Source organism: Streptococcus sanguinis SK355 (genome assembly GCF_000212855.1).
Taxonomy (GTDB): Bacteria; Bacillota; Bacilli; order Lactobacillales; family Streptococcaceae; genus Streptococcus; species Streptococcus sanguinis_A.
Map to the genome: position 1 here is coordinate 1,920,527 of NZ_GL890993.1, position 57,671 is coordinate 1,978,197.

At 43.5% G+C, this 57,671-nt stretch carries 52 protein-coding genes and 2 pseudogenes (2 of these 54 running past the window's edge); 12 read left to right on the forward strand and 42 right to left on the reverse strand.

Features of this window, described 5'->3' with window-relative positions; genetic code table 11:
• A protein-coding gene (locus tag HMPREF9389_RS02170) for a PLP-dependent aminotransferase family protein (protein ID WP_002930724.1) crosses the window boundary here: on the forward strand, positions 1-299 show its 3' end. 1,081 nt of this gene lie to the left of the window's left edge; the window shows 299 of its 1,380 coding nt (coding positions 1,082-1,380); its start codon lies off the left edge, out of view; its stop codon occupies positions 297-299.
• A gap of 127 nt (positions 300-426) precedes the next feature.
• On the opposite strand, the gene HMPREF9389_RS02165 is transcribed toward HMPREF9389_RS02170, so the two are convergent.
• The 12 genes from HMPREF9389_RS02165 to HMPREF9389_RS02110 form a co-directional block, all read right to left on the reverse strand.
• Positions 427-1,020, reverse strand: a complete 594-nt coding sequence (locus HMPREF9389_RS02165) for a hypothetical protein (protein ID WP_002930725.1) — start codon at positions 1,018-1,020, stop codon at positions 427-429.
• Positions 1,021-1,145: 125 nt separating this feature from the next.
• Positions 1,146-1,676 carry a hypothetical protein gene (locus tag HMPREF9389_RS02160; protein ID WP_002930726.1) on the reverse strand — a complete coding sequence of 177 codons (531 nt, stop codon included), beginning with the start codon at positions 1,674-1,676 and terminating at the stop codon, positions 1,146-1,148.
• 154 nt (positions 1,677-1,830) lie between these two features.
• Positions 1,831-5,361, reverse strand: a complete 3,531-nt coding sequence (locus HMPREF9389_RS02155) for a pneumococcal-type histidine triad protein (protein WP_002930727.1) — start codon at positions 5,359-5,361, stop codon at positions 1,831-1,833.
• 9 nt (positions 5,362-5,370) lie between these two features.
• Positions 5,371-6,309: a metal ABC transporter solute-binding protein, Zn/Mn family gene (locus HMPREF9389_RS02150; RefSeq protein ID WP_002930728.1), complete on the reverse strand. Its 939-nt coding sequence runs from the start codon at positions 6,307-6,309 to the stop codon at positions 5,371-5,373.
• 282 nt (positions 6,310-6,591) lie between these two features.
• Positions 6,592-9,771: a carbamoyl-phosphate synthase large subunit gene (carB, locus tag HMPREF9389_RS02145; RefSeq protein WP_002930729.1), complete on the reverse strand. Its 3,180-nt coding sequence runs from the start codon at positions 9,769-9,771 to the stop codon at positions 6,592-6,594.
• 23 nt (positions 9,772-9,794) lie between these two features.
• Complete coding sequence (locus HMPREF9389_RS02140) at positions 9,795-10,871, reverse strand: carbamoyl phosphate synthase small subunit (RefSeq protein ID WP_002930730.1); 1,077 nt, start codon at positions 10,869-10,871, stop codon at positions 9,795-9,797.
• Positions 10,872-10,985: 114 nt separating this feature from the next.
• Positions 10,986-11,903 (reverse strand): aspartate carbamoyltransferase catalytic subunit, encoded by a 918-nt coding sequence (locus tag HMPREF9389_RS02135; protein WP_002917113.1) that lies wholly within the window; start codon positions 11,901-11,903, stop codon positions 10,986-10,988.
• Between the two features lie 107 nt (positions 11,904-12,010).
• Entirely contained in the window at positions 12,011-13,294 is a 1,284-nt protein-coding gene (locus HMPREF9389_RS02130) for a uracil-xanthine permease family protein (RefSeq protein WP_002930732.1), read from the reverse strand.
• Positions 13,295-13,302: 8 nt separating this feature from the next.
• Positions 13,303-13,821, reverse strand: coding sequence for a bifunctional pyr operon transcriptional regulator/uracil phosphoribosyltransferase PyrR (gene pyrR / locus HMPREF9389_RS02125; protein WP_002930733.1), 519 nt, complete (start codon positions 13,819-13,821; stop codon positions 13,303-13,305).
• Positions 13,822-14,052: 231 nt separating this feature from the next.
• Positions 14,053-16,599 carry a pneumococcal-type histidine triad protein gene (locus HMPREF9389_RS02120; protein WP_032906590.1) on the reverse strand — a complete coding sequence of 849 codons (2,547 nt, stop codon included), beginning with the start codon at positions 16,597-16,599 and terminating at the stop codon, positions 14,053-14,055.
• A 135-nt stretch (positions 16,600-16,734) separates the two neighbouring features.
• Positions 16,735-17,367: a Pr6Pr family membrane protein gene (locus tag HMPREF9389_RS02115; protein ID WP_002930735.1), complete on the reverse strand. Its 633-nt coding sequence runs from the start codon at positions 17,365-17,367 to the stop codon at positions 16,735-16,737.
• Positions 17,368-17,374: 7 nt separating this feature from the next.
• Positions 17,375-17,713 (reverse strand): zinc ribbon domain-containing protein YjdM, encoded by a 339-nt coding sequence (locus tag HMPREF9389_RS02110; RefSeq protein WP_002897401.1) that lies wholly within the window; start codon positions 17,711-17,713, stop codon positions 17,375-17,377.
• 274 nt (positions 17,714-17,987) lie between these two features.
• Between HMPREF9389_RS02110 and HMPREF9389_RS02105 the strand changes: the two genes are divergently transcribed.
• Together HMPREF9389_RS02105 and HMPREF9389_RS02100 are read left to right on the forward strand one after the other, a co-directional pair.
• Complete coding sequence (locus tag HMPREF9389_RS02105; RefSeq protein WP_002930736.1) at positions 17,988-18,512, forward strand: ECF transporter S component; 525 nt, start codon at positions 17,988-17,990, stop codon at positions 18,510-18,512.
• A 20-nt stretch (positions 18,513-18,532) separates the two neighbouring features.
• Positions 18,533-19,063 carry a transcription repressor NadR gene (locus HMPREF9389_RS02100; protein ID WP_002930744.1) on the forward strand — a complete coding sequence of 177 codons (531 nt, stop codon included), beginning with the start codon at positions 18,533-18,535 and terminating at the stop codon, positions 19,061-19,063.
• Between the two features lie 45 nt (positions 19,064-19,108).
• On the opposite strand, the gene HMPREF9389_RS02095 is transcribed toward HMPREF9389_RS02100, so the two are convergent.
• From HMPREF9389_RS02095 to HMPREF9389_RS02055, 9 genes and pseudogenes are all read right to left on the reverse strand, one after another.
• Entirely contained in the window at positions 19,109-19,576 is a 468-nt protein-coding gene (locus tag HMPREF9389_RS02095) for an 8-oxo-dGTP diphosphatase (RefSeq protein ID WP_002930745.1), read from the reverse strand.
• A 23-nt stretch (positions 19,577-19,599) separates the two neighbouring features.
• The gene (locus HMPREF9389_RS02090) at positions 19,600-20,043 is read right to left on the reverse strand and encodes a hypothetical protein (protein WP_002930746.1); all 444 of its coding nucleotides are present in this window, start codon (positions 20,041-20,043) and stop codon (positions 19,600-19,602) included.
• Positions 20,021-20,482, reverse strand: coding sequence for a hypothetical protein (locus HMPREF9389_RS02085; protein WP_002930747.1), 462 nt, complete (start codon positions 20,480-20,482; stop codon positions 20,021-20,023). The genes HMPREF9389_RS02090 and HMPREF9389_RS02085 overlap by 23 nt, the downstream gene beginning before the upstream one ends.
• Before the next feature lie 47 nt (positions 20,483-20,529).
• Complete coding sequence (locus HMPREF9389_RS02080; RefSeq protein WP_002930748.1) at positions 20,530-21,075, reverse strand: DUF1697 domain-containing protein; 546 nt, start codon at positions 21,073-21,075, stop codon at positions 20,530-20,532.
• A gap of 36 nt (positions 21,076-21,111) precedes the next feature.
• Positions 21,112-21,609, reverse strand: coding sequence for a GNAT family N-acetyltransferase (locus HMPREF9389_RS02075; protein WP_032906593.1), 498 nt, complete (start codon positions 21,607-21,609; stop codon positions 21,112-21,114).
• A pseudogene (locus HMPREF9389_RS02070) lies at positions 21,575-22,139 on the reverse strand (GNAT family N-acetyltransferase). Before HMPREF9389_RS02070 ends, HMPREF9389_RS02075 begins: the two are co-directional and overlap by 35 nt.
• 9 nt (positions 22,140-22,148) lie before the next feature.
• Positions 22,149-24,137, reverse strand: coding sequence for an excinuclease ABC subunit UvrB (gene uvrB / locus HMPREF9389_RS02065; RefSeq protein ID WP_002930752.1), 1,989 nt, complete (start codon positions 24,135-24,137; stop codon positions 22,149-22,151).
• A 160-nt stretch (positions 24,138-24,297) separates the two neighbouring features.
• The gene (locus HMPREF9389_RS02060; RefSeq protein WP_002930754.1) at positions 24,298-25,245 is read right to left on the reverse strand and encodes a CPBP family intramembrane glutamic endopeptidase; all 948 of its coding nucleotides are present in this window, start codon (positions 25,243-25,245) and stop codon (positions 24,298-24,300) included.
• Between the two features lie 76 nt (positions 25,246-25,321).
• A complete protein-coding gene (locus HMPREF9389_RS02055) occupies positions 25,322-26,266 on the reverse strand; it encodes a CPBP family intramembrane glutamic endopeptidase (protein ID WP_002930756.1) in 945 nt (314 codons plus the stop codon).
• A gap of 194 nt (positions 26,267-26,460) precedes the next feature.
• On the opposite strand from HMPREF9389_RS02055, the gene HMPREF9389_RS02050 reads away from it, so the two are divergent.
• Together HMPREF9389_RS02050 and HMPREF9389_RS02045 are read left to right on the forward strand one after the other, a co-directional pair.
• Complete coding sequence (locus tag HMPREF9389_RS02050) at positions 26,461-28,629, forward strand: ABC transporter substrate-binding protein/permease (RefSeq protein WP_032906594.1); 2,169 nt, start codon at positions 26,461-26,463, stop codon at positions 28,627-28,629.
• Positions 28,629-29,369, forward strand: coding sequence for an amino acid ABC transporter ATP-binding protein (locus HMPREF9389_RS02045; protein ID WP_002895249.1), 741 nt, complete (start codon positions 28,629-28,631; stop codon positions 29,367-29,369). The genes HMPREF9389_RS02050 and HMPREF9389_RS02045 overlap by 1 nt, the downstream gene beginning before the upstream one ends.
• A 57-nt stretch (positions 29,370-29,426) precedes the next feature.
• Here the strand turns inward: HMPREF9389_RS02045 and HMPREF9389_RS02040 are convergent, their stop codons facing one another.
• From HMPREF9389_RS02040 to HMPREF9389_RS02025, 5 genes and pseudogenes are all read right to left on the reverse strand, one after another.
• Positions 29,427-31,208, reverse strand: coding sequence for a serine hydrolase domain-containing protein (locus tag HMPREF9389_RS02040; protein ID WP_002930761.1), 1,782 nt, complete (start codon positions 31,206-31,208; stop codon positions 29,427-29,429).
• Positions 31,209-31,271: 63 nt separating this feature from the next.
• Positions 31,272-33,037: pseudogene (locus HMPREF9389_RS0111365) on the reverse strand (serine hydrolase domain-containing protein).
• A gap of 172 nt (positions 33,038-33,209) precedes the next feature.
• Positions 33,210-34,991 carry a serine hydrolase domain-containing protein gene (locus HMPREF9389_RS02035; RefSeq protein WP_002930768.1) on the reverse strand — a complete coding sequence of 594 codons (1,782 nt, stop codon included), beginning with the start codon at positions 34,989-34,991 and terminating at the stop codon, positions 33,210-33,212.
• Positions 34,992-35,024: 33 nt separating this feature from the next.
• On the reverse strand, positions 35,025-36,809 hold the full coding sequence (locus HMPREF9389_RS02030; RefSeq protein WP_002930770.1) for a serine hydrolase domain-containing protein: 1,785 nt from the start codon (positions 36,807-36,809) through the stop codon (positions 35,025-35,027).
• 113 nt (positions 36,810-36,922) lie between these two features.
• Positions 36,923-37,114 carry a hypothetical protein gene (locus HMPREF9389_RS02025; protein WP_002930771.1) on the reverse strand — a complete coding sequence of 64 codons (192 nt, stop codon included), beginning with the start codon at positions 37,112-37,114 and terminating at the stop codon, positions 36,923-36,925.
• Positions 37,115-37,729: 615 nt separating this feature from the next.
• On the opposite strand from HMPREF9389_RS02025, the gene HMPREF9389_RS02020 reads away from it, so the two are divergent.
• Positions 37,730-39,256: an ATP-binding cassette domain-containing protein gene (locus HMPREF9389_RS02020; protein WP_002930775.1), complete on the forward strand. Its 1,527-nt coding sequence runs from the start codon at positions 37,730-37,732 to the stop codon at positions 39,254-39,256.
• Positions 39,257-39,292: 36 nt separating this feature from the next.
• Here the strand turns inward: HMPREF9389_RS02020 and HMPREF9389_RS02015 are convergent, their stop codons facing one another.
• Complete coding sequence (locus HMPREF9389_RS02015) at positions 39,293-39,928, reverse strand: TetR/AcrR family transcriptional regulator (protein ID WP_002930777.1); 636 nt, start codon at positions 39,926-39,928, stop codon at positions 39,293-39,295.
• Between the two features lie 191 nt (positions 39,929-40,119).
• Between HMPREF9389_RS02015 and HMPREF9389_RS02010 the strand changes: the two genes are divergently transcribed.
• Positions 40,120-41,523 carry an MFS transporter gene (locus HMPREF9389_RS02010; protein WP_002930780.1) on the forward strand — a complete coding sequence of 468 codons (1,404 nt, stop codon included), beginning with the start codon at positions 40,120-40,122 and terminating at the stop codon, positions 41,521-41,523.
• Positions 41,510-42,097 carry a DUF4097 family beta strand repeat-containing protein gene (locus tag HMPREF9389_RS02005; RefSeq protein ID WP_002930786.1) on the forward strand — a complete coding sequence of 196 codons (588 nt, stop codon included), beginning with the start codon at positions 41,510-41,512 and terminating at the stop codon, positions 42,095-42,097. The genes HMPREF9389_RS02010 and HMPREF9389_RS02005 overlap by 14 nt, the downstream gene beginning before the upstream one ends.
• 118 nt (positions 42,098-42,215) lie before the next feature.
• Here HMPREF9389_RS02005 and HMPREF9389_RS02000 read toward each other — a convergent pair whose 3' ends face one another.
• From HMPREF9389_RS02000 to HMPREF9389_RS01950, 11 genes are all read right to left on the reverse strand, one after another.
• Positions 42,216-43,952: an ABC transporter ATP-binding protein gene (locus tag HMPREF9389_RS02000; RefSeq protein WP_002930787.1), complete on the reverse strand. Its 1,737-nt coding sequence runs from the start codon at positions 43,950-43,952 to the stop codon at positions 42,216-42,218.
• The gene (locus HMPREF9389_RS01995) at positions 43,942-45,684 is read right to left on the reverse strand and encodes an ABC transporter ATP-binding protein (RefSeq protein ID WP_002930788.1); all 1,743 of its coding nucleotides are present in this window, start codon (positions 45,682-45,684) and stop codon (positions 43,942-43,944) included. Before HMPREF9389_RS01995 ends, HMPREF9389_RS02000 begins: the two co-directional genes overlap by 11 nt.
• A 96-nt stretch (positions 45,685-45,780) precedes the next feature.
• Positions 45,781-46,968 (reverse strand): MFS transporter, encoded by a 1,188-nt coding sequence (locus HMPREF9389_RS01990; protein WP_002930789.1) that lies wholly within the window; start codon positions 46,966-46,968, stop codon positions 45,781-45,783.
• 125 nt (positions 46,969-47,093) lie between these two features.
• Positions 47,094-48,440 (reverse strand): asparagine--tRNA ligase, encoded by a 1,347-nt coding sequence (asnS, locus tag HMPREF9389_RS01985; RefSeq protein ID WP_002930791.1) that lies wholly within the window; start codon positions 48,438-48,440, stop codon positions 47,094-47,096.
• Positions 48,441-48,461: 21 nt separating this feature from the next.
• Entirely contained in the window at positions 48,462-48,827 is a 366-nt protein-coding gene (locus HMPREF9389_RS01980; RefSeq protein ID WP_002930793.1) for a VOC family protein, read from the reverse strand.
• 179 nt (positions 48,828-49,006) lie between these two features.
• Complete coding sequence (locus HMPREF9389_RS01975) at positions 49,007-49,357, reverse strand: hypothetical protein (RefSeq protein WP_002930794.1); 351 nt, start codon at positions 49,355-49,357, stop codon at positions 49,007-49,009.
• 9 nt (positions 49,358-49,366) lie between these two features.
• Positions 49,367-49,960 carry a hypothetical protein gene (locus HMPREF9389_RS01970; protein WP_002930808.1) on the reverse strand — a complete coding sequence of 198 codons (594 nt, stop codon included), beginning with the start codon at positions 49,958-49,960 and terminating at the stop codon, positions 49,367-49,369.
• Between the two features lie 14 nt (positions 49,961-49,974).
• Positions 49,975-50,394, reverse strand: a complete 420-nt coding sequence (locus HMPREF9389_RS01965) for a hypothetical protein (protein WP_002930810.1) — start codon at positions 50,392-50,394, stop codon at positions 49,975-49,977.
• Between the two features lie 232 nt (positions 50,395-50,626).
• Entirely contained in the window at positions 50,627-51,100 is a 474-nt protein-coding gene (locus HMPREF9389_RS01960) for a hypothetical protein (RefSeq protein WP_002930812.1), read from the reverse strand.
• Between the two features lie 266 nt (positions 51,101-51,366).
• Complete coding sequence (locus HMPREF9389_RS01955) at positions 51,367-52,548, reverse strand: pyridoxal phosphate-dependent aminotransferase (protein WP_002930814.1); 1,182 nt, start codon at positions 52,546-52,548, stop codon at positions 51,367-51,369.
• Complete coding sequence (locus HMPREF9389_RS01950; protein ID WP_002930816.1) at positions 52,545-53,033, reverse strand: DUF5590 domain-containing protein; 489 nt, start codon at positions 53,031-53,033, stop codon at positions 52,545-52,547. Before HMPREF9389_RS01950 ends, HMPREF9389_RS01955 begins: the two co-directional genes overlap by 4 nt.
• A 114-nt stretch (positions 53,034-53,147) precedes the next feature.
• Between HMPREF9389_RS01950 and HMPREF9389_RS01945 the strand changes: the two genes are divergently transcribed.
• Together HMPREF9389_RS01945 and HMPREF9389_RS01940 are read left to right on the forward strand one after the other, a co-directional pair.
• Positions 53,148-53,594, forward strand: coding sequence for a MarR family winged helix-turn-helix transcriptional regulator (locus HMPREF9389_RS01945; RefSeq protein WP_002930817.1), 447 nt, complete (start codon positions 53,148-53,150; stop codon positions 53,592-53,594).
• Positions 53,595-53,679: 85 nt separating this feature from the next.
• Positions 53,680-54,228: an NADPH-dependent FMN reductase gene (locus HMPREF9389_RS01940; protein WP_002930820.1), complete on the forward strand. Its 549-nt coding sequence runs from the start codon at positions 53,680-53,682 to the stop codon at positions 54,226-54,228.
• A 207-nt stretch (positions 54,229-54,435) separates the two neighbouring features.
• On the opposite strand, the gene yaaA is transcribed toward HMPREF9389_RS01940, so the two are convergent.
• Both yaaA and HMPREF9389_RS01930 read right to left on the reverse strand, forming a co-directional pair.
• Positions 54,436-55,164 carry a peroxide stress protein YaaA gene (yaaA, locus tag HMPREF9389_RS01935; protein ID WP_002930823.1) on the reverse strand — a complete coding sequence of 243 codons (729 nt, stop codon included), beginning with the start codon at positions 55,162-55,164 and terminating at the stop codon, positions 54,436-54,438.
• Between the two features lie 16 nt (positions 55,165-55,180).
• Positions 55,181-55,765 (reverse strand): VanZ family protein, encoded by a 585-nt coding sequence (locus HMPREF9389_RS01930; protein ID WP_002930825.1) that lies wholly within the window; start codon positions 55,763-55,765, stop codon positions 55,181-55,183.
• Positions 55,766-55,894: 129 nt separating this feature from the next.
• Between HMPREF9389_RS01930 and HMPREF9389_RS01925 the strand changes: the two genes are divergently transcribed.
• Entirely contained in the window at positions 55,895-56,356 is a 462-nt protein-coding gene (locus HMPREF9389_RS01925) for a DUF1836 domain-containing protein (protein ID WP_002930827.1), read from the forward strand.
• Positions 56,340-56,987: a PAQR family membrane homeostasis protein TrhA gene (gene trhA / locus HMPREF9389_RS01920; RefSeq protein WP_032906598.1), complete on the forward strand. Its 648-nt coding sequence runs from the start codon at positions 56,340-56,342 to the stop codon at positions 56,985-56,987. Before HMPREF9389_RS01925 ends, trhA begins: the two co-directional genes overlap by 17 nt.
• A 64-nt stretch (positions 56,988-57,051) precedes the next feature.
• Here the strand turns inward: trhA and HMPREF9389_RS01915 are convergent, their stop codons facing one another.
• Together HMPREF9389_RS01915 and HMPREF9389_RS01910 are read right to left on the reverse strand one after the other, a co-directional pair.
• A complete protein-coding gene (locus HMPREF9389_RS01915; protein WP_002930832.1) occupies positions 57,052-57,618 on the reverse strand; it encodes an ECF transporter S component in 567 nt (188 codons plus the stop codon).
• Positions 57,575-57,671 carry the final stretch of a pyridoxamine kinase gene (locus HMPREF9389_RS01910; RefSeq protein WP_002930835.1) on the reverse strand. Its footprint extends 794 nt past the window's final position, so 97 of the gene's 891 nt are visible here — the last part of the coding sequence; the start codon falls outside the window, past its right edge; its stop codon occupies positions 57,575-57,577. The genes HMPREF9389_RS01915 and HMPREF9389_RS01910 overlap by 44 nt, the downstream gene beginning before the upstream one ends.

Sequence of the window (57,671 nt, forward strand, 5' to 3'; positions counted from 1 at the left end):
TTGAAAGAAAAAAAGCCTTAGCTAAAGAACGCAATGCTTTGTACCGTCAGTATTTTCCAAACTCTGCTGCTGCCAATCCTTATGTTTTATTTCAATGGTTGCCTTTGCCTGAACACATAAATGGGTATGACTTTGAAGAATTGGCCAATAAAAACGGTGTGGAAATTTTATGCGCAGAACGCTTTCTGGTAGGAGGAGCAGAACAATCAGCTCTTCGTGTAGCCACCTGTTCACCAGATACGACAGAAGAGTTAGAACAAGGACTTAAGTTACTAAAAAAGCTGCTGCCTCTTGTCTAGTATCAGAACCCAAAAAATGCTTCCTAAGTTTTCTTTGATGATTTTATTCACTAAAATAAAAATGTGGTGTTAAGCGTGCTATCTTCACTTCATATTCCTCCCCCATCTACAATAATTTCTTTTCAATCTACTTGATAATACTCAACAAAATTTTCTTCTTACTTTTAGAGTTTTGAAGATTTTCAAAGATATTCTCATCTTGGGAAATTATTGTAAATAATTTACTTAATTTTTCATAATTTATATTTTCTGCATTGTTCATAATTTCTATTGTAGAATCAAGGAGCTCTCTCAACAAAGTATAGTCAATTTTCGAGATAAAACTAAAAACTTTGTTATTATCAACTTTGGAAAAATCAAATGTCAGATTAATTAATAAAATTAAGTCAGATAGCAATTGATTTTTTAATGATTCTGCCATACTATTTTCAAATTCAACCTTGGCTACCAATCTATAGTTGGTCAATGAGTACTTAATTTCAGAAAAATATGGAAGTTCCAGATACTTAGCTAACAAGGTTAGTAATTCTTCATAAGATCGTTGACTTGCAATTTTTATAACATGAAAATAGTACTCTTTTAACTCTTCTATTAATAGAGGATTTTCTAATAGAAATTGTTGAAATGTATTTATCAACAGTTTTTTTGCTCGAGGAATATTTATTTGTGGTAAATGAGTAGATACATGCTGTAAATTTTTAAATTTTCCAAATTTCATCATTTAATATTTCCTTTCTGGACTCTTCCTTTGGCTTGGAGGAAGAAAAGAATTGTTTTTTTAGATAAACAAAGCTACAAAAGCTACTAGTAAGACAGCTATCACTAAAATAAATAGTTTTCTTTTATTCATTTATTGACCTCTTCCTCTTGTCCGACCGACGAAGCCTCAGATTGAGTATCTCCTTGACTGTCGCTGGTGCTCGCTGAACTATCCGATTTTGGAAAATCCAAACTATACTCAGTTTCTGTACTAATCGCCGGAAGATCAACATCTATTATCTCCTGATTTTGAACAGGATGATAAGAAGCGAAAAAGGCCCAAGCCATATAAACAAAAATGGCTGGATATACAATCAGATGTTTTCCCCAAAAATTCCCAGAAGCTTCAGTACCTCTTGTAGACATTCCTTTCAATTCTGGATACTGATTCTCGTATTGTTTCTTTTTTGTCCAATACGGCCTTGATATAACAACACCTGCAAACACAACTAAGCCAATTGAAACATTTTCAAAGATTAGATTCCTAGATCCTGAATGAATCAAAATAAAGGATAGAATAGCTCCTGTAACGGCCGTTAGCAAGAATATAAGGCGGCTATAAATAGCTTCTTTTTTTACTCTAAGATATTCTTTGATGGGTAGTTCTTTTTCTGTCATGACGACAATCCTTTCATCTATCAGTCTCTGTTTATTTTAACACAATATCAATCAAATAAGTATAGGCTTGTGTAAATCAAAAACGAATGACGGTCTTAGACTTGGCTTGGTCTTCATCATTCGTTTTATTCTTGTTTTGCATCAAAATGTAAGCTTAGTTAATCTGAACAGTTTTCAGCTGTCCGTCAGTTCCTGTAAAGCTGACGCTTCTGGTTGCTGGATTATAGTTGAAAGTCTCTGGGCTGACACCGTAGAGCTGAGAAAGTTCCTGCAATTTCTGGTTGAATGCTTCCTCTGTCATGCCAAAACTCGCTGCTAAGCTTGATTGACCAGTTGGATTTGCAGCTGTCGAAGCTTCTGCTGGTTTGTCAGATTGGTTTTGAGCTGCTTCTCCAGTGGCAGATTCGGAAGGTAGATTGCCATTTTGCGCCGTTTCTGGAACACTGCTGCTGGCTGGCTGACCAGAAACAGCTTGTTCAGCCGGTGCTTTCAGGAACCCTTTTTGTACCGCATAGGCATCTGCTGCTTGGCGCTCAGTTTCTGACAAGTCCTTCTTGTAAATATAGTGCTCATGATCCAGATGAGCTACCCGATAGCCTTGCTCATCCGCTCCGACCATATCCTGCAGATTAAAGTGATAGTCATCATCTTCCTTATGCTGAGAATGAGACTCGTTTGTTTCCTTAGGATGGACGAGTGACTGCTGAAAGGCCAAAATTTCCTTCAGCAGCTCTTTCTTGTCTGTAGCTCTCTGTCCAAGCTTATCAAAAAGCTGGTCCAGCTGCTGGTATTGCTGCTCACTTCCTTGATTCTTTTCCAAATACTGATGGATAGACATGAGCAGATTATAAAGCTGTTGATAAACTTCCTGATTTTCCGTATTAGCTGGCTCTTCCTTTTGCCCAGCAATGGTCCGGCTCATCTGGTCCAAAAGCTTCTGACTTGCTGCCAGCAGAGCTTGCTTATCTGAGCTACTGCTCTTTAATTCCTTGCCTAATTCCAAGATTTTAGCTGTATAGTCTGCCCGACTGTTTTGGTCCCTTATTTCTCCTAGCAATTCCTGCGCTTTTCCAAGGAAGACAAGGGCTTGAGCGCTCTTCTCGCTATCATCCGAGGTGCCAAAATCATCATAAATACCTTTCAAAAAGTCATAAATCATGGCCTTATAGGTTGGCTGATCTGGCTCTCCCTGATCCAGCTCTGTCTTTTCAGAGGATGGAGAAGGCTGACCGCTAGCTAGGGCAGCTGCAATCTCTTTTTTAGTTTGATAGAGAGCAGGGAAAAGCTGCTGGAGATTGGTCGCTTCTATAAAGGCTTGAGACTTATAGAGAGTCAAGGTCAGCCCAGCTGCTTTTCTTCGCAGCTCAGGGCTCAAACGCCCATCCTCCAAAGCTTGGTAGAAATAACGAATATAATCAACCGCTGTGACGCCTGTCCGATCATGATAATCTTCTAAAGCGGATAATACTTGTCCAAGCTCTGCCATTTCAGCTTGATTCTGGCTGGCATATGCCTTTTGCAGACGCTGCAGCAAGTCAGCTTTCTTCAATCCATAGCTATCCGTGTCAAGTCGGTTCATTCTCTCCAAAAGTCCTTGATAGGTCTTGTCCAGCTCGGTCTCTTGGATTGGCTTGACCGTTTGATCCACATGGATAAACTGCTTATCAAAGTTATCCAAACTGTTCAGATAACCAGCTGTTGAGTTGCTAGGAAGCTTCTTCATAGTTTCCACAAACTGTCCCAAAGCTAGCTCAATCCGCCGCTGCATAAGAGGATCATCGGCATAAAGACGCTGACTGTCCGCTTTTAGCCTTTCTACTTTCTGCAAAACAGCAGCCTCATCATAATCGCCCTGCTCATACTTAGATTGAATCTGAGGCAGACGATTTTTCAAGGCTGCTGCTGCGCCCTTGGACTGGATCTTGATATAGTGGTTGTGGTCGCCATGAGGAATGACAAATTGACCATTTTCTACCTGCAGACTGTAAGGCGAAAGACCTGAGCGCAAGGCTGTTGTGTAGAGCTCATTCATGAAGTCCAGCTCTGCATTACCCGTTACCAGAGGAATGCGAACATGCTCCTTGCGAACAGCATAGGGGTGGATATGAGTCGGATCGTAGGCTTGATCAGGGTTATTAAAGACAAAGAAGCCATTTGAGATGCGAACCGCCTCCTTGGGAACGCCATAAGTTTGGGAGATATAAGCAATCTTCTCCTCATCGCTGGCATCGCGTGAATAGCGTTCAGCGTCATTGACTGCTGCAGACGGTTTTACTGGTTGCTGCTTGGCCAAGACTTGCTCCGCTGCTTGAATCTGTTCAGCAGTCAAGTCTTTCTTGTAAAAGTAATGAGCATGATCTCCATGCGATACCATGTAGCCTTGGTCGTCCTTGCCAATGACAGCCTCCGCATGGAAACCATGGTCGTGATCAGGCTGTGACGGTAGCTGAGGCTTCAAAGCTTGCAGTGGATCTCCCAGAGGCTGGTAAGTATAACCAATAGGAATCAAGCGGGCAATCTTAGCTTCCAAGTCTGACAGCTTGTCATAAGGAATGAAATGATGATGGTCTCCGTGGGGAATAACGACTCCATTTTCTGTCCGACGGCTGATTTTCAGCGGATCAAACACCACGCCGTCCCCTTCATGATAGCGCTGAGATTGAGGCAGGGCATAGAGTTGCTGCAGCAAACTTGGCAATGATGGCTGAGATGGTTGAGACGGATTGGACGGACTCGGCTGAGTAACCGCTAAGCTAGGACTTGGCTGCTCAATCTTTGAATGATTTGGCAGCTGTGGAGACGGATTTGAGACGGCTCCACCCTGATTGACAGCACTATTCTGATTCCAAGCATTGGAAGAAGCAATCGTCCTGCCGTAGTTAGGGGGATTCACTCGTCCGCCGGCCTGCCTGCTATTCCAGTAGCTCTGAGCTGCTGCCAATTCCGCCGGCGACAGGTCGCTCTTAGGAATATAGTGAAAATGCCCGCCATGCGGCACGATAAAAGCATCGCCAGTATCCTCGATGACGTCAGAGGGACTGAACGTATAACCATCATCCGTTTTATATCCCCCTTGCCCTTGGTGGGAAATTCCTGCAAGGTCTGCTGTCGTCTTTCCCGCAGCTAAGGACTTGCTAGGTTGACTGAAATCGCGAGTTCTGCTTGATTTTGTAGTGGAAGATTTGCCACTATCGCCTTCTTCCTTGGTCTTATGCAGCTTCTTCTGTCGTGCAATCTCATCTACCGAGCGGACATTACTGGTATGCTTGGCATCCTTGAGGTAGAGATAATACTTCCCATCTAGCTTGATGATATAGCCATCCTTGACCTCATTGACTATATCTGCTTCCTGCAGCGTGTAATTAGGATCTCGGATAATCAACTCTTCGCTGATAATAGCATCAAAAGGCACCTTTCCATCAAAGTAATGATAATGGTCTCCGTGGGAAGTGACATAGCCCTGATCCGTGATTTTCACGACGATTTGCTCTGCTTCAATACCTTCCTCATCATTGATTTGGTCAGATGTCAAATTTTTATTTTTATCAGTCTTGTCATCCGAAATATAGGCTACTTTATTATCTTTGGACTGAGTTCGGGGCTGAGCTTGCCATTGGATAAGCCCGTAAGTTCCGAAACCAAGAGCTAATACAGCAGCTGAAGCAAGGAAATATTTCTTTTTCATGGTTTTCCTTTATCCTTTCAAATCTTTAGCTAAAACGGCTAAATTTTTTTCTAAATTTTCTAAATAAGATAGTTGATTGGCCGGGTCTGCTTCCAGAGGATTCAGCTCCTTGATTTGTACACCGGTCGCCTTGACCAAGGTTTGAGCCACTTTGGAAGAAGCATTGCTTTCCACAAAAATGGTCTTCACCTCGTGCTCCTTGACAAAGTCTTCTATCTCTGTCAGCTGGCGCGGACTAGGCTCCTGCTCTGGTGAAATACCAGCAATGCCCAGCTGGGTCAGCCCGAAGCGCTTGGCCAGATAAGAAAAGGCTGTATGCTGGGTGACAAAGGTCTTGTTGGGCACTTTATCAAAAATCTTCTGATAGCGTTCTGTCAGCTCCTTGGCCTCTTCTTGAAATTTTCGGGCATTGGCCTGATAAGTCTCCCGATGGTCGCTATCCAGCTCTGATAACCTGTCGGCGATAATCTGAGCTTCCTCCGCAGCCTTCTGAGGATCCAACCAGGTATGGGGGTCATAGAACGTCTTCTCATCCACTCCCTCTCCTGCTTGGACATCTTCTAAGCCAGCGACTCGATCCAGCTCCATTCCCTGAGAAGCCTCAAGGACTTGAACCTTGGAATTCTTAAGACTAGGATTCAGCTCTCCAGCCCAGGACTCCAAAGTCCGCGAGTGATAGACAAAGACATCTGCATCATAAATGGCTGCCACGTCATTGGCTGAAGGCTCAAAATCATGAATACCGCTGCTAGACTGAATCATGCGTACGTCATTCAGATCGCCCGATATAGCCTTAACCATGGAGTAAATAGGATAAAAGCTGGTTACAATCCTCAATCCTTGCGACGTACTGGATGGACTGGATTCCTTTTGAGACTGACAAGCCCAGAGACACAAGACCAGGGCCAGCATGCTAAGGCAAGCTGAGAATTTTAAAGCTCGTTTCATAATATCTCCTTAACTAATTATTAACCGGTTTATTAACTGGTTAATATCATACACTTTGTCAACTTCTTTGTCAAGTTTTTTAAGAAAATAAAGAAAAAAGGAAGTAGGATTCTTTCCCACTTCCTCTTTGCTTTTAATTCATTATATTTGAAAGGTTATTTACTATCACTATTCAAGGACAGAATAAGCTTATACAGATTCATTTTTCAAGCTTAACTGTATGAGATTACTTTTCCGACTTTGAGACTGTCAAATGACAATCTGGAACTGAAAACTCCATCTCTAAATCGCTTCTGTAGTGAAACTGCGGCTTTCCAGTACCTTCAGCATGGCATCAGCTGTGTCCAAGGCGGTAAAGAGAGGCACTCCATGCTCAATCGCTGAGCTACGGATAATTTGACCATGCTTATCTGCTGTCCGCTTGGTTCCGACCGTGTTGATAATAGCCTGAACCTTGCCCTTGCGGATATAGGCTGGGATGTCCTTGTTATCATCACTGCCGATTTTTTCCACCAGACGAACATGGAGACCATGATTTTCAAAATAGGAGGCTGTTCCCTTGGTTGCCCAGATACCATAGCCAATATTAGCAAAACGCTGAGCCAGCTGCAGGGCTTCTTCCTTGCTATCATCTGCAATAGTAAAGACGACATTTCCAAAGTTTGGCAGATGGAGATAGGAAGCCTCAAAAGCCTTGTAGAGCGCTTTTTCCAAAGTGCGGTCACTGCCCATGACTTCGCCGGTAGACTTCATCTCAGGTCCCAAAAGACTATCAACCTTCGCTAGCTTGCTAAAGGAGAAGACTGGCGCCTTGATATGAACCATGGAACTTTCTGGATGGAGACCATCTTCATAGCCCAGCTCTGCCAAGCTTTCCCCAAGAATCAAACGAGTTGCTACTTGCGCCATCGGAATATCGGTCACCTTGGACAAGAAAGGAACGGTCCGGCTGGCTCGTGGATTGACCTCAATGACATAGACCTGCTCATCTTTGATGACGAACTGAATATTCATCATGCCGATACAGTTCAGTCCCAGGGCCAAACGTTTGGTGTAGTCTGCAATAGTATCCTTTACTTTCTGAGATAAGGTTTGCGGCGGATAAGCCGCCATGGAATCCCCTGAGTGAACCCCTGCCCGCTCGATATGCTCCATAATCCCTGGAATCAAGACCTGACGGCCATCTGAAATGGCATCCACCTCGCACTCATCCCCAACAATGTAAGAATCCACCAAAACCGGATGGTCTGGACTGGCCTTAACCGCTGTCCGCATATAAGAGCGTAGATCCGCTTCGTTTTCTACGATTTCCATGGCACGGCCACCCAAGACATAGGATGGTCGCACCAGAACGGGGAAGCCAATCTTACGAGCAGCCTCTACTGCTTCCTCTTCATTAGTAGCTGTTTGACCCGGCGGCTGTGGAATATCCAGCTCCTTCAGCGCTTGCTCAAAGAGATCCCGGTCCTCAGCTCGATCCAAGTCCGCTACTTGGGTGCCTAAAATCTTAACACCAGCCTTGGACAGTGGCTCTGCCAGATTAATGGCTGTCTGCCCGCCAAACTGAACGATAACACCTTTAGGCTGTTCCAGCTCAATAACATTCATGACATCTTCAAAGGTCAGCGGCTCAAAATAGAGCTTGTCAGAGACAGAAAAGTCAGTTGATACAGTCTCTGGATTGCTATTCATGATAATCGCTTCATAGCCTGCTGCCTGAATAGCCTTTACAGAATGAACAGTCGCATAATCAAACTCGACTCCCTGCCCGATTCGGATAGGACCTGAGCCCAGCACCAGAACAGATTCCTTGCTGGATTTGACAGATTCATTTTCAAAGCCATAGGTGGAGTAGAAATATGGTGTCGCAGACTCGAACTCAGCAGCACAGGTATCCACCATCTTGTAAACCGGCACAATCTTCTGCTCCTGTCGGATGCGACGTACCTGCTCAGCTGTCATGTACCACAAGGCAGCAATCTTAGTATCCGCAAAGCCATTTTGCTTGGCTTTCTTGAGCACACAACTATCTCCGATATGACTGGCCAGCTCCTGCTCGATTTCGTAAATATGGAGCAGCTTATCCAGGAAAAAGACATCAATCTTGGTCAGCTCAGCAATTTCATCTGGACTGTAACCACGACGAATAGCCTCTGAGATGTAGAAAATCCGGTCGTCTTGCGCCTTGACAATCTTCCTCATCAGCTCATCATCGCTTACTTGGCTGAGATCAGGCAGCTCATTGTGGTCCACACCAACTTCCAGAGAGCGGCAAGCCTTGAGCAGACTCTCCTCAATATTGCGGCCAATAGCCATGACTTCTCCTGTCGCCTTCATCTGGGTTCCCAGACGGCGCTCACCCTGCTCAAATTTATCAAATGGAAAGCGTGGAATCTTAGCGACCACATAGTCCAGAGCCGGCTCAAACATAGCATAGGTAGAGCCTGTTACCGGATTGATGATTTCATCCAATGTAAGCCCGACCGCGATTTTAGCCGCCAGCTTGGCAATCGGATAGCCAGTTGCCTTAGAGGCTAAAGCTGATGAGCGGGAAACCCGTGGATTGACCTCGATGACATAGTACTTAAAGCTATGCGGGTCCAGAGCCAGCTGCACATTACAGCCGCCCTCAATCTTCAGCGCTCGGATAATCTTGAGACTGGCGTCCCGCAGCATCTGGTATTCATAGTCTGAGATAGTCTGACTAGGTGCAAAGACGATAGAATCTCCTGTGTGGATACCGACTGGGTCAAAGTTTTCCATATTACATACGACCAGCGCATTGTCGGCACCATCCCGCATGACTTCATATTCGATTTCCTTAAAGCCTGCTATGGAGCGCTCGATTAGACACTGAGTCACTGGAGAGAGTTTGAGGCCGTTTTCTGCGATTTCCTGCAGCTCTTCTTCATTGCTACAGATACCGCCCCCAGTTCCTCCCAGTGTAAATGCCGGACGGACAATGACTGGATAGCCGATGCCAGCCGCAAATTCCAGTGCTTCATCAACTGTATTGACAATCTCTGACTCAGGGATGGGCTGGCCTAGCTCTTCCATCAGCTGCTTGAAAAGGTCTCGGTCTTCCGCTTGGTCAATGGCCGATAACTTTGTTCCTAAGAGCTCTACTCCTAGCTCTTCTAAAAGCCCTGACTTGGATAATTCCATGGCCATATTGAGTCCGGTCTGGCCGCCCAAAGTAGGCAGAAGAGCATCTGGCCGCTCCTTACGCAATATCCGCGCAACAAACTCCAGCGTGATAGGCTCGATATAAACCCGGTCCGCAATTTCCTTGTCCGTCATGATGGTCGCTGGGTTAGAATTAACCAAGACAACACTGTAGCCCTCTTCTTTCAAGGACAGGCAAGCCTGAGTTCCTGCATAGTCAAACTCTGCAGCCTGGCCTATGACGATAGGACCAGAACCGATGACCATAATTTTCTGAATATCTTTACGTTTTGGCATAGTGTACCTCTCAATCTTGCGTCCTAGTAAGCCTGATGGGCATCCATTATTTCCATAAATTCATCAAAGAGATAGTCTGCATCATGCGGTCCCGGCGCAGCATCTGGGTGGAACTGCACAGAAAAGGCTGGATAATCCCGATGGCGCACACCTTCGACGGACTTATCATTGATTTCTTCATGAGTCACTATCAGGCATTCCGGCAAATCCTCACGGCTGACGGCATAGCCGTGATTTTGACTGGTAAAGTCAACTCGGCCTGTCGCAATCTCCCGCACCGCATGGTTGAAACCACGGTGGCCGAACTTCATCTTATGCGTCTTAGCACCGTTAGCCATGGAGAAGAGCTGATGTCCCATACAGATCCCGAAAATTGGAATCTTGCCCTGAACACCACGAATCATATCCAGAGCCTCCGGTACATCTTCCGGGTTGCCCGGTCCATTTGAGAGCATGACGCCGTCAGGATTGAGCTGGAGAATTTCCTCAGCACTGGTATCATAAGGCACCACCGTCACGCTGCAGTTGCGTTTGGCTAACTCCCGCAGGATAGAGTGCTTGAGACCAAAGTCCACCAATACCACACTGCGACCCGTTCCCGGAGCTGGATAGGACTGCTTAGTAGACACCTGCTTGATGTTATCCGTCGGCAGAACTGTAGCCTGCAGCTGGTCTTGCAAATGCTCAATACTATCATCCGCATTGGCAATGGTTGCCCGCATAGTTCCATGCTGGCGGATAATCTTGGTTAGTGCCCTTGTATCAATTCCCGAAATGCCTGGTATCTTCTTGATTTTGAGGAACTCATCCAAAGACAATTGCTGGCGCCAGTTGCTGGCACGACGTGCATACTCATAGACTACCACTCCCTTACAGGTCGGCAGAATAGATTCATAGTCGTCTCGATTGACACCATAATTTCCAACCAAGGGATAGGTAAAGGTCAAAATCTGGCCATTGTAAGACTGGTCCGTAATTGATTCCTGATAACCTGTCATGCCTGTGTTAAAGACGATTTCCCCTGTCACAAAAAGATCCGCTCCAAAAGCTTCCCCTTCAAAAATCATGCCATTTTCTAATATTAAAAGTCTCTTTGCCATTGTTCCCTCCTGTCCAAGATGCAGACTGCCTATCGGCCTTCCACATCAAAATATAATAATAGGGAGTGGGATTGCTTCACATAGCTTCACCCACTCCCGGCCTACTGTCCGAGATTATTGACGACCTTTCAGAACTGCTTCGATAATAGCCATTCTGACAAAGACGCCGTTGGTCATTTGTTCAACGATGCGCGATTTTGGTGCTTCGACCAAGTGATCCGCAATTTCTACATCGCGGTTAACTGGAGCCGGATGCATCAGAATTGCTGTATCTTTCATTCGGTCATACCGCTCTTGAGTCAGCCCATGCAGTCTGTGGTAATTTTCTTTAGAAAAGATGGACTCGTAGTCATGGCGCTCATGCTGCACGCGCAGGAACATCATGACATCCACTTGATCAATCACCTCATCAATGGTGACAAACTTACCATAGTCCGCAAACTCTTGGCTCCGCCATTCTTCCGGACCTGCAAAGTAGAGCTCCGCCCCCAAGCGCTTGAGAATCTGCATATTTGACTTAGCCACGCGCGAATGATCCAAGTCACCAGCAATCGCAACCTTGAGTCCTTCAAAGCGACCAAACTCTTGATAAATGGTCATCAGGTCCAGCAAGCTCTGGCTAGGATGCTGACCAGAACCGTCTCCTCCGTTTACGATAGAAGTCGTAATGGTCGGGCTTTCCACTAGCTCTTTGTAATAGTCCACTTCAGGATGGCGAATGACACAAACATCGACGCCAAGGGCAGACATAGTCAGGATAGTGTCATACAAGGTTTCTCCTTTGTTGACCGAGCTGGTCTTGACATCAAAGTCCAGAAGATCGCAGCCTAACTTCAACTCTGCTACCTCAAAGGCCTTGTGGGTCCGTGTAGAAGGTTCAAAGAAGAGGTTAGATACGATATGCTGTTCATCATAATGGACTTTAGCGCCATTTTTAAATTCGATTCCGCGTTTAATCAAGGCCATAACTTCTTCATTTGACAGAGTTTCCATAGAAACAAGGTTCTTAAGAGCGATTTGATTGGATGACATGATGTAATTCTCCTTCATGAAAGAATGAGGGCTTCCAGAGTGCTGCAAGTAAAGTCGCTCTGAGAGCAAGCTATTTTTGAACGAAAGTTAATGATTTATCACCTAGCTCAATCCTTGGGCTCAGGCAGGACAAGATAGAGGACAATTCCCAGAATAGTTGACAAGGCAACTCCTGAGATTTGCAGACTCGACAGCTGCAAGGTCAGACCACCGATACCGGATACCAAGATGACACTAGTAATCAAGAGGTTCTTTTTATTGTCAAAGTTGGTCTGTGCTTCAATCAGAATCTTGAGACCGCTCGAAGCAATTACCCCAAAGAGGGCGATGGAAATACCACCCAACACAGGACTCGGAATGGATTGGAGCAGGGCAGAGACCTTGCCCACAAAGCTCATGACAATAGCCAGTACTGCTGCACCTGCAATGACATAGACGCTGTAGATTTTATTGAGCGCCATGACTCCGATATTCTCTCCGTAGCTAGTCACTGGCGGTGCTCCAAAAAGTCCTGCAATAATCTGAGCCAGACCATCTCCAGTCAAGGTCTTGTCCAGTCCTGGATCCTTGAAGAAGTCCTTTCCTGTCAAACTATTCAGCACCATGACATGCCCGAAATGTTCTGTCATGGTTACAAAGGCGATAGGCGCCATGGTTAAAATCGCACTCGGATAAAATTTCATATCGTAGTCCAAGAAAGGCAGACTCATAGGTGGAAGGTGGAACCAAGAAGCTTGCCCAACCTTAGCAAAAGAAACGATTTCCTGACCAGTCACAGCCCCTAGAATCAAGCTAAAGATGTAGCCGACTATCAAGCCCAGCAAGACTGGGATAATTCCCACAATCTTCTTACCATAGATATTAAAGAGGATGACTGCCAAGAGAGTAACCATACCGATAATGAAGTAGGTCAAATCATAAACCTTTTCGCCATTAGCTACAGTCTTGTTCATCACATCGCTAACAGCTGTCCCAGCCAAGCTCAGACCGATGACCATGATGATGGGGCCAACTACTACCGGCGGCAACACCTTATCAATCCAAGCATTGCCAGCAAACTTAACAATCAGTGCTACAATAAAGTAGACCAAACCACCAGTGATGGCTCCCTGTGCAACCGCTCCGATACCATCTGTCTTCATCAGCATCTGCATGGCTGCAATATAAGCAAAGCTGGATCCCATGTAGGCTGGAATCTTGTATTTGGTAACAGTCAGATGGGCAAGTGTTCCCAGACCGCTGGAAAAAAGAGCTACCGCTGGGTCAATTCCAACCAGAATTGGCACCAAGACTGTCGCCCCAAACATGGCGAACAAGTGCTGAAAGGATAGCCCTAAAAGCAAACCTGGCTTTGGCATATCATGCACATCATACTTAACATCTTGACTCATTTAGCTTATTACTCCCCCATAATCAACACGCGATCTTGACCGTCTGTCTCAGTCACCTCAACAACAATCTCCTCAGTTTGGCTAGTCGGAATATTCTTGCCGACATAATCTGCTCGGATAGGCAGCTCGCGGTGACCACGGTCAACCAAGACAGCTAGGCCAACCCGAGACGGCCGCCCATGACTGACCAGATTGTCGATAGCTGCTCGGATTGTCCGGCCTGTGTAGAGGACATCGTCAATCAGGATTACTTGACGGTCGGTAATATCCACTGGAATCACTGTCGTATCTTCCTCAACCTTGATATCATCTCGGAAAGGCTTGGTATCAACTTCTGCGACTGGAATATCGATATTCTCCAACTGAGCCAACCGATTCTGAATCCGGTAAGCCAAGTGAACCCCACGGGTCTTAATCCCAGCCAAGACCACTTGGTTTAAGTCCTTGTTGCGCTCGATGATTTCATAGGTAATCCGCGTAATCGCGCGGTTCATGGTGATGTCATCGACAACTTCTTTTGTTTTCATTCTTTCCTCCTCAAACAAGAAAAAGTCTCCTTATTACAAGGAGACTTCAGAAAAATCCAGTCAGGCAAGCTAAAACAAGACGCACTTGCTTACACTTCACCCATCTTTTTACTTGCTCCTTGTCTATCTCTCTGGATAGAATTAAAGGATTATTTAATTTTTATACTATATCACAAATTCAAAACTATTTCAAGAAAAAAATTGTATTTTTTCTGCTTGACTGGATAAGGATTAGTGACTAGCCTCTTTCTCCGCCTTTTCCTTATCTTTTGGATCCTTTTGATTTTCTTTGTTTTCTGCTTGAGCTAGCTCATCTTTTAATTCAGGATTTTCAGCAGTTGGCGCTTCTTCTAATGATGGCTTAGAAGAGTTTTCTGAATCCACCGTTCGCTCATTTAAGTCCGCTTCAGGAGTTCCAGCTGGACGCTCCTTATCGTTTGAAGCTCCTTGGTTGCTGGCTTCAGCTGAGGCTGGCTTATCGGATGCTGGCTTCTCTTGGACATCTGCCTTATTAGGCTCACTTTGCTTAGGCTCTTCCTTCTTTTCGTCCTTTGCATCGGCCGGCTTATTATTGTCAATGCTGCCACCCTGAACATCTGGGAAATGCTGCGCCAAGGCTTTCGGAATTTTATTTTCGTTCAATTCAAGCTCTTCTTTGGGAATGTGATTGTCGCTGACATTGATATAAGTCACCGTCTTATTTGGTTCCTGCAGCGCCAAGGTTATGATTTTATTCTTGTTGACAGCCAGATTGTCTAAAGCCCTAAACTGATTAATTCCTTCCAAGTTTTTCAGCTCATTCTCAGCCAAGTTTAAATTCTTCAAGGAAGACTGAGCGGCTGGAATGTCCAAAGATGTAATCTTGTTTTGACTTGCGGACAAAGTTACTAAATTCTTAGCAGCTTCAACTCCTGCCAGCGAAGTCAGACGATTGCCATTTAGGCTTAGATTTGTCAGATTTGGATTAGACTTCAGGAAATTCAAGTTCTCAACATTGGAATTGTCAGCTGTTAATTCTTCCAGATGGGAAGCTTTGAGGGTATTGAGATTTAAGTTTGGGTTGTTGGATAAGAAAAGCCTTGTTAAATTTTCTTTTTGGCTCAGAGCAGAAACATCTTGCAGTTGATTGTGCTCTAAACTTACAGCTTTTAATTTTGAAAGCTTGGTCAAAGCAGAAATATCTGAGATATTGTTGTAGTCAAGGTTCAATGACTCCAGATTTTTCAGCTTAGCTAAAGGTGTAATATCAGTAAGGTCATTTCCCGCTGCTGCCACTGTTTTAAGGTTCGGATAATCCTTCAAAAAAGATAAATCAGTGATGCCATTCTGGGAAATGTCCAAGCCTTCCAAGGTCGGAATTTCTTTTAAGAAATCATAGTTGGTAACGCCTGTCTTTGTCATCCACAGCTGTTTTAAATGTTTAAATTGCAGCACTGGTCTGATGTCCTTTATCGGAGTAAAGCCAATCCCCAGAACTTCAATATTTGGCATCAGTTCCAAGCCTTTTCTTTCCAGCGGATCTTTGCGCTGGCCGATATTTAGATACTTCACAGTTGCCAGCCAGGCTTTCATCTTTTCCGTATCCGTCTCATCTGATGGGAATGGGGTATCTGCCGTAGCATGTAAAATATCTTCAATGATTTCATCATCAAATCCTAGAGCTTTCAAAGTTGCCATACCAACTGCGTCATGAGCATGCGGATTTCCATGAGGGTCAAAAGGCTTGGCCGTATCAATCTCACTGATCAAAGTCGAATGGCTATGATCACCATGCGGATAGATAAATACCTTTCCTTTATCTGTATCGCTCACTTGAATCAGACTTTCATCGATTCCTAATTGCTGAGCCAAATAGGCCTTTTTCTTGGCAATTTCTTCTTCCTCGTCTGATGGATTTGGCGCAGGCTCAGGTGTAGGAGCTGGTGCTGGTGCTGGCGACGGTTCTGGTGAAGGCTGTTCTTGCCCTTGCCGGCCATAGTAGGCATCCTCAGCAGCTTTCTTATGTTCCGCTGGAATCAATGACTCCCAAGGTGAAGCAATCAGCTGCTCATAGGGGATGAAATGAGTATGACCATTATGATCTGCCAGCAAGCCAGTAGCAAGTTTGCCTGTTACCCCTGTGCCTCTAAATAAGAATCCATCACTTGTAGGATAATCAATCCCAGCAAATTGGCGTTTAGTTGTCCCTTGCTGCTGTGGAACAGACGGTCTAAGCCTTGGCTGATAAACAGGTCCAGTAGGATTGCTTGCGGGAGCTGGACCATAGCTTGGTGCTTGAGCAAGATTACCCACAGACTGTTTTAAAATGTAATGGAAATGATCCCCGTGACGCACAACATAGCCGTATTGGTCTTCTGACACAATGTCTCTAGGATTGAAAACATAGCCATCATCAGCAGTGCTCATGTGATTTGCTAGCTGATCCGTTCCGCCTGGCACTTGCCCATCTTTTGGTATCAGATAAGCCCATTTACTATTTTTTAAGTCAGAATAAAAGATAAAATGCGTATGACCATCATGCTCTAAAATCAGACCTTCACTGGTTCTAGCTTTAATTTGTGACTCACTTTTGAAGAGAAAACCATCATCTGTCGGCTTATCAACACCGGGAACTTGAGCTTTTTTGGCTGCCTTGCTTTTTTTCTTCACTTCTTGCTTAGTCTTAACCTTATCCTTACTGCTTTCCTGTTGAGACGGCTGAGACTGACAAGCCGCCAAGCAAAGGTTACAAGCTAAGATGATTCCTACTAAACCTAACAGTTTTTGATTGTGTTTCATTCCTTCCTCCTTTTTGTTTAACCGGTTAATCATTAACTAGTTAACTATATCACACAAATCTGATATTGGCAAGAAAAAATCGAAGTAAAATAAAAAAACAGAGCAAATCTGTTTTTCATCTATAGTAACATGTCTCTAAGAAGTCTTCTTCTTTGAGAAAGAGATGGACTTTATACCGTAAAAGACAAAACCAAAGATCAGGTAGGCTGCAAAAATAATCAGACACATCTGGATGACATAGTGCCAGCCTTTCTTAAAGACATTGAGGAAAAAGTAAGGAAATGGATTATCCTTGGATCTTGGAATATTTATTTTCAAGAAAAAGCCATTAAAGAGAGCAAAGGCCATGTAGACCAAAGGCACACTCGTCCAAGAAATCGGATCAAACCAGCGGTACTGGCGTGATTTGTCAAAGATTACTGTATCCAGAAGAAACGCCAAGGGTACTATATAATGACACAGAAAATTCTCTAGACGGTAAAAATCAGTCGCAATTGGAGCCAACAAGAGGTGATAAACGACACAAGTAATCATGATGGACATGGTTACCCCACCCTTGATTCTCAAGATTTTCGGCGCCTTCCAAGCATCGCCAGTTCTCATCATCAGATAGACCAGATAGCCAGTAAAGAGCAGGACCAAGAGATTGGACAAAACCGTATAGTACATGAGCATGCCCACGCCATACTTAGTGATCTCCAGATACACACCCAAAAAGGCCAGGATAAAAAGAATAATTCGATAAATTAAGATAAAACGACGATTCATAGAGACCTCAAATTTTCTTAACAAACTCTGACTTGAGCTTCATCGCACCGAAGCCGTCAATCTTACAGTCGATATTATGGTCGCCTTCCACGATGCGGATATTTTTCACGCGCGTTCCCTGCTTGAGATCCTTGGGTGCTCCTTTGACCTTCAGGTCCTTAATCAAGGTAACTGTGTCACCATCAGCCAGCTTATTGCCATTAGCATCAATTGCAACTGGTCCTTCTTCTGCTTCTTGGACCTCAGCTGGATTCCACTCATAGGCACACTCTGGACAGACCAAGAGCGTTCCATCTTCGTAGACATACTCAGAATTACATTTGGGGCAGTTTGGTAAGTTATTCATTTTTTCTCCATTTCTAGTCGAGGCTGCTAAATTTCCATACCAGCCTTCTATATATGATTAAGCTCTTCTTTCATTTTTCAAGTCCAGCAGAATACTAATCAATGTGAAGGTCAACTAAATCCTAAAAATCTAGTTTGCTCCTATTTCCACACCTTTCTAGTATAAGCTATTTTAAGCATTTTGACAAATCTCTTTTAGGATTTCCTACAGGTCTTGACCTTTCTGCAAAAACAGTGTACTATACTAGTGTATATACAGATAAAAAGGAGTCGCTATGAAACCAAAATCTAAAAATCAGTTTATGACACTGACCGCTTTTTTGACTGCACTAGCTATTGTTATCCCACTGGTTATGCCGATTAAAATTGTCATTCCGCCCGCTTCCTTCACCTTAGCCAGTCATGTCGCTATCTTTCTGGCTATGTTTATCTCCCCTCTCATGACGGTGATTGTCGTGATTGGTTCTGCTATTGGATTTGGAATGTCTGGGCTTCCTTTTATCATCACGCTTAGGGCCCTGTCCCACTTGCTCTTCGCTAGCATAGGCGCTCTTTATCTTCAAAAGCACCCGGACACACTGGACAGCCAGAAGAAGACTTGGATATTTAATTTCCTACTAGCCTTGATTCATGCCTTTGGCGAAGTGGTCGTCTGCATCCTCTTTTACACAACGTCTGCCTATCCAGCTAATGCTTTCCATATCTTATTTGGTTTGGTTGGACTTGGTACGGTCATCCATAGCATAGTCGACTTTGTCATTGCTAAGTTCATCTATCAAGCGCTGAAAAAGATTCGCTAGAGCTTGAAGATTCCTGACTTTTGGTTTACAATGAAGCTATGACCAAGCAAAGACGAGAAGAACTATTAAACCTTTTGAAAACATCATCTGCTGCCCTCAATGGCCAGTCACTTGCTGAACATTTCCATGTGACTAGGCAGATTATCGTGCAAGATATTGCCCTCTTGCGGGCTGATGGTGCCCCCATCCTCTCAACCAACCGTGGCTATCTTTATAAAGACCGCCAAGAAAATGCTGCTGTTCATCAGCTCTTCAAGGTTCAGCATAGGGCTGAGGATATGGAAGCTGAGCTGCTGGCTATCGTGGATAATGGTGGCCGAGTACAGACTATTTTGATTGAGCATCCGGTTTACGGTGAAATACAGACTTACCTGAAGCTGACCTGCCGCCGAGATGTCCAACATTTTCTCCAACAGGTCGCATCCTGTGCCTTTCGCCCCTTATCTGAGCTAACAGATGGAGTCCACTATCACCTAATACAAGCCGACTCTCAGCAGGATTTGGACTATGTAGAAGCCGCCTTGAGAGACCTAGGATTTTTACAGGAATAAATAACAAGAAAAAAGACTGATTAGGCCCCAACCTAGTCAGTCTTTTTAGTACATACTCTTGCGCCAGCCACCTTCTATGCGCTCGTGATAGTAATATTCGGATAATTCCTCATCTTCCATCATACGCAGAAGTTCAAGCATATCGTAGGCCAAGTCCAGCTGCGGCAGGCTATCCTTGTCTACCCAAGAAATCTCTCCCTCTTCTGTCGAGTGAATCTGACCAGAAAATTCAGTCGCTTTGTAACAAAAGACGATATAGCGAATCCCATCATCCGTATGCCAGTTCTTAACTCCGACCAGTTTTGGATGAGTAATAGTCAAACCCGTTTCCTCTAAAATTTCACGGACAACTGAATCATGGAGAGACTCACCCTTCTCAATATGCCCACCTGGGAAAGCATATCCAGACCAACGATAGCGCTCAGGAGAGCGATACTGCATTAGGACTTTACCACGCGGCGCATCTTCAACAAGGCAGATGTTTGTTAGGATTGTTTCTTGGGAACGTGACATGGATTCACTCGCTTTCTAAGTTATTAAAACATATCTTCGTTATATTTCACTTCTGACTTCATGACAAAAGGATTAATCAATTCATGATGCTCATAGGTACTATGGACCACAAAACCTCTGACAATGATGATTTCTTTATCTTGTATATGATAGTCTATATTGATAGGCATGGCTGGATTCGGAATGATTGACAAAGCAAAGAATGCCGAAAACCAAAGATAAAGTGCCACTAGTGCACTGAATAATTCAAAAATGAGGTGATACCAATGAAAATCTCTTATCCTAAAAAAGACTATCCAAGAATGGATAAAGAAGGTCAAACAAAGAATAAAAAACCAGGCATTCCACAAAACCGGAGTAAAGGATAGACCAAAAGCTAACAAAATCAAATGAAGAATGACAAAGGTTAGCAAGGCCAGATAGAGTGTTTTAAATGAAAATAATTTAGACAGATTTTCTTTTGTCATGATTTTTCCTCTTTTTTTCATTATATTTCAAAATCAACATCGTTAATGCTGGTATAAAGAAAAAGATTAGATAGGTAGCAATCGGAAACCAGACATAGCGAGGATTCAGGTTCCACAATGGTGGCAGAAACCCCTCTCCGTCTTCTAATTCTATTCCTACAAAATAATGCAAAAGAAAACCTAGACCATTAAGATAAAGAAAAAATTCTGAAAAACCTTTTAGTGTGTTGAGCCCTTCTTCTCTTAGACTTCCAAACCAGGAATAATATGGAAGAACAATCAAGAGTGTCAAATTTAAATATAAAGGGCTAATATATTTAAACTCATGAAGCGGAGCAGGAATACTCTCATTACCAAATGTTAAATACCCCACGCCAATCCCAACCATTATAAAGAATATATATCCTAAAAGAGCTTCTACTAGCCAATGCTTTTCCAACCAAATGATAAACTTATTCCCCTGAACTTTTACTTTTCTTTTTGGTCTTACTTCTCATTCACCAACTCCACAATCTTCTGGAAAGTCTTGTCGTTTCGGATAGTTAGTTGCTTGTAAAAACTAGATTTGAGCAGTTTCTTATGGTAGTTGGACTTGAGATAATCTGCTTGGTCAGCGTTGCTATAAAAGAAAGCCGTCTGCCCAAAGTGCAGCTGCTCCTTGTCATTTGCCCAGCTGCCTGCCAGCTCTTGAACGCTCTCCCTATCTGTCTCCGGCAGATAAAAGAGAACATCTCGCCGAAAAGCTGTTTCATCCTTCCACCAAGCAGGAAGATTGGCTGTTTCTTTTTGAATCATGGCAGAGCTGACAAGGACAAAAGGCAGAGGAAAATCATAAGACCGACTGAAATAAGCCGACAATATCTCCCGAATCCTCTCCTCCTGCTCCTCGCTATCAAAGAAAAGATTGCCGCTATTGATGTAGGAAACTGGATTTTCAAAACCCAACCCAGCCAAATCTTTCTTCAAATCAGCCATAACGACCTTGTTTTTTCCGCCGACATTGATGCCACGGAGTAAAAGTGCATAACGCATATAATGCTCCTTACAAATATATCTATTATTTCCAAACTAACTGTTAGAGTTTTTCGAGTAGATCATCCGTTTTTCTTTCACAGCCTTTCCTAGGTCAATGACCTTTTCCTCACCATCAAAAACAAAACCCATTTTTTCATAAAAGGCGATGGCACGTTTGTTATCTTCTAAAACCCATAATATAATCTCTTGATAACCATCCAAGGCAGCAAAAGCAGCCTGCATGAGCTGCTGTCCTACACCCTTGCCATAATAATCTTTTAAGACATACAAGGCGAAAATTTCACCCGCTATCGTAGCTGAATCTCGAAAATCACCATAGCTAACAAAGCCAACTACTTTCGTATCATCCAAGGCAATCAAGGTATTCTCAGGATACTTTTGACTATAAAAACGGCACTTATCCAAAGTCATCTGCTCTTGAAATTCCGTTGGCAAGATGCTATCATAAGCTTCTCGCCATGTCTGCCAATGAACTCGGGATTTCCCTTCTATCTCCTCAGCTGTTTTCATTGCTTTGATAGTGATGACCATTTGTTTTTCTCCCATTCTTCTCTCAAAATTCCGTATTTAATACTATCAAAATAAACACCTTGATAGTAACGAACTTTTGGAATATGAGCTTCTTTTTTCATCCTTAATTTTTTAGCCAATTTCATCATACCAAAATTTCCCGACCAAGTCGTTAAACCCAAATGCTCTAGTTCTAAATAATCCTGAAAGCTCCTATCTATCCACTGCAACATAGCATTTGTTCCTATGCCAGCATTCCAGAATTCACTCTCATAGATATCAATTCCTAATTCCATCCATCTTGTTTGCTGGCATTCCCAATAACGTGAAACAGTTCCAACTAGTTTATAATCTACAAAAATTCCTAAACGATTCGAGTTATTTAGAAAATATTCTGATTTTTGTAGTTTAAACTCTTCAAAACTTGGAAAACACTGATAATCATCAAAGTAAGGAGCATCATACTGTTTCCAAATTGGATTGGGATGCGAATAAGCAATCTCCCACAAAGGCATTAGATCTTCTTCCACTAGTTTTCTTAAACATATCATATTTATCCCTCAATCCATCGCCTTTATTTCCAGAATCATATCGCGAATCTGTGCGGCCAGCTCGAAGTCGAGAAGGCCGGCAGCTTCTTGCATCTGACCTTCTAGCTTCTTGATCATGTCCTTGCGCTCTTGCTTGCTGAGGCTTTCGATTTCGACTGTTTCTTCCTTGTCTGGCAGGGCAGCCTTGGTCACGCTGATTAGGTCACGGATTTCTTTCTTGATGGTCTGAGGTACAATGCCATGCTCTTCATTATAAGCCATCTGGATTGCCCGACGGCGGGCAGTTTCATCAATAGCGCGCTGCATGGACTGGGTCATGGTATCTGCATACATAATCACATGACCTTCACTGTTGCGGGCTGCCCGGCCGATGGTCTGGATCAGGCCACGCTCGTTGCGGAGGAAACCTTCCTTGTCTGCATCAAGAATTGCAACCAGACTAACCTCAGGCACGTCAATTCCCTCGCGCAGCAGGTTAATCCCAACCAGAACATCAAAGACACCCAAGCGCAGGTCTCGGATAATCTCAGTCCGCTCCAAGGTCTTGATGTCTGAGTGCATGTACTTGACCTTGACACCCATTTCCTTGAAGTAGTCGGTCAAGTCTTCAGCCATCTTCTTGGTCAGGGTTGTGATAAAGGTACGTTCGTTCTTTTCAACACGGACATTGATTTCACCCAAGAGGTCATCAATTTGCCCCATGGTTGGGCGGACTTCCACCTCTGGATCCAGAAGCCCTGTCGGCCGGATAATTTGCTCGATAACAGTATCCGTCTGTTCATTTTCATAGTCGCCCGGCGTAGCCGATACATAGACAATCTGGTGAACATGGCTCTCGAACTCCTCCCGGCGCAGCGGACGATTGTCCAAGGCAGACGGCAGACGGAAACCATAATTAACCAGCATCTCCTTACGAGAGCGGTCACCATTGTACATGCCCCGAATCTGTCCCATGGTCATGTGACTCTCATCAATCATAATCAAGAAATCATCAGGGAAAAAGTCCAGAAGGGTATAAGGCGGCTCTCCTTCGCTTCGACCATCCATATGGCGAGAATAGTTCTCAACGCCGTTGGTATAACCCATTTCACGCAGCATTTCGATATCGTACTCCGTGCGTTGCTTCAAGCGCTGGGCTTCCAGAAGCTTGCCTTCCTTCTCAAAGATAGCCAGCTGCTCCTCCAGCTCGGCCTGAATCTTGGCAATGGCTACTTCCATGTGGTCTTCATTGGTTACGAAGTGAGTGGCTGGGAAGATGGCCAAATGGTCCACCTCGCCCAAGACTCGACCGGTCAAGGCTTCAACCTCACGAATCCGGTCAATTTCATCTCCGAAAAACTCTACCCGAAAGGCATGCTCATCCCGGGAAGCTGGGAAAATCTCCACCACATCGCCACGAACCCGGAATTTCCCCCGCTGAAAGTCAATGTCATTACGCTCAAACTGAATATCAACCAAATCATTAAGCAGCTTGTCACGGGAAATCTCTAAGCCAGGACGCAGGCTAACCACACTATCAGAGTATTCCTTAGGCGAACCCAGACCATAAATACAAGAGACCGAAGCCACGACAATCACGTCATTGCGCTCCAAGAGGGCTGATGTCGCTGAGTGACGTAGCTTATCAATCTCGTCATTGACCGAGCTATCCTTTTCAATATAAGTATCGCTGGAAGGCACATAAGCTTCAGGCTGGTAGTAATCATAGTAGGAAACGAAGTATTCCACAGCGTTATTGGGGAAGAATTCCTTGAACTCACCATAAAGCTGGCCGGCCAGCGTTTTATTATGGGCGATAACCAGAGTCGGCTTATTGACCTGAGCAATAACCTGACTCATGGTATAGGTCTTACCAGTACCAGTCGCCCCCATGAGAATCTGGGCCTTCTCGCCCCCCTCGATATTGTCCACCAGCTGCTCGATAGCCTGAGGCTGGTCACCTGAAGGCTCATATTTAGAAACCAATTCAAATTTATTATCTGTAATTCTGTTAATCATCTTTTATTCCTTAAATTGTGCTTCTATTATTTTACCATATTTGCCCTATTTTCTCTGGATTTGGGTGTAGCTAGAATGGCCACGCTGCTACCATCGTCTGTCTCTTGTCACACCTCTCGTTAAAAGACATAAAAACGCCCAGCTCAACTGGGCGAAATGGTTATTTCTTAAACATCAGCACCTGAGGCAGGCGATTTTCTTTCTTTAGTGACCAGTAAAGATAGGCAATGCAGCCAATCAGGACGATACTGGCAAAAATAGATCCTTCAGCACCAAAAGCCCCACCGGATAGCAAATCCACAGAAGATTGTGAGCTATAGTTCAAGATTGAGGTAGATGCTCCTTGGCCACTGACCTGAATACCATAGATATTTCCTTGCACAAAATTCCAAGCGCCGTGCATACCAGCCAGTACCCACATATTATCATACTTGAGCATAAGGAAACAAGCAAAGATACCGTCTAATATGATATTGACAATGGAAAGAATGCTCACACCAGGATTAAAGAGGTGCAGAGCCCCGAATAGGGCGCTAGAAATCAAGATACCAATGAAGATATTTGACTTAGCGCTAACCGCTGGAAAGAGCCAAGCACGCGTCACTAGCTCTTCTGTCCCACCTTGCAGAATCCAGAAAGGAATGATAGCTACAACAAAAATCAAAGACTGCAAGCTAACCTGACCTAATTTCAGACTGCCTGTCCCCGTAACCAAGAGCAAGACCACAACCATTGAAAACTGAACTGCTCCAATAAGGAAGCCTTTGAGGAGATTTTTGAACCAGTCTTGTTTATAAAATCCCAGACTAGAAAAAGGACGCTTCTCACGATATCGAACCCAGAGAAAGACAACAAGAGCGATAAAAAAGAAAGTAAATAGTTCAAAAAATAGACTATAGTGACGGAAAAATTCCATAAGTGCTGCTTGTCCGCCAGTGGGATTTGTCGCACGGAACAAAATACCAATAACAAGCCCAATCGGAAACATTCCGAACATTCCAGAAAAACGACCTACATAAACAAAACCAATAGCAATCAAGATAGCCAACCAAACTGGCGGGATATAGCGTGATTGCTTGATAGCATCCAACATACGAGATTTAAACATATCATTATTCCTTTCCTTGTTTGAATTTATTATAGCATATTATTTTAGGATAAGCAAAGGAGAGACATTAGTAAAGTTATCGTGACTTTCCCACTATCTCTGTCAACCTACCCTCTTTTTTCATCCTGAGAACTAAGTAAATGACAGCCAGCAAGAGAATGAGCGAACTGAAAATAGAGGCTTCAGCGCCGAAAGCTCCACCAGTCAGCCAGCTCAAGTCCGTCTTAGGAATAAAGTTCAGGACCGCAGCGTCAACGCCAGTACCACTAACGCTGAAACCGTAGATATTTCCTTGGGTAAAGTTCCAAGCAGCATGAAGTCCTATAATCCCCCAGATATTGTACGTCCGGAGCAGATAGAGACTTGCAAAGAGGCCAAATAAGGCAATGTTAAGAATGGGAAGAATGGGAAGAATACCAATATCTGGATTGCCTAGGTGCAAGAGGGCAAAGAGCAGGCTTGAAGTCAGCAAACCGATGGGCAGGTTGGTATTTTTGACAACAACTGGCAGCAGCCAAGCTCGTGTCACTAGCTCTTCTGCTCCCCCTTGAATCATCCAGAGCGGAAGCAAAATCAAGATATAGAGAAAAGGTTCCAGCGTCAGCTGTCCCCATTCGAAAGAGCCAGCTCCGCTCAACATCATAAGCAAAGCGACTAGACTAAAGAGGAGAACACCTACTGCCAATCCTTTGACCAGCTCCACCAAGCTTCCTTTTTTGACAAAACCTAGAGTCGCGAGCGATCGTCCTTCAGCCCAGCGCACCCAGAGGAAGAGAGCCAGTATCATAAATACAAAGCCAAATAAGAGAAAAGGCAGGGCAAAATTGAAGAAGATTTCAAAGAATCCGCCTTGCCCCAAGAAACCTAGCATAAGACTTAGGAAAGCAGAAATTGGCTCCAAAGCAAGATAGGCCAACTGCTGTCCTCCTTGCACAAAAATAACAGCCAGTAAAAGAGACAAAATATAAGAAGGGAGAAATCTAGCTTGATTGACTCCATCCAAGATATGTGATTTTTTCATAAGAACCTCATTCTATCCTTGCTTTCATTCATTTCCAGTATAGCAGACTTTGCTCTAAGAACAAAGAAAAGTTGCGGCTCAACTTACAAAAACAGAGAGTTCATATGTCAGAAAACCTAACATAAAAACAGAAGAAATTTGCCTAATCAGTGTTTTTTTGCTATAATGCTAGAATGCTAAAAAGGAGGAAGAAAATGAAGAAAAAATTCTTAGCAGTCTTGCTAACATTATTTCCATTTTTTGCGTTAGGGGCGACAGCCCAGGCAGATACGGTCAAAATTGTATCCGATACTGCTTACGCACCATTTGAATTTAAAGATTCTGATCAGAATTACAAGGGGATTGACGTTGATATCATCAACAAGGTCGCTGAAATCAAGGGATGGGACATTGACATGAGCTTCCCAGGCTTTGACGCGGCAGTCAATGCGGTCCAAGCTGGCCAGGCGGATGCCATTATGGCTGGTATGACCAAGACAAGCGAGCGCGAAAAAGTTTTTACCATGTCTGATACCTACTATGACACCAAGGTCGTTATCGCGACGACCAAGGCAAATACCATCAGCAAATATGAACAGCTGAAAGGGAAGAAAGTCGGTGTCAAAACAGGAACCGCTGCCCAACGTTTTCTTGAGAAGAACAAGGATAAATATGGCTATACTCTAAAAACCTTTGACACGGGCGACTTAATGTATAACAGCCTTTCTGCTGGTGATGTCGATGCAGTAATGGACGATCAGCCGGTTATTGAGTACGCCATCAATCAAGGCCAAAACCTGAAAATTTCTATGAAGGGTGAGGCTGTTGGAAGCTTTGCTTTCGGTGTCAAAAAAGGCAGCAAGCACGAGCACTTAGTTACTGAGTTTAACGAAGCTTTGGCACAGATGAAGAAAGACGGCAGTCTGGATGAAATCATCAATAAATGGACTGCTTCTAAAGGCAGCTCTGACTCCGCTGTTCCAGAGACTTCCACTCCTGCCGGTCAAAAAGCTAGTCCGACAAAAGACAAATACATCATTGCCAGCGACTCATCTTTTGCTCCTTTTGTCTTCCAAGATGACAGCAACCAATACACTGGGATTGACATGGAGCTGATTAAGGCTATTGCCAAAGACCAAGGATTTACTGTGGAAGTAACCAACCCTGGCTTTGATGCAGCTATCAATAGCGTTCAGACTGGTCAGGCTGATGGAATTATCGCCGGCATGTCTGTCACTGATGCCCGCAAGAAAACTTTTGACTATTCTGACCCTTACTACACAGCCAACTCTATCTTGGCAGTTAAGGACAGCAGCAATATCAAGTCCTACGAGGAACTCAAGGGCAAAACCGTTGGTGTCAAAACCGGTACCGCTTCTCAGACTTTCCTTGAGGAAAACAAGAGCAAGTATGGCTACTCTATTAAAACATTCTCAGATGCAGCTTCCATGTATGATAGCCTTAATACTGGCTCCGTCGCAGCTGTGATGGATGATGAGCCCGTTGTCAAATACGCTATCAAACAAGGCAAGAAGCTTAAAACACCTATTGAAGGTACACCAAGTGGCCAAGTCGCTTTCGCAGTTAAAAAAGGCAGCAATCCTGAGTTGATTGAGATGTTTAACAATGGACTGGCAAACCTCAAAGAAAGCGGCAAGTACCAAGAGATTTTAGACAAATATCTGGCTAGCGAGGAAAAGGAATCCACTGTAGATGAGTCCACTATTTGGGGCTTGCTGCAAAACAACTACCAAGAACTTCTTAAAGGTCTGGGAGTGACGATTGCTTTGGCTCTGATTTCATTTGCGATTGCTATGGTCATCGGGATTATCTTTGGTATGTTCAGCGTCAGCCCTTATAAACCGCTGCGCTGGATTGCAGAAATCTTTGTCGATGTCATTCGTGGTATTCCACTGATGATTGTGGCAGCCTTTATTTTCTGGGGGATTCCTAACCTAATCGAATCCATGACTGGACAACAAAGCCCAATCAACGCTTTCGTTGCAGGAACCATCGCCCTCTCTCTCAATGCCGGCGCCTATATCGCTGAAATTGTCCGCGGGGGTATCCAAGCAGTTCCAGTTGGACAGATGGAAGCCAGCCGCAGCTTAGGAATTTCCTACTCCAAGACCATGCGCAAGATTATCCTGCCACAGGCAACCAAGATTATGCTGCCAAACTTTGTCAATCAGTTTGTCATCGCACTCAAGGATACAACCATAGTCTCAGCCATTGGACTGGCCGAGCTCTTCAAAACGGGTAAGGACATCATCGCTCGCAACTATCAGAGTTTCCGGATGTATGCTATCCTAGCCGTGCTCTATCTCATCATTATCACGCTCTTGACCCGCTTGGCAAAACGCTTAGAAAAGAGGATTAAGTAATGGCAAAATTAAAAATAGATGTGAACGATCTTCATAAATATTACGGGGAAAACGAAGTCCTAAAGGGAATTACTGCTAAATTCTACGAGGGCGATGTAGTCTGCATCATCGGCCCTTCTGGTTCTGGTAAGTCAACCTTCCTGCGCAGTCTCAACCTGCTAGAGGAAGTGACCAGCGGAACCATCACAGTTGACGGCTTTGATCTGACGGACAAAAAGACTGACGTGGATCTGGTCCGAGAAAATATCGGTATGGTCTTCCAGCACTTCAACCTCTTCCCGCACATGACCGTTCTGGAAAATATCACCTTTGCTCCTGTTGAGCACAAGCGCTTGACTCAAGACGAGGCAAATAAGCTGGGTATGGAGCTCTTGGAAAAGGTCGGCTTGGCTGATAAAGCTGATGCCAGTCCAGACAGCCTGTCCGGAGGTCAAAAGCAGCGGGTAGCTATTGCTCGCGGTCTGGCCATGAATCCAGATATCATGCTCTTTGACGAGCCGACTTCTGCCCTTGACCCTGAAATGGTCGGCGATGTTCTCAACGTTATGAAGGATCTGGCCCAGCAAGGTATGACCATGCTGATTGTGACCCATGAGATGGGCTTTGCCCGTCAGGTAGCCAACCGCGTTATCTTTACCGCTGATGGCGAATTCCTAGAAGACGGCAAGCCTGACCAAATCTTTGACAATCCACAGCATCCACGTCTCAAGGACTTCCTAGACAAGGTGCTGAATGTATAAACACAAACGAAGAGCCAGCTTATATGCCGGCTCTTTTCTTGTTTCAAAATTTTTAAACTAGATCACCCACCATTGGTAAAGCGACCAGTAGAGGATATTAGCTACTATAGCGAGGGCGGATAGACTAGTCAGAACTGTCAGGAAAAGGCGACCTTTTCCGAGACCCTTTCGAGCCTTGCTAAAGAGCGGATAGACTGCACAGCCTGCTAAAAGTAGGCCTAGTCCTGCAAAGACCATATAGCGCCACTGAGCAATCTCGCTAAAATCTCCTGAAGCTTGCGCCACGAACATTAGAAAGAGATTAATCGGAAAAGCCAAAACCCCAACAGCTGTTAGAATGTTCCAGACTTTCCATACGTGGTCTGGCTGGTCTTGTTTTTTATGGAAGATGAGTCGATAGGCTCCTAGAATCAGACTAATGAGGAGTAGACCGAGGGCGTAGATGATACCAAGTCCACCAGAGCCAAGAACAATAAAGTCTTTATAGAAATCAAACTCAGAGACTTTCTCATAGTCTGCAACGGCCACTGCGATACGGGTCTTGCCTTGGCTCTGATAAATGGTCCAGAAGTTGTTTGGCAATAGCTGATCGTCAGATGGTTCCTGCAAGTAGTCTGCGGAGGCTGGAATCATTTTAAAGATAGCCAGCGGTCCTTGGTTAAGATTTCGCAGAGTGCGATAATAGCCTGGACTGAACTGCTCTTGGGTTTCCTTACTGGCTGTTTTGCGCGGTCCAAAGACGAGCTCTGGCATTTGGAAATTATAATTTTGCTCTGTACCTTGATTGGTCATGACGACATAGCCGATACCGTGCTCCAAGTCCAACATTATCCGTGAAGTAGCGCCAGGTGTATTTCCGCCGTGGCCCAACACAGTAGTACCATATTCGTTGGCCCAAAAGCCATGAGCATTGCGGATGATATCCGTGTCAGGGTAGGTGGAACTGGCAGTATAGAGGGTGTTCCAGGTCTCTGGGCGCTCAAAAAGCGTTTTGCGAGCCAGCAGGGCTTGGGCGAACTTCTCCAAGTCTTTCAAGGTACCAGTAGCTGCACCGATAGGATAGAGGCCAACAATGAAACTATCCTTTCTCAGAACTTTTCCTTGGATGTCATATCCTTTGGCCTCTTGACGCTTTTTCTGAACGTAGGAATTGTCTGATAGATCCGGCAAAATAGCTGTCTTGTCCATGCCCAGAGGTTGGAAAATATGCTCATGAGCATAATCAACAAACCGCTGACCGGAGATCCGCTCGACAATCAAAGCCGCCAAGCCGGTACCGTAATTTGAATAAGCTGTGACTGTACCGGGTTCAAAGGACTGGATAGGTTGTTGTTCTTTAAGGATTTCTTCGATACTTTTATCGTCTTGTAGGTACATGCTTACCTCATCGAATCCCGCCTGATGGTTCATCAGATCCAGCATGGTGATAGGCTTATCATAGCGGAGATTTTTGAGGAAGCCCTCTGGCAGATAGGTGCGGATGTCTTCTTCTAGGTTAATCTTACCTTGCTCCCAGAGCTGCATGACAGAGATCCAGACGGTCAGCTTAGTCACGGAACCCCATTCAAAAACGCTGCCGTCATCAGCTTTGACTCCCTTTTCCTTGTTCATATAGCCAAAGTTTCCTTGATAAATGGTACCGTCCTTATCAAAGACTGCCGTCGCCATGCCGGATGTTGTCTTTTCATGTTCCTTGACAAAGTCTTGGATTTTCTGGCCAATCTGGTCACGTTCGATACCAGAGGGTAGCTTTTGAGACTCCTCAGCCAGCGCAGTAGCTGGCTGGAAGAGTCCCAGAGTTATAATCGTTAGAAGCGTTAGAATAAATGATTTTTTCATGCGATTCTCCTTACAAAATCACGTAGACAAAGCCCGCATCCCTTCAGAAAGGCAGGCAACTTATCACAGCGCCCAGAACTGATAAAGTGACCAGTAGAGAATATTAGCAACGATGACCAGAGCTGACAGACTAGTCAAGACAGTCAGGAAAAGTCGGCTCTTGCTCAATCCTTTTCTTGCCTTGGTCAGAAGCGGGAAGACTGCACAGCCAGCTAAAATTAGACCTAAGCCAGCAAAGACCATGTAGCGCCAGCTAGAAAGGTAGCTAGGGTCACTTGCTCCTAAAGCTAAGAAAAGGAAATAGAAATTGACAACCACTCCCACTGCTGCAAGGGAAGTCAGATAGGTCCAGATACGAAGTTCTTTAGGTGTTTTAGACTGATTTTTTTGAATACTAGTCGGAAAAGATCGAGACCACCTCGCACTAAAAGCTGAAGTAAAGCATAGATAACTCCTACTACCATGAAAATCAATACAGCCCAATCTCTCATCACGTCTATATCTTTTACTTTGAAAGTATCGCCATAGGCATATGTTACTTTTGCTGTTCCATTTTGCTCACTGACTACTGCAAAATCACCGTTCAAAAATTTATTATCAGCTGAATTTGTAACATAACTGGTACGTGGGAATATTCTAGTGAAAGACAGGGGGCCTGTTTCATAATATCTTGCTGATCGGTAATTTCCTGCTGGAAATTTGTCGAAAGTTTCCTGCGGAGTCTTTTTCTTAGCTCCAAAGACAAGAGCTGGCATATCGTAATTATAGACCTCTTCATGCCCTTGATTGGTCATAATGGTCATACCAATACCATTTTTCAAATCTAACAAGATATAAGAAGAAAAACCATAGGAATTGCCACCGTGACCGACAAGAGGCGTGCCATATTCTTGGGTCCAGAAGCCATGCATATTGAGCGGCATATCCGTTCCCGGATAATTCGAAGTTGCCGTATAAAGTGTAGTCCAAGTCTCAGCATGTTTGAAAAGCTTCTCCTTCTTCAAAAGTGCTTGGGCAAACCTCTGAAAATCACCCATGGTACTCGCTGTAAGACCGACTGGATAAAGACCGATATTCATGTAATTCACACCTAGAGATTTACCATTGATATCATAAGTTATCTCTTCCTTCCGTTTCTCAAGGACGTAATCATTATCTTTATAGCCAGTTAAAAGAGATGTTTTGTTCATACCTAATGGTTGTAAGATATGCTTGCGGGCATAGTCCGCAAAGCTCTGACCGGAGATTCGCTCAACGATATAGGCTGCCAGTCCCGTACTGAAGTTAGAGTATCCAGTCATAGTGCCTGGTTCATAGAGTTGGGCTGGCTGATTGATCGCAAGGATTTGTTCAATATTCTGCCCTTTATTTTCTAGATAAGCGTGAGAAGAGTCCTCAAAGCCTGCTTGATGGTTCATTAGATCCAACATAGTAATGGGCTTGTCATAACGGAGAGTCTTGAGAAATCCCTCAGGCAGGTAATTGCGAATATCTTCTTCAAGATTAACCTTGCCCTCTTCCCAGAGCTGCATGACAGAGACCCAGACCATTAGCTTCCCAGCAGATCCCCATTCAAAGACACTATCGTCATCGGCCTTGATGCCTTTTTCTTTATCCATATAACCGAAGTTTCCTTGATAAATTGTACCATTCTTGTCAAAGATAACAGTCTCCATACCGGCTGTTGTCTTTTCATGTTCCTTGACAAAACTTTCGATTTTCTGACCGATTTTGTCACGGTCCGTACCAGACGGCAGCTTCTGCTCCTCAGCCAAGGCTGTAACCGGCCGGCAGAGTCCTAGAGTTATAATCGTTAGAAGCGTTAGAATAAATGATTTTTCATAGCATTTCCTTTCTGTTCAACTCAAATATTCACATAAGCTAAGTTCAAATAATTTGTGCAGTCTCCTTTCAATTTTAGAATCAGCTTATTCTTGTTTCTTAATCATGCGTTTTTCACCTCCTTATCCGCCCGATACCAGAGATAAATACTGTAAAGGGTCACAATGCCCACCACTGATAAAGTGACCAATAGAGGATATTGGCAACGATAGCTAGAGCAGATAGGCTAGTCATGACCGTCAGGAAGAGGCGACCTTTTCCAAGACTCTTTCGAGCCTTGCTAAAGAGCGGATAAACCGCACATCCTGCTAAGAATAGGCCCAGTCCTGCAAAGACCATATAACGCCAAGATTGAACAATTGAGTAATCCTGATTCATGGCAGCCAGTAAAAGCAGAATGAGATTGCCAGCAAACAGCAGCATCCCTAGAGAAGTCAGGAAATTCCAAATCTTCCAAGAGCGAGGAGCCGAACTTTTTGCTTTACGCAGGATGAGACGGAAACCGCCAATCAGAAAACTAATCAAGACATTTCCCAAAGCAAACACGAGCGCCAGAGCTCCGAGAAACACGACTAGATAATGCCTAAAGAGAACTGAATCGGAAATCCTTTCCGCATTAAGGACACCAAATTCGAGGCGGTCAGCACCTTGGCTTCGGTCAATAGTCCAGAAAGTGCTCAGCAGATCCGGCTGATCTGAGACTTTGTTAATCTTTTGGATGGCCCCGGGAATCATGAGCATGAAGGACAGTGGCCCCCTATTATAGCTTCTCAGATAGTGGTAAGAGCCAGGCTTGAATTGCTTTTTAGTAGCTTCGCTGACAGTCTGCATCTTGCCAAATGTCAGCTCCGGCATTTGAACATTGTAAACTTGTTCATACAGTTGATTGGTTAAGATGACTTGGCCGATGCCATTTTTCAGATCCAAGTAAAGATAGCTAGAAAAGCCATCAGCATTACCACTGTGTCCCAGCAAGGTAACACCGTAGTGACTGGCCCAAAAGCCATGAGCATTACGAACAATATCCGTACCAGGGTGGGTAGAGGTTGTTGAGTAAAGCTCGGCCCAAGTTTCTGGACGATGAAAGAGCGTCTTACGTTCCAGCAAGGCCTGGGCGAATTTCTGTAGGTCTCCTAGAGTCCCCACAGCCCCTCCGACTGGGTACATCCAGAGCTTAAATGGTGTATCACCCAAGAGCTTACCTTGGTCATCATAGCCCTTGTCTTCCTTGCGCTTTTCCTGTACATAAGCGTTGTCCGATAAGTCAGGCAAGATAGCAGTCCGATCCATGCCCAGCGGCTCAAAAACATGCTCATGGACATAGTCTGCATACTTCTGCCCAGATATTCGCTCCACGATATAAGATGCTAAAGCCGTGCTGAAGTTAGAGTATGATGTCGTCGTACCCGGCTCAAAGGACTGAATAGGCTGGTAATCACGGAACTGCTCTTCCAAGTCGCTCTTGTCTCCCTTTTTGTAGAGTGGCATTTCATCAAAGCCAGCCTGATGGTTCATCAGATCCAGCATGGTGATAGGCTTATCATAGCGAAGATTGCGGAGAAAGCCTTCTGGCAGATAAGTTTTGATGTCTGCTTCCAGGTCGATTTTGCCCTCTTCCCAGAGCTGCATGACCGATACCCAGACCGTCAGTTTAGTGATTGAAGCCCATTCAAAAACACTGTCATCGTCAACTTTGACTTTGTTTTCCTTATCCACATATCCAAAGTTCCCCTTGTAGATGGTCCCGTTTTTATCAAAGACAGCGGTCGTCATTCCGACAGTTGTCTTTTCATGTTCCTTGACAAAACTTTCGATTTTTTGACCGATTTGGCTGCGCTCCGTGCCAGAAGGGAGCTTCTGCGAGTCAGCTAAAACAGCGCTCGGTCGGAAGATTCCTAGCGTCAAAATGGTTAAAAGAATGATTAGAATAGATTTTTTCATGAGAGACTCCTTTGTGCAATGGAGCTGCGCTTATTACAGACCCCACCACTGATAAAGTGACCAATAGAGAATATTGACAACGATAGCTAGAGCTGACAGACTAGTCAAGACAGTCAGGTAGAGTTGGCTCTTGCTCAATCCTTTTCTTGCTTTGGTCAGAAGCGGGAAGATTGCACAGCCAGCCAGAATCAATCCCAGACCAGCAAAGACAATGTAGCGCCAGCTAGCTAGAAAGCTCAGATCGTCGGTAGCAAATGTGTTGAAGAGGAGGAGGAAGTTTATAGCTACACCTACTCCAGCTAAAGAAGTTAGGTAAGTCCAGATACGAAGAGGTTTTGGTGCTTTAGATTGACCTTTTTTGAAGACCAAGCGGAAGAGATCCAGTCCGCCCCGTGCCAAAAAGAGAATGATACTGAAAACAATTCCGACTGCCGCTGAAATAAGCAAGGACCAGTCTTTCAGAATCTCGCTATCCTTGACTCTGAAGTTATCGCCATAGGAAGCTGTTACCTTAGTCTCGTCTCCACTACCGCTGACTACTGAAAAATTCTGACTCAAAAGCGGATTGTCCTTGGATTTCTCAACAAACTGAGTGTAAAGCAAGATCCTGGAGATAGACATAGGACCACTGGCAAAGGAGCGAGCAGATCGGTAATTGCCAGACTGGAATTTGTCAAAGGTGGCTGAGTCCGTCTTTTTCTTAGGTCCAAAAACCAAGGCTGGCATTTCATAGTTATAAACCAACTCATGATCTTGATTCGTCATAACGGTCATACCTATACCATTTTTCAAGTCCAGCAGAATATAAGATGAGTAGCCAGTCGAGTTTCCTCCATGGCCAACAAGCGTCGTGCCGTACTCCCGTGTCCAAAAACCGTGCATATTGAGCGGCATATCCGTTCCTGGATAATTCGAGGTTGCTGTGTAGAGAGTTGTCCAAGTCTCAGCATGCTTGAAAAGCTTTTCTTTCTTCAAAAGCGCTTGGGCAAACTTCTGGAAGTCAGCCAAAGTGGAAACGGCATTCCCCGCTGGGTAAAGCCCAAGATGGAAATAGCTAGTGCCCATAGATGTCTGACCGTCCGCCCGATAAGAGATTTGCTTCATCCGCTTCTGGTAAATCTTTGGATTTTCCTTAAAGTCGGCTGATAGAGCAGTGTCTTTCATCCCTAGTGGTTGAAAGATATGATCATGGACATAGGCCGAGAAGTCCTGACCGGAGATTCTCTCAACGATATAGGCTGCCAGACTAGCTGAAAAGTTTGAGTAGGCTGTCATGGTGCCTGGTTCGTAAGACTGTTCTGGCTGATTAACTGCCAGAATCTCCTCAATAGACAAGCCCTTATCTTCCTTGTAGGCGTGGGTAGACTCGCCAAAGCCGGCCTGATGGTTCATGAGGTCTGTCATAGTGACGGGCTTGTCGTAGCGCAAAGTCTTCATAAATCCCTCTGGCAGATAGGTGCGAATGTCTTCGTTAAGGTCAATCTTGCCCTCTTCCCAGAGCTGCATGACGGAGACCCAGATAGCTAGTTTCCCGACTGACCCCCATTCAAAGACGCTGTTTTCGTCGGCTTTAATGCCTTTTTCCTTGTTCATATAGCCAAAACTACCTTGGTAAATAGTCCCGTCCTTGTCAAAAACGGTTGTTGCCATACCGGCCGTTGTCTTTTCATTTTCCTTGACAAAGTCTTGGATTTTCTGACCGATTTTGTCACGGTCCGTACCAGACGGCAGCTTCTGCTCCTCAGCCAAGGCGGTAACCGGCCGGAAGAGTCCCAAAGTTATAATCGTTAGAAGCGTTAGAATAAATGATTTTTTCATGATATTTCCTTTCTATTTAGCTTCAACAATCGCATAGGCGATACTTCTGTATACCATTCGGATAAAAATTCTTAACATAGCTTTCTCCTTTTTTATGCAATAATTTACACTATCTAGTCAAAGGTCACAGTTTCTACAGCCACCATCGTCGCTTCATCTTGCTTGACATGTTCCTGAATCTTTTGGACAATCTCAATGGCCGCCGTGTTAGACTTCAAGGATTGCTCCATCGTCTTAGCTTGAGGCGTTTTTACAAGTCCCAGGCTTAGGACTGTCAAAAGCCAGAGAAATAAAGTTTTTGGCATGGTTTCTTACTCCTTAGATACAATTTAAAATGACGACCGGAATCTATCACATTCCAGCTCTTTTTATCTTTTACAAATTTTAGGCCTATTTGTATAATCATTTTATATATATAATTTTTATATACAAGAAGATTATATATAATTTTCCAGTATATGTCAAATTTTTATATAATTAAAAAATTATATATTAAAATCAGCTTAAAAGCTTTGAAACCAATATTCTTAGAGAGCTTATAAAATAGTATCCAAAAAACTTTTAAAAATTTTTATTTTTTTGAAAGCGCTTGACGAATCTGCTATCTTTTGCTAGACTTAAGACAGAACTATTTCGGAGGTACACGGAGACATGAAAAATTAAGTCTATTTTTTAAAGGAAACTTTATTTAGTAGATTTTGTCATGTTTCTGCATATCCGAGGGATGTTCGTTTTCGGTGCTTTCTAGCTTCTATTTGCTTATCTTTAGATCAATCCTGTCGCTCCTATGACAGTGTAAGCTGGAAGCCTATAGATGAATTATCCTACTGGGACACTCTTGTGTCTGCTTTGTGCAATCTCAACAGCTCTGCTAAATAAAGCAGAGCTGTATTTTGTATTAAAAAACGAAGGAGACATCTATGCTTCAAATAAGAAATCTAACTATCACCCACCTAAAAGACCTGAAAGAGTTAGTCAAAGATTTGTCACTGACTGTCAATCAAGGAGACAAGGTCGCTATTATCGGTGAGGAGGGCAATGGCAAGTCCACCCTACTCAAGCTCCTGCTAGACGAGCGACTTGTCAGTTCCTATGTCAGCTACAGCGGCCAGATTGATAAGTCCTATACTGCTGCTGTCTACTTACCCCAGCAGCTACCTTCAGAGGATGCCCAACTAACGCTCAATGACTATTTCTTTGGTGATTTTGAGACCGAGCTGGACTATGCCAAGCTCTATCGCTATGCTGGGGAGCTCAACTTTGACAGCCAGCGTTTCGCCAGTCAGCAGCAGCTCTCTAGCCTATCTGGAGGAGAAAAGCTTAAAGTTCAGCTTATCAAGAAACTTGCCAGTGATTGGGACATTCTCTTTCTTGACGAGCCCTCTAATGACCTTGATCTCGAGACTCTGACTTGGCTGGAAAACTTTATCAGCCATAGCCAGCAAACTGTCCTTTTCGTCTCTCATGACGAGCACTTCCTCGCTCAAGCTGCGACCAAGATTGTTCATCTAGAGCGAATCAAAAAGAAGCAGGAAGCTAGAACCAGCGTCAAGAGTCTGGACTATGAAAATTACCGAACTCAACGTCAGGAAAACTTTGAAAAACAGGGGCAACTAGCACGAAAAGAGAGGGAAGAACACGCCAAGACCATGGAAAAACACCTACGGGTTAAGCAGAGTGTGGAGCATACTTTACGAAACACCCATGACGCTACTGCAGGTCGACTGGTAGCCAAGAAGATGAAAAACGTCCTCTCGCAGGGCAAACGATTTGAAAAGGCAGGTGCTGAAATGACAGAAATTCCGACACAGGAAGATGCCATCAGCCTTCACTTCTCAGACATAGAAGCTCTGCCATTGACCAAAAGAATCCTCAAATTAGAAGGAATGAAACTGGAAACAGACGAACGACAACTGGCGGAGAACCTGACTCTGGAGGTCTGCGGCCAGGAAAAAATCGGACTGATTGGTGCTAATGGCGCAGGCAAGTCTACTCTGCTTAAAGAAATATGGAAAATTCTGCGTGAGCGGACAGATATGCAGGTCGGCTACATGCCCCAGCATTATGGCGAATTGCTGGCTGATGAGAGCAGTCCTTTAGACTTTCTGACTCCCTCTGGCGACAAGGCCCATGAAGAGAAAATCCTGACTCATCTAGCCAGTCTCCAGTTCACGCGCGACGAGGCCCGCCATCCGATTGGGCAGCTTTCCGGCGGTCAAAAAGCCAAGCTCCTCCTGCTCAAACTAGTCCTAGACTGTCCCAATGTCCTCCTTCTGGACGAGCCAACCCGCAACTTCTCTCCCACCTCTCAGCCCCAGGTTCGCCAGCTTTTGGCGACCTATCCTGGCGCCATTATCGCTGTCTCCCACGACCGAATCTTTCTCAAAGAAGTCTGCCAGAAGATTTATCGACTGACGGAGACAGGGCTGGAGGAAGTTGAATTATAAGCAAAAAGAGTTGGGAATCCAACTCTTTTTATCGTTTTAACTATAAAGTAAGTTTTCTAAGATTAGAGCTATGCAATCTAACGAGGTCTTCCTTAAAAGAGTTATCTCTTCGTCTGAATGCGAGGAATACAAAATTTCATCTACAATAGAGGTGATAAAATTAAATAGGACATTAGAAATAGATTTTAGATTTGTTATTTCTTTATTACCTACATAATGTTTCAAACATTGATAAGTGAGTTCTTTCATTTTATCATTGTGCTGATCCTGTATTTCCTTAACCTCAGGAATGGAATAAGAAAGCATCTCAATTTGCGCGTGAAACTCTTTATCTTCTAAACTAATTAAATTATCAATTAATTTTCCAATCCAGCCTTTGTAATCACTACTGAATAGCTCCAAATTTTCACTAGTATTCAGTTGGTTAAAGATTACAATAAACGATTCATTGTAGTCTTTTAATATTAAAGATAAAATCTCTTCTTTATTTGAAAAATAAGAATATAGTGTCCCTATTGAAATCCCCGCTTCTTTTGCAATTTCATTAGTGGTAACATTAAAATAATTCTTTTTTGCAAATAATTCTTTCGAAACAGCTAAAATCGTGTTTAATTTATCTAAACTTCTTTTTTGAACAGGTTTTCGAACTAGTTTCTTTGACAATACTTTCATCCCTTCTAAGCAATCTTTCTCTTATGATATCACACTTCCAGTAAAAATTCTTTTAAATGCCATGAATAGCAATAATATGCTATTTTATTTTTTAAAAAAATGAGTAAATACTCATTTTTACTTGACAGAAAAATAAAAAAGAGTACAATTAAATATGAGTTAAAACTCATGTTTAAGAAAGGAGAATTGCAATGAATAAAAAAACTATAATAACTATTGCAATGTGTTTGGCTATTTTCTTAGTCATGCTTGACACAACTATCATGAACATTACGTTGCCTGCTATACAGAAAGGACTAAATGTTGGACTTGACAGTTTATCTTGGGCTTTAAACATTTATACCATTATTTTTGCTACATGTACTATCCCATTGAGTAAATTAGCAGATATTTACGGGAAAGGAAAAATTCTTATTATTGGATTAGTACTCTTTGGTATCGGAAGTTTAATTTCTGGATTGGCAATGGAATTTTATCAGCTTATTTTAGGTAGAGTTATTGCTAGTCTAGGAGCATCAATCTTATTACCAGTAGGAAATATACTAGGAATTTCTTCTTGGAAAGTTGAAGATAGATTTAAAATCGTTGCCGCTTTAGGACTCACTCAAGGAGGAGCAGCTGCAATTGGTCCTACACTTGGAGGTATCATTACCGATAGCTTATCTTGGCATTGGATATTCTTTATCAATATTCCAATTGTTATAATTGCTCTTCTATTATTGATAAAATCTTTTGACTTTAAAAAAGATACTACAGTTTCAACCAGAATTGATTGGTATGGTAGTTTGATTTCTATGATATCACTTTGCTTATTGACTCTCGGGTTAATTAAAGTAAGAGATTGGGGTTTCAATGACTGGAAGAGCATCACCTGCTTTAGTATTTCTATCATCACAGGTTTTCTATTTATTATTATAGAAAAACAAAATTCCTCTCCAATGATTAATCTGAATTTATTCAGGATCAAAGAATTTTCATCTGCCTCATTAGTCGCATTTATTGCTCAATTTTTCTACATTGGCGTTATTGTTATTCTACCAACCTTCTTTACTACTGTTCAAGGGAAGAGTGAATTGGATGCTGCTCTAATACTACTCCCTATGTCGTTAACTGTTTTCATTTTTGGAGGATTAGGAAGCCTAGCAATTAATAAACTTGGGCCTCGCTTATTGGTATTTACTGGTCTGCTAGCAATTCTAATTTCTTACATATTATTGATAACATTAGATCCTAACAATACACTAACCATGAGTTTTTCAACATTAGTTTTGGGGGTTGGCTTTGGTATTATTGCAGGGCCTATTAATGTTTTAGCAGCTTCTACATTAGATGGAGAATTGTTAACGGCTTCTCAAAGCGTCATTAGTGTTGTAAGGCAAATTGGATCAGTTATAGGAGTTTCCGTATTTATCTCTATACTTACAAATAATATCAAAATTCTAACGATCCATACTCCTCAGAAAATATCCGAAGCCTACCTATCTATCTATAAAATATGGATTCCTTATCTATTCGCCCTACTTTTCCTTTCCTTATTATTTGCAAAACGGGATATTTATTTACAAACAAAGGATATAAAACATGAAAAGAATTGAAATTGATGTAAGCCGAACTGACTTTGAAGTAAAAAAAGGAAAAGAATTCAAATTATCCTTTAAAAATTGCTCCCGAGAGGATTATAAAATTATAATCAATGATTCCGAATTTATCCTGAAAGAAATGAATGTATTTAAAACAAACTGTTTCTGGATGATTCCCAAAATCACTATTTCGATTCCTTTCAACAAGGTTGAAACTTACAATGTTAAAGTTGAAGATAGCACAGCAACATTTCAATGGCTCAAAGCTGATGATATTAATCTATATACAGCTAGAGGGAGTGTTTTTATTAACAATCTAGAATGTAATACTTGTAATTTAGCTTGTGGCATGGGGAATACATCGCTTCAAGGTACTATTCAACAGAACGCTAATTTCACATGTGATATGGGTAATATAATTTTTTCGGGATATAAGATATCCTCCTCTTACAAATTGAAGGTCAGTAGTGGCCTTATCACCGTAAATGGTCTTAGCTATACGAATACCTCTCATAAACACAAAAATACTAATTGTGAGTCCCCTATCTTTGATCTAAACTGCAATATGGGAAATATAACTATTTCATAAACTGATTTTTAGCAGAAAACAAGTTAGGCGAACTTGAATTATAAGCAAAAAGAGTTGGAAATCCAACTCTTTTACTTTCATTTAACATCAATCTTTGAACTTTAATAAAGCTCTCCTTCTACTCCTGCGCCGTCTGCATTTGGTAATAAACACCTCTGGCATCCATGAGCTCCTGGTGATTCCCATGTTCGACGATATTGCCATCTACCATAACGAGGATGATGTCAGCATTTTGAATAGTAGACAGGCGGTGAGCGATGATAAAGCTAGTCCGCCCCACCATGAGCTTGCTGAAAGCCTCCTGAATCAAGACTTCTGTCCGGGTATCGATTGAGGAAGTCGCCTCATCCAAGATTAGGATTTTAGGAACGGAAAGGAAGACACGCGCAATGGTCAAAAGCTGCCGCTGACCTTGAGACAAGGAGTCTCCAGCATCCGCCAGGTAGGTATCATAGCCCTGAGGCAGTTGCTGGATAAAGAAATGAGCATTGGCCGCCTTGGCAGCTTCAATGACCTCTTCTCGGCTGGCGTCTGGCCGGCCAAAAGCTATGTTGTCATGAATGGTCGCCGTCTTGAGCCAAGTCTCCTGCAGTACCATACCGAACTGCTGACGATAAGAGGCTCTAGTGTAATGCGTGATGGGAGTACCGTCTAGCGAAATAAGACCACTATCAACATTGTAAAAGCGCATGAGGAGATTAATCAGGGTTGACTTGCCAGCACCAGTCGGCCCAACAATGGCGACCTTGCTAGCCGCTGGAATCCTTATATTCAAATCCTGAATCAGCTCTTTGCCAGGCTCATAGCCAAAAGCCACATGCTCAAAACTAATCTGTCCTTTGACATCTTCAGACTGAAGAATTTCCTGACCTGACTCTGCTATTTCTTCTCGGTCTAAAACGTTGTATATCCGCTCCGCACAAGCTAAAGCGCTCTGCAATTCCGACATTACTGACGATATATCATTGAAAGGCTTGGTGTACTGGTTGACATAGTTGAGAAAAGTTACCAGCTGCCCAACCGTAAAGCCTGTTCCCTGAATGATTCGGACAGCCCCAAAGCCCACAATCAAAGCATAGATCAGAGCATTGATAAAACGAGTCGAAGGATTGACCGTCGAAGAATAGAAAATAGCCGCCTGAGAATAGTCCGCATAGGTTTGATTGCTGCGAGTAAAAGTTGTATCAAACTGCTCCTGAGCATTAAAAGCCTGAATCAGACTTTCCTGGGTCAGACTTTCCTCAATCAGTTGAGTCTGTGCCCCTCTCGCCTGCGTCTGACGTTGGAAAAAGCTAAAACTCTTTTTGGCTATAAAACGCGCTAAGAAGAGAGAAAGGGGCATCAAAAGCAGAACCAAAAGCAGGAGGAAAAAGTCTAATCTGGCCATGCTGATGATAGTCACTAAGATTGTCAGCAAACCCACAAAAAATTGATTGAAAACCATAAGTAGGCCATTGCTGAGCTGCTCCAAATCGGTCGTCACACGACTAACCAAGTCGCCAGTTCCCTGTCGATCCAGATAGGCCAAAGGCAGATAGTGCACTTTCTTGATGACGCCTTGACGGAGCTGCTGGCTATAGCGATAGACCAGCTGATTATAGAGTAAGGGATTGAGCCACTGAATCAGCGTGTTGGCTAAGATGACCAACAGCATCTGCCCCAAAATCGGCATCAAATGCTGCTCCGCTTGAGGAAGAAGAACGCTATCAACCGCATTCCCGATTAAAACTGGAAGAAGAACAGTCAGAGCCACTTGAGCCACCGTTCCCAGACTAGCTAGGAGAAAGAGCCAGCGAGCCTGCAGCAAATCTCGAGTCAAACGCCTCAAGCTGCTAGGTGATGTCTTATGCTTCATGCTTTCCCTCCTCTCCTTGACTATGCTGTGAGTGATGGATTTCTCGGTAAATGGCAGAGCTAGCTAAGAGTTCCTCATGGCGACCAAGAGCCACCTGTTCTCCCTTATCTAGGACTAAAATTTGATCCGCTGAGCGCAAGCTATTGGTCCGCTGAGAGATCAAGACCAAACTGGTCTCTGGCAATTCATTCTTAATAGCCTGCAGGAGTCTTGCCTCAGTCAGATAATCCAGAGCTGAGGTCGCATCATCTAAAACCAAGAAAGGTGCCCTCCGCAAGACAGCTCTGGCAATGGTTAAACGCTGACGCTGACCGCCAGAAAAATTCCGGCCAAAGGCCTCTACAGTCGCATCCAAGCCACCTTCCTTCTGAGAGACAAAGTCCGCTGCCTGAGCAATCTCTAAAGCCTGCCACAAGTCTGCGTCTGTTGGCTTGGTTGAAAATCCTAAAGTCAGATTGGAGCGAACAGTTCCTTGAAAAAGCTCCGCCTTCTGAGGCACCAGACTAATCCAAGACCGCCATTCTCTGAGATTTTTGGGACTACGCCCTTGGGAAAAGATGGTCAACTGGCCAGCAGCCACAGGATAAAGATGATCCAGAAGCTGAACCAGAGTAGACTTCCCTGAACCTGTCCCGCCAATAACACCTAAAGTCTGGCCGTTTTTCAAATCAAAAGTCAGACCTGTCAGGGCTGGACTAGCTGCATTTGGATAAGAAAAGCTGACCTGCTGGACTTTAATAGCTTGATCTAGCAGAGCTGTTTCCTGCACTAATTCCTGCAGGACATCTTCTTCTGCTTGCTCGAAGACCTGACTAATGCGGCCTGCACTGATATAGCTTTGATTGAGCGAGTTGACCAGCATAGCCAGCTTGAGCAATTCCACCAAAATTTGCAATAAATAATTGACCAAGGCCACTAGCATCCCCTGAGTCAACAATCCCTTGCCTATAAAAGCATTCCCCTGCCAAATCACAGCAATCAGGGTACCATTGACCGTAAGAAAGGTCAGAGGGCTAATCAGACTAGCCAGAGCTCCCGTCCTGATTTGCCAGGTTTTATAGAGCTCGTTACGATTGCGAAAGGCCTGAACCTCGCGCTGGGTCTGACCGAAAGCTCGTATAACCCTCATGCCCTGCAGCTGCTCACGCGTCAGATTGACTAGCTGATCTGTCAGCTGGCGAATCTTAGCATAGAGAGGATTCATCAGACGAGACATGAAAACGATAATAGCCGTTAAAATAGCCACCATGAGCAAGAACCACAAGGTAATGACCGGACTGATAGCAAAGGCCATAATGATTGAGCCAAAAACGATGATAGGCGCCCGCAGAAAGAGACGAAGGAATTGATTGATGCCCGTCTGGATCTGGTAGGTGTCGCTCGTCAGCCGAGTCACCAAGCTTGAAGTCGTCAGCTCATCCCGACTGGCCTTGGGCAAGCGCAGAATCTTTTGATAGAGGTCACCTGTCATCTGACGAGTAAAGCCCACTGCCGCCTTTGACGAATAATACTGGGCCACCACCGCTACCACCACGCCCAGCGCAGCCAAACCCATCAAAAGAAAAACCATCCAGTAGAGATGGGAGCTGTCCTTTCGAGGAATAGTCTCGTCCACAATTCCCGCAATCAAAAGCGGAACTAACAGTTCAAAACTGGCTTCCAAAAGCTTGAACAAGGGTCCCAGCAAAGACTCCCTGATATAGCCCTTGAAATATTTCAATAAATCTTTCATACTGCCTACTTCTCCATTAAACTGTATTTATTTTACCATAATTTTCAAAGGCTAAAAAATATTCTCCTTCTGACCAGCAGAAAGAGAATATTAATCTTAGACTTCTTGTAATTCCTGGCTTATTTTCTTTAGACCCATATGCAAAAACGGTGTCGCTGCTAATAAGAAGCCACCTAAAACTATAAAAGTCCAGTCAAAGCCAAAGTAATCAATCAACCAGCCTGTCACAGGGAAAATGACAATCATACTCAGACTGAACATCATAGAGTAGACACTGAGCATGGTCGCCCGTACCTCACTTGGCAGCTGTTTTTGTAAATCATTGTCAAAAATCGGCTGGAAAAGTGCATACAAGGCGTTGCTGATTAGATAAATCAAAATATAGATGATTGGCGTTCCAAAATAGGACAGCAGGTAGCTTGCCCCAGTTAGAAGGACTACTGAAGGAAAGAGTTTTAGGGCAGAATACTTCTTTCCAATCACACTCGCCAGATAGACCGCTAAGATATTCAAAGCACTGCCAATCAGCATGACTACCGAAATCTGCCAATCTTTTAAGTCAGGCAATTGATTTTGATAATAAAAATAAAACATACACATCAAGGTGCAGATGATTTGCGACAGAATCATCCAAGTAAATAGGCTGGGATTTCTTTGCAACTCTTCTTTGACAGCCCAGACAATCTTTTTCATAGTCAGACGTTCTGTTTTCTCTGCTTTGACACTTGGCTCCTTCAACATCCAGATCAAGAAAAGAACGATGACAGAGGTCCCAATCATGATATAGTAGGTCAGATGCAATTGTCCATGGACAAAAAATCCAGCCCAGACCGTTCCCAAAGACCGGGTCGCTTCAGCCACTCCAGACATAAAACTGGAGATGGATAAGTAACGTTCCTTGAGTCCAGCCTCTACAGAAGAATCATAAACCATGGCCGCACTTGTACCCGAATCAAAATTATAGGACCAAGCACTAATCACCATAGCCAGTGCATAAACCCAAAAGTTCCCCTGCCCCGCCAACATGAGAACAGAAGACACAATCCCAGCTATCCGGCTCAGATAAAGATTGGTCTTGTAGGAAAAGCGATCCGCCAACATCCCGGAAGGAATTTCACAAATAACGCTAGTCGCATGAAAAATACTTTCCAAAAGCCCAATCTGCCAAAGTGACATGCCGTTTTGACTGAGAAATAAAATCCAAAAACTAGTAATGCCTAGAAAGGCAAAGAATTCTACTCCGGCCATAAGGCCGATATTTTTCCGATAACTTCTTTTAAACATATTTTCTCCTTTAACAAGTGTTTTCTAATTTCTATCCTTTATCACTTGTTAATCCGCTGTTTACATGATCTCCACCTCTTCTTTCTAGTGCTTTGAAAAAACGCCCCATGGGCGTTTGATTTGTTTTATGGTTTAATACGGTGCAGCATACGTGGGAATGGGATGGCTTCACGGATATGCTTGGTCCCTGCCACAAAGGTTACCATACGCTCGATACCGATACCGAAGCCACCATGCGGAACTGTTCCATACTTACGAAGATCAAGGTAGAATTCATATTCTGTCGTATCCATACCAAGGTCATTCATTTTAGCAACAAGAGCATCGTAGTCTTCCTCACGCATAGAACCACCGATGATTTCTCCATATCCCTCTGGTGCCAGTAGGTCCGCACAAAGGACACGATCTGGATTTCCAGGAACTGGTTTCATGTAGAAGGCTTTGATAGCTGCTGGATAGTTCACGACAAAGGTTGGTACACCGAAGTGGTTTGAAATCCATGTTTCATGCGGTGACCCGAAGTCATCACCATGTTCCAGATGCTCATAGTCCGCATCCTCATCATTTTCATGGGCTTGCAAGAGGTCAATCGCTTCATCATAGCTAACACGCTTGAAAGGCTCAGCAATATAGCGTTTCAAAAGTTCTACATCACGTTCCAGTGTTTCCAAAGCTTGAGGAGCACGGTCAAGAACACCTTGGATCAAAGCCTTAACATAAGCTTCTTGCAAGTCAAGTGACTCATCATGTGTCAAGTATGAATACTCTGCATCCATCATCCAGAACTCAGTCAAATGACGACGGGTTTTTGATTTTTCAGCACGAAATACAGGACCAAAGTCAAAGACACGACCAAGAGCCATGGCACCTGCTTCCAGATAAAGCTGACCTGACTGACTCAAGTATGCTGGAGTTCCGAAGTAGTCTGTTTCAAAGAGTTCAGTTGAGTCTTCTGCTGCATTTCCTGACAAGATTGGGCTGTCAAACTTCATAAAGCCATTCTTGTCAAAGAATTCATAGGTAGCGTAGATGATGGCATTGCGGATTTGCATCATTGCCACTTGCTTACGAGAACGCAGCCACAAGTGACGGTTGTCCATGAGGAAGTCAGTCCCATGTTCTTTAGGTGTGATTGGATAGTCATTTGACTCGCCAATGATTTCGATATCGGTGATGTCCAGCTCATAGCCAAATTTTGAACGCTCATCTTCCTTGACAATCCCTGTCACATAGACAGAAGTTTCTTGACTAAGCTTTTTAATCGTATCAAACTTCACCAATCCTTCTTCTTCGCCAAATTTCTCGATGAAGTTAGGCTTGAAGGCCACCCCTTGGAAAAAAGCAGAACCATCACGCAGCTGCAAGAAAGCAATCTTACCCTTACCTGACTTATTGGCTACCCAAGCACCAATGGTCACTTCTTGACCAACATAATTTTTCACATCAATAATTGTTACGATTTTCTTTGACACGTTTTTTCTCTTTTCTATTTTTTATTCTTTATGACAGACTGCCTCGACATTATTACCATCTGGATCCAAGACAAAGGCTGCATAATAAGGTTGGTGATATTGGGGACGAATACCCGGAGCACCATTATCTTGACCGCCCGCTGCTAGACCCGCTTGATAAAAAGCATCGACCTGCTCCCTAGTCTCTGCACGAAAGGCAAAATGAGACGCATCTGATTGCCCCTGACTTAACCAAAAATCTCCAGCTGGAGCCGTCCGAGGTTCTGCAAAACTTACTGCCTGAGGAATTTCAAAGGCAATCTTGTAGCCCAATGGCTCTAAAGCTTGCTGATAAAAGAGCTTGCTGACTTCCAAATCCTTGACTGTAATTCCAAAATGATCAATCATATCTGTCTCCTAGATTGGTTGCTAAATGTCACTTTATTTCAAGACAAATCTTTTGGACATCTGTTCTATATTTTACCATAAAGCGATTGCAATAGCTATCCTTGAAGAGGTTAAATCTCAGAAAAATTAAAAAACCAGCCTCCTAAAGGCTGGCGGATAACTCTCTCTGAATAAGAGAACTAATTTTTTGTTCCATATAGCAGTCGATCAACCATGTCATCATCATAGTTCAAGACTTTTTTCAAAGCCATCTTAAAGCGCTGATCGCTGAGAATCTGACCTCCTGGACTCTGGTCAATCGTCGCATAATTCCCCTCCCCATCCTGAGTAAAGGCTACAGTTAGCTCTTGGTCAGGGTCTTCACAAACATCTCTCTGTGAATCTTTTGAACTGGTAGACGGTCGAAAGTCCATTCTTTGAAGACGAAACGACAGTTCTTTATGAAAAGCCGCAATGTCCTTCTGACGATTGGCCACCGGCTCATGTTTGTCCAGCCAAGTCAAAACATCTTCTCTTGTAATATATATCATCTTCCCCTCCTAAACCAAATCAAAGTTCGCCCTATAAATAACCGTATCATAGCTTGGGCTAGCTGCTGATAGAGCTGCTTGAATGATATGGAGCACTCGCTGTTGTTGACCTTCGAAAGCCAAGGGCAGGAGCATATTGGAGACGTTTTTGACAATCACTCCCTTGGTGAATTCCCCATCTTCATAAGAAAAATCCTGCTGATGAAAGATCGTCTTGGTCTTAAATTCAATCACCTGTCCTTGCAAGATTAGCTTATAAGTCTTCTTCCAGTTGGTTCTGCCACCAAAGCGATAAAGGACCAGATAAATCCCCAAATCATGATCTGCGACCCAATCACCCGTCTCAAAGACCAGCTCATCATCAATGCCAGCTTTCTTTAAAACCTCAATCCCTTCTTCAGAAATCATCTCATGTACGAATTTCCAACTTCCTTCTTGGGGAAGAGACACTGCTCCCTCAGTCTCCTTCTGAGGGCTACTACTGACTTCTTTGTGGTGAACTCTTTTAGGGGTAAATTCCTCCTCCCAAGTCATCTCTTCTTCTATGTCACTGACAGCCCGTCTAGTCGGTAAAAAATCCAGACACTTTTCTAATAATCCCATATCCTATCTCCTCTTTATCTGTACTCCACGTGGTTTACTTCCCTTATCTTCGTATCATAATAAGGGTTAATCTGCGACAGGGCATGTTGAATCACTGTTATGATCTTGTCCTCTCGTCCTTTTAAAACCTTGGGAATCACAAGCTGGGAGATTGTTTCTGTTGATAGACCTTTTACACTTTGATCTTCTTCATTGCGGGCTGGATATCTATCCGCTCGCTCTTCTTCTAGGCGAAATTCAAGCAAGTGCCCACCGAGAATCATGGCTAAAACTTGATATTTCCCTTCTCCGATACGAAATTGCTTGACGCAGAGAAAAATTCCTCTCTTCTCATCCTCTAGTAAAAATGGCAAAGCCAGTTCTTTTTCTTCAATAGAAAAATCCTCGAGAAGCTTCTTCTCTCTTTCCCCTATTTCCTTTCTGATAAAACCCATTTTATCTCCTTTTGTACAAAATAATCTTCATCCCTATTATTACTTAAGTAAAAAGACCATGAGGAACACACTGCAAGTCAATAGAATGCAGGGCTAGACCAAATGGACTTCTTTTATTATACACCGAAACACCATCGTCTTCAACTAAATACTCCTCAAATTTTTAAGTCGTCTGGTGATTCCTATCAGAAAGTTACTTATACTTAGTTAATCTTCCATTGATAGCTGCTATTTAATCAACAGGCGGATCATCCTTTATCTCTTCTTCCGTCTTCCAGTAGGTCATACTGCTCTTCTCAGTATCTACCTCCATCTTTTTATTAAGTCTAATATCAACCTTATAATAGGCACGTTTAATTAAAAACTTTTGACTGTTCTCTGCAGAACCCCAAGTTCTACAAACCATCAAAAAGCGTGCAGAGCCCTGTCCAGATATCTCCTCCTTAGTGTAAGAACCGGGAGCAGTTGGGCGTTCTAAGATTCTCATATTTAATCTCAGTTCTGGCTGATAATTGCTCAAATACCAGTCTATTCGGGCCGAGTCATTCTCATAATATTGGATACGATAGCGATGACCTTTGGCTTGCAGACTATAGCCATTGGATTCGGAAATAGTGGTCCAACCCACCTCTGAATTAAAGAAAACATAAGCTCCTAGCAAGACTAGAACGCCTAGCAAGAATAAGAAAATCAAACGACGTTTCATATTGTTCTCCTTCGACTCCTGTTTACAAGACCTAGCAGCTAAATTCTAACTGCTCCCAGCTTTTATTTCGTCGCCCAAAATCTTCTCAATTCGACCAGAAAATATGAAAGCGATTTTATGATATTCTATATTATTTTACCATTTTATCAAACTATTTGCCAGTGCAGTTTAGGGGAACTGAAAAAGACGAACTCTGAGTCCGTCCTTATCTATTGTTTATAAATTTTTGTAGGTTATCTTTATCAAGCAATGCCGGATTGTGAGCTCTATTTACTTTCCATAAATTGCTGCAGACGCTGAACGGCTTCTTTGAGTGTTTCCAGATCTGTCGCATAGCTAAGACGGACATTTTCTGGAGCACCGAATCCTGCTCCGGTCACCAGAGCCACGCCAACTTCTTCTAAAATTGCTGTCGTAAACTCGGTCACATCGGTATAACCTTTCATTTCCATGGCTTTCTTGACATTTGGAAAGAGATAGAAGGCCCCTTGTGGCTTGACCACTTCAAATCCTGGCACCTGAGCCAAGAGAGGATAAATAGTATTCAGACGCTCTTCAAAGGCTTGACGCATAGTCTCGACCGTTTCCTGACTGCCAGTCAGAGCTTCGATAGCTGCATATTGAGCCGCTGCTGTCGGGTTAGAAGTCGTCTGACCTGCAATCTTACTCATAGCTGCTATAATCTCTGGCTCACCAACTGCATAGCCAATCCGCCAACCTGTCATGGAGTAGCTCTTAGAGACACCATTGATGACCACTGTCTGCTTGCGAATCTCCTCTGATAGACTAGAAATTGGCGTAAATTTATTGCCGTTATAAACCAGACGTCCATAAATATCATCTGCCAAAATCAGAATATCATGCTCTACAGCCCAGTTTCCAATCGCCAGCAGCTCCTCAGCCGTATAAATCATACCAGTCGGGTTGGACGGCGAGTTCAAAACCAAGACCTTAGTCTTGTCAGTACGAGCAGCTTCTAACTGTTCCACCGTCACCTTGAAATTATTTTCCTCAGTAGCTTGGACAAAAATAGGAGTCCCCTCGGCCATCTTAATCTGGTCCCCGTAGCTGACCCAGTAAGGCGTCGGAATGATAGCTTCATCACCTGAGTCAAGCACACTCATAAAGAAGGTGTAGAGGGAGAACTTAGCTCCGGTTGCCACCGTCACTTGATTAGGCTGGATTGTGTAGCCGTAATAGTTGGCAAAATACTCTACTACAGCTTCTTTTAGCTCTGGCAGACCGCTAGTAACCGTATAAAAGCTAGCACGCCCATCCTCAATAGCTGCTACAGCCGCATCTTGGATATTCTTAGGCGTCGGAAAATCCGGCTCTCCCAGAGTCAGAGACAGAATATCCCGCCCCTGCGCTTTCAAAGCCTTAGCACGCGCTGCTGTTGCTAAAGTCACGCTTTCTTCCATCTTTAAGACACGATTTGATAATTTCATAGTCCCTCCTTGCTGACTAACTGTCCGCTTTCAAAACCAATCAGGTAGTAGGTGCCTCCCGACTTGACTTCCCAGATGGGCTGATCCTGAAAATAGCCCATGGTCACCTTATCAATAGTTCCTGCTCCATTTTCCTTGGCAATGCTCTTCGCCTCAGCCTTACTGACACCTTTGTCCAGTCGATAGACCCGAATCTCATTGGAATCTTTTGCAATCAATACAGCTTTTTCGACACCCTTACTTGTCTTGCCAAGCAGACTGTAGTAAGATTCCTGCCCATTGTAGAAGGCAAATGAGTCCACTTCTTCAAGATCTGCGTATTCCTTGGCCAAGCGGCTGCTTGCTTCCTTAGCCGACTGTCTCGGCTGCATAGATACTTGCAAAACTGCAAAAAATGAAAAGACAAGAACACTGAGAACGATAAAAATACCGATAAGGTACTGCCAAATTGGAAAACTGGCTTTATTTCTATTTTTATATTTCACTCCGTCATTATACTACAAATACTCCTACTTTTCTATCTTTTTTTGATGAGAATATTCTCAAAATTCTAAAGCAATATCCTTGCATATGATACTATTTATTGGTAAAATATTGTTATGAAGATTACAGACGATTTAAGCAAAGAAACTCTGCTTGATTTGAAAACCATGATTGTCTTTCATAAGGCAGCAAGAACCATCCGTGCCATTGAAGCTCAGATTTTTAAAAAGCATGATTTGACTCCTACTCAGTTTTCCGTCTTAGAAACCTTGTACAGCAAAGGAGAACTGCGTATTCAGGACCTGATTGACCGCATATTGGCTACTTCTGGCAACATGACTGTTGTCATCAAAAATATGGAACGCGACGGCTGGATTGTCCGCACCTGCGACCCAAATGACCGCCGGGCTTTTTTGATTGGCTTGACGGAACAAGGCAGAGCTAAAATTGAAGCCGCCCTGCCTGATCATATCAAAAATATTCAGCAAGCTCTGTCCATTCTCGAAGAAGACGATAAACAAGATTTGATTCGCATTCTAAAAAATTTCAAAAAAATGAGCTAAATAATTGCTAACTAGTGATTAATGTTGTAACATATGTTGTAACAAGAGAAATTTCTCTTTATTTTATAAAAAAGGAGACAATGCAATGTCTAAAGTATTATTCATCGTCGGCTCACTTCGTCAAGGTTCTTTCAACCACCAATTGGCTGAGCAAGCTGAAAAAGCTTTGGCTGGCAAGGCAGAAGTTTCATATCTTGATTACAAAGATGTACCATTCTTCAACCAAGACATCGAAAGTCCTGCTCCAGCTGCTGTTGCTAAGGTTCGTGAAGAAATTTTGGCCGCTGATGCCATCTGGATTTTCTCACCTGTCTACAACTGGGCTATCCCAGGAGTAGTGAAAAACCTTTTGGACTGGGCTTCACGCGCTCTGGATCTGTCAGACCCAACTGGCCCATCTGCTCTGAATGCTAAGGTTGTTACTGTTTCATCTGTCGCAAACGGCACATCACCAGATGAAGTATTCAAGCACTACCGCAGCCTGCTGCCTTTCATCCGTATGAATGTGGTAGAACCATTCACAGGTGTTGGTATCAACCCAGAAGCATGGGGAACTGGACAACTGGCTGTCGCAGAAGACAAACTTGCTGAACTCTCAGCACAGGCTGATGCTCTTTTAGCAGCCCTTAACTAAAAAGAGAAGATTATAAAAAGAAAAGAAAACTTATAAGACACTAACCCCCCGCAAATAATTGCGAGGGGTTTTAGTACGGGATTCATCAAAATGGTCTCAATTTTAGTACTTTTAGAGAGACGAATAAAATTTAAGATTTTTAAAGTATATTGTTTGATTTCACACATAAAAAGAATGCTATTTCCTTGTATAAATACTTCTTCTCTTCTAAACTTCCTTCACATAAACCAACTCTTGTTCACTAGATAGGTCAGGTCGGTAAGCGAAACCAGCAAAGCTTAATTTTTTCATCTGTTCGACTTCTGTCACTTGGTTAGTTATTAGAGCTGTTAAAAACTCGCCACGTGCTTTTTTAGAAATGGTCGAATGGACTTTCAGCTTGCCGCCTCGGTCTTCCAGAAACTTGAAACCTATCATGCGCTGGCGGATTTCCTTGGAAAAGACCGTTTCAAACTCGCTGGACAGGAGGGAGAAAATCACCTCAACTTCTGCCAGAGCCTTGTCATAAGCTTCTTTCCAAAAAGCCTTGAGACTCTTCCCATCTAACTTGAGTGGCATCATAAAGTCCAAACGATGAGGCGCTATGGGCTCCAAGGCCGGGATGACTCCGTAAAGTGCTGATGTGATAGCAAGATGCTTCTCGATATACTGACTTTCCCCCTTAGTATAGTCCCGCCTCTTGATATGGCGGTACATGAGGCCATCAAAAAGATAGAGGGCTGGAGCATGCTGCGCAGTTCCTTCTCGCAAAGCCTGAATGGCTTGCCACTCTATCTCTGCTCTTTCTGGGGAAATTTTATAAAAAGATGCCAAGTCAGCTACTGACATGGTTGCCAACTCATCCAACACAGTCTGAGTTTGTGCTGAAAGTGGATTAGGGATTGCAGATGGCGCAGTTAGATTCAACTCTTTCGCAGTTGGGATAAGAATTTTCATAGTTTCCTTCTTTCATTTAGTGAATATGGCGAACAATCCATTTACCCAAGGCTGTCTCTAGTAGATAGCTGCCGATGATGAAGCCTAGCAGATTGGTCAAGATATCTCCCAAGTCAAAAATACCCAGGTGAAAGAGATACTGGCTCCCCTCAACCAGACCGATAGCCAAGATAAAATAAGCCACATGTTTCCATGACAACTTGCAGAGAAAGCCCAGCGGAATGAACATAATAATATTCATGGTTGGTACCAGCTTATCCCCATAAATCCAATTATAGGTAAAAGATTGCAGATCTAGACTGAAGCCCTGCCTGCCGATATTTTTTAAAAAGAGGGCATAGAATAGAATGAGAAAATAGAGGGTATAACTGGCTAGCACTAGCCAACGGGGAATGTGCCGACTGTAGAGGCCGCGAATAAAAAGCGAGCTAATCGCTGTCAAAGTCAGGATGATAGAAGCTGGTATCAGCAGGCTCCACTCTGGCTGATTCTTGTAAAAGACGACGGCTACATAGGCATAAAAAAAGCGCATATAGAGCCAAGACCAAAAAATCAGACTGCCTAGGAAGGCTGCCATATCAAAGATTGTTTGTTTTTTCATCTGAAACCTCCCTTTCTTCTTTTTAAAATTATATCAAATTTCAATGGGACATTCTATTTTTTGCTTGACTTTGTTTTACAGAGATGTTATCATCTGGTTATAAAGACTAGATAAGAAAGTGATAAAGATTTGAACTCTCAACAAATTTTTCCCAAGTGGGACGAATTACCAGAACTGGACCTATATTTGGACCAGGTTCTGCTCTATGTAAACAATGTCTGTGGCTCTTCTATTTCAGCTGCTGACAAGGGACTGACTGCTTCTATGATTAACAACTACGTCAAGCATGGCTATATTGCCAAGCCGGTCAAGAAAAAATATCAACGTCGCCAAGTAGCTCGCTTGATTGCCATTACGACCTTAAAAACGGTATTTTCTATCCAGGAAATCTCTGCTACTTTAAATATGTTACATAAATCAGCAGATTCGCGAGAGCTTTATGATGACTTCGTTGACTACATGAATGGCAGCAAGCTAGAGGTCGTACCCATCATTTCCACTGCCTGCCAGACGGTCAAACTCTATCAAAAGACCTTATCCCTAATCCAAGTACCAAATGAGGAGGAAGAAAATCTTGAACTACGCGCTTAAACTCAGTAAAAAACTATCCTTTGGAGAGGAAATTGCCAACGCTGTTACCCATGCAGTAGGAGCTGTTCTGATGCTTATTCTGTTGCCTATATCGGCTATTTATAGCTATGAAGGGCACGGCTTGGTAGCTGCTGTCGGAACTTCTATCTTTGTCATCAGCCTCTTTCTCATGTTCCTTTCTTCGACCATCTATCATTCGATGTCCTATGGCTCGACCCACAAGTATATCTTGCGCATTATCGACCACTCTATGATTTACATCGCCATCGCTGGCAGCTACACGCCAGTCGTGCTGTCGCTGATGAATAACTGGTTTGGCTATCTCATCATTGCCATCCAGTGGGGCACGACCATCTTTGGTATCCTCTATAAGATTTTCGCCAAGAAAGTCAATGAAAAATTTAGCTTAGCTCTCTATTTGATTATGGGCTGGCTGGTTGTCTTTATCATTCCGCAGATTATCGGTCAAACCGGACCTGTCTTCTGGGGGCTCATGCTAGCTGGTGGCCTCTGCTATACTGTAGGAGCCGGCTTCTATGCTCAAAAGAAGCCCTACTTCCACATGATTTGGCATCTTTTCATTCTAGCGGCTTCTGCCCTGCAATACCTTGCTATCGTTTATTTTATGTAAGACAAATACACTAAAACCGTCTGAGGATTCTCAGACGGTTTTTTCGTTCATACTGTTTATTGATTCATCCTTGCTTTTCCAGAGTCCTTCTTTGCTTGTGAGCTTTTCTGACTTGCTGAAAGATTGGATATAAGATTGGGACAGCGATGACTGTCGCTAGACTAGAGCCAAATGTACCAGTAATCTTAGCTACTGCCAGCAAAAAGGCTGCTGGTAAACTACTCCCGCCAAGCAGTGTTCCTGTCAGAGTGTACTTGAGGATATTAAGCACAATCTTCACCAAAGCTGCGGCTACTGCTGTCATAAGAATATTTCCTAGTCGATCCTTTCTCTGAAAGAGTCTTTCATACAGAAAATGAATCACCACGGCTACTGCAAGTGCTTCTAACAAGATGACTGGGATTTCTGCTGCGTAACCATTCAGCAAGTCAAATATTCCCAATCCAATAGCAGCCGCTAAAAAACCGAGCTTACTGCCAAAAATCAGACAGCCCACTACCACCAGTGCATTTCCAAAGTGAATAAACTGAGCTCCGACAGGAATTTTAAAAAACTGAATGCTCAGAAAAATCAAAGCAGCAAATAAACTAATCATGGTTAAGGTTTGCAAATCGAGTGTTTGTTTCTTCATCTTTTTCCTCCATCAAGGCTTGAAAATCAGCAAAAAGCTCTCCTAGGTAGGGC

Bases quoted from the DNA above. Each gene is read 5' to 3' on its own strand.
- HMPREF9389_RS02000 (WP_002930787.1), bottom strand. From the start codon at position 43,952: ATGAAGCATAAGACATCACCTAGCAGCTTGAGGCGTTTGACTCGAGAT.
- HMPREF9389_RS02135 (WP_002917113.1), bottom strand. From the start codon at position 11,903: ATGTCATCCAATCAAATCGCTCTTAAGAACCTTGTTTCTATGGAAACT.
- HMPREF9389_RS02020 (WP_002930775.1), top strand. From the start codon at position 37,730: ATGCTTCAAATAAGAAATCTAACTATCACCCACCTAAAAGACCTGAAA.
- HMPREF9389_RS01995 (WP_002930788.1), bottom strand. From the start codon at position 45,684: ATGAAAGATTTATTGAAATATTTCAAGGGCTATATCAGGGAGTCTTTG.
- HMPREF9389_RS02090 (WP_002930746.1), bottom strand. From the start codon at position 20,043: ATGACAAAAGAAAATCTGTCTAAATTATTTTCATTTAAAACACTCTAT.
- HMPREF9389_RS02025 (WP_002930771.1), bottom strand. From the start codon at position 37,114: ATGCCAAAAACTTTATTTCTCTGGCTTTTGACAGTCCTAAGCCTGGGA.
- HMPREF9389_RS02105 (WP_002930736.1), top strand. From the start codon at position 17,988: ATGAAACCAAAATCTAAAAATCAGTTTATGACACTGACCGCTTTTTTG.
- HMPREF9389_RS01960 (WP_002930812.1), bottom strand. From the start codon at position 51,100: ATGAAACGTCGTTTGATTTTCTTATTCTTGCTAGGCGTTCTAGTCTTG.
- HMPREF9389_RS02165 (WP_002930725.1), bottom strand. From the start codon at position 1,020: ATGATGAAATTTGGAAAATTTAAAAATTTACAGCATGTATCTACTCAT.
- HMPREF9389_RS02115 (WP_002930735.1), bottom strand. From the start codon at position 17,367: ATGAATCGTCGTTTTATCTTAATTTATCGAATTATTCTTTTTATCCTG.
- HMPREF9389_RS02040 (WP_002930761.1), bottom strand. From the start codon at position 31,208: ATGAAAAAATCATTTATTCTAACGCTTCTAACGATTATAACTCTGGGA.
- HMPREF9389_RS02120 (WP_032906590.1), bottom strand. From the start codon at position 16,599: ATGAAACACAATCAAAAACTGTTAGGTTTAGTAGGAATCATCTTAGCT.
- HMPREF9389_RS02110 (WP_002897401.1), bottom strand. From the start codon at position 17,713: ATGAATAACTTACCAAACTGCCCCAAATGTAATTCTGAGTATGTCTAC.
- HMPREF9389_RS02050 (WP_032906594.1), top strand. From the start codon at position 26,461: ATGAAGAAAAAATTCTTAGCAGTCTTGCTAACATTATTTCCATTTTTT.
- HMPREF9389_RS02150 (WP_002930728.1), bottom strand. From the start codon at position 6,309: ATGAAACGAGCTTTAAAATTCTCAGCTTGCCTTAGCATGCTGGCCCTG.
- HMPREF9389_RS02155 (WP_002930727.1), bottom strand. From the start codon at position 5,361: ATGAAAAAGAAATATTTCCTTGCTTCAGCTGCTGTATTAGCTCTTGGT.
- HMPREF9389_RS02015 (WP_002930777.1), bottom strand. From the start codon at position 39,928: ATGAAAGTATTGTCAAAGAAACTAGTTCGAAAACCTGTTCAAAAAAGA.
- HMPREF9389_RS02045 (WP_002895249.1), top strand. From the start codon at position 28,629: ATGGCAAAATTAAAAATAGATGTGAACGATCTTCATAAATATTACGGG.
- HMPREF9389_RS02055 (WP_002930756.1), bottom strand. From the start codon at position 26,266: ATGAAAAAATCACATATCTTGGATGGAGTCAATCAAGCTAGATTTCTC.
- HMPREF9389_RS01955 (WP_002930814.1), bottom strand. From the start codon at position 52,548: ATGAAATTATCAAATCGTGTCTTAAAGATGGAAGAAAGCGTGACTTTA.
- HMPREF9389_RS02160 (WP_002930726.1), bottom strand. From the start codon at position 1,676: ATGACAGAAAAAGAACTACCCATCAAAGAATATCTTAGAGTAAAAAAA.
- HMPREF9389_RS02140 (WP_002930730.1), bottom strand. From the start codon at position 10,871: ATGGCAAAGAGACTTTTAATATTAGAAAATGGCATGATTTTTGAAGGG.
- HMPREF9389_RS01915 (WP_002930832.1), bottom strand. From the start codon at position 57,618: ATGAAGAAACAAACACTCGATTTGCAAACCTTAACCATGATTAGTTTA.
- HMPREF9389_RS02030 (WP_002930770.1), bottom strand. From the start codon at position 36,809: ATGAAAAAATCATTTATTCTAACGCTTCTAACGATTATAACTTTGGGA.
- HMPREF9389_RS01975 (WP_002930794.1), bottom strand. From the start codon at position 49,357: ATGATATATATTACAAGAGAAGATGTTTTGACTTGGCTGGACAAACAT.
- HMPREF9389_RS01945 (WP_002930817.1), top strand. From the start codon at position 53,148: ATGAAGATTACAGACGATTTAAGCAAAGAAACTCTGCTTGATTTGAAA.
- pyrR (WP_002930733.1), bottom strand. From the start codon at position 13,821: ATGAAAACAAAAGAAGTTGTCGATGACATCACCATGAACCGCGCGATT.
- HMPREF9389_RS01965 (WP_002930810.1), bottom strand. From the start codon at position 50,394: ATGGGTTTTATCAGAAAGGAAATAGGGGAAAGAGAGAAGAAGCTTCTC.
- HMPREF9389_RS01940 (WP_002930820.1), top strand. From the start codon at position 53,680: ATGTCTAAAGTATTATTCATCGTCGGCTCACTTCGTCAAGGTTCTTTC.
- HMPREF9389_RS01980 (WP_002930793.1), bottom strand. From the start codon at position 48,827: ATGATTGATCATTTTGGAATTACAGTCAAGGATTTGGAAGTCAGCAAG.
- HMPREF9389_RS02010 (WP_002930780.1), top strand. From the start codon at position 40,120: ATGAATAAAAAAACTATAATAACTATTGCAATGTGTTTGGCTATTTTC.
- carB (WP_002930729.1), bottom strand. From the start codon at position 9,771: ATGCCAAAACGTAAAGATATTCAGAAAATTATGGTCATCGGTTCTGGT.
- HMPREF9389_RS02095 (WP_002930745.1), bottom strand. From the start codon at position 19,576: ATGTCACGTTCCCAAGAAACAATCCTAACAAACATCTGCCTTGTTGAA.
- HMPREF9389_RS01990 (WP_002930789.1), bottom strand. From the start codon at position 46,968: ATGTTTAAAAGAAGTTATCGGAAAAATATCGGCCTTATGGCCGGAGTA.
- HMPREF9389_RS02005 (WP_002930786.1), top strand. From the start codon at position 41,510: ATGAAAAGAATTGAAATTGATGTAAGCCGAACTGACTTTGAAGTAAAA.
- uvrB (WP_002930752.1), bottom strand. From the start codon at position 24,137: ATGATTAACAGAATTACAGATAATAAATTTGAATTGGTTTCTAAATAT.
- HMPREF9389_RS02035 (WP_002930768.1), bottom strand. From the start codon at position 34,991: ATGAAAAAATCTATTCTAATCATTCTTTTAACCATTTTGACGCTAGGA.
- HMPREF9389_RS01930 (WP_002930825.1), bottom strand. From the start codon at position 55,765: ATGAAAAAACAAACAATCTTTGATATGGCAGCCTTCCTAGGCAGTCTG.
- yaaA (WP_002930823.1), bottom strand. From the start codon at position 55,164: ATGAAAATTCTTATCCCAACTGCGAAAGAGTTGAATCTAACTGCGCCA.
- HMPREF9389_RS02130 (WP_002930732.1), bottom strand. From the start codon at position 13,294: ATGAGTCAAGATGTTAAGTATGATGTGCATGATATGCCAAAGCCAGGT.
- HMPREF9389_RS01970 (WP_002930808.1), bottom strand. From the start codon at position 49,960: ATGGGATTATTAGAAAAGTGTCTGGATTTTTTACCGACTAGACGGGCT.
- HMPREF9389_RS02060 (WP_002930754.1), bottom strand. From the start codon at position 25,245: ATGTTTAAATCTCGTATGTTGGATGCTATCAAGCAATCACGCTATATC.
- HMPREF9389_RS02080 (WP_002930748.1), bottom strand. From the start codon at position 21,075: ATGCGTTATGCACTTTTACTCCGTGGCATCAATGTCGGCGGAAAAAAC.
- HMPREF9389_RS02075 (WP_032906593.1), bottom strand. From the start codon at position 21,609: ATGGTCATCACTATCAAAGCAATGAAAACAGCTGAGGAGATAGAAGGG.